This is a genomic window from Leifsonia sp. NPDC014704, from assembly GCF_043083605.1.
Classification (GTDB): Bacteria; Actinomycetota; Actinomycetes; order Actinomycetales; family Microbacteriaceae; genus Leifsonia.
Window position 1 is genome coordinate 1,289,486 of record NZ_JBIBYW010000001.1, and the last position, 54,764, is coordinate 1,344,249.

Annotated in this window: 58 protein-coding genes, 3 tRNA genes and 1 other RNA gene (1 of these 62 cut by a window edge); 24 read left to right on the plus strand and 38 right to left on the minus strand. The window is 69.3% G+C overall.

The features are described from left to right. Positions 1-498: 498 nt before the first annotated feature. The 6 genes from ACF1AJ_RS06265 to ACF1AJ_RS06290 form a co-directional block, all read right to left on the minus strand. Positions 499-1,056 carry a hypothetical protein gene (locus ACF1AJ_RS06265; protein ID WP_391506576.1) on the minus strand — a complete coding sequence of 186 codons (558 nt, stop codon included), beginning with the start codon at positions 1,054-1,056 and terminating at the stop codon, positions 499-501. Continuing rightward, a complete protein-coding gene (locus ACF1AJ_RS06270) occupies positions 1,053-1,556 on the minus strand; it encodes an ImmA/IrrE family metallo-endopeptidase (protein WP_391506577.1) in 504 nt (167 codons plus the stop codon). Before ACF1AJ_RS06270 ends, ACF1AJ_RS06265 begins: the two co-directional genes overlap by 4 nt. Positions 1,557-2,010: 454 nt before the next feature. Beyond that, entirely contained in the window at positions 2,011-2,247 is a 237-nt protein-coding gene (locus ACF1AJ_RS06275; protein WP_391506578.1) for a hypothetical protein, read from the minus strand. 453 nt (positions 2,248-2,700) lie between these two features. Further along, a tRNA-Lys gene (locus tag ACF1AJ_RS06280) sits at positions 2,701-2,776 on the minus strand. Between the two features lie 77 nt (positions 2,777-2,853). Then, entirely contained in the window at positions 2,854-3,918 is a 1,065-nt protein-coding gene (locus ACF1AJ_RS06285) for an AI-2E family transporter (RefSeq protein WP_391506579.1), read from the minus strand. A gap of 145 nt (positions 3,919-4,063) precedes the next feature. Next, complete coding sequence (locus tag ACF1AJ_RS06290; RefSeq protein ID WP_391506580.1) at positions 4,064-4,411, minus strand: hypothetical protein; 348 nt, start codon at positions 4,409-4,411, stop codon at positions 4,064-4,066. Positions 4,412-4,470: 59 nt separating this feature from the next. Here ACF1AJ_RS06290 and ACF1AJ_RS06295 point away from each other — a divergent pair, with 59 nt between their 5' ends. The 4 genes from ACF1AJ_RS06295 to ACF1AJ_RS06310 are packed head-to-tail and all read left to right on the plus strand — an operon-like array spanning position 4,471 to position 8,471. Then, positions 4,471-5,286: an inositol monophosphatase family protein gene (locus tag ACF1AJ_RS06295; RefSeq protein WP_391506581.1), complete on the plus strand. Its 816-nt coding sequence runs from the start codon at positions 4,471-4,473 to the stop codon at positions 5,284-5,286. Positions 5,287-5,296: 10 nt separating this feature from the next. Next, positions 5,297-6,232: an ABC transporter ATP-binding protein gene (locus ACF1AJ_RS06300; protein ID WP_391506582.1), complete on the plus strand. Its 936-nt coding sequence runs from the start codon at positions 5,297-5,299 to the stop codon at positions 6,230-6,232. A gap of 2 nt (positions 6,233-6,234) precedes the next feature. Further along, positions 6,235-7,491: an ABC transporter permease gene (locus ACF1AJ_RS06305; protein WP_391506583.1), complete on the plus strand. Its 1,257-nt coding sequence runs from the start codon at positions 6,235-6,237 to the stop codon at positions 7,489-7,491. Further along, entirely contained in the window at positions 7,491-8,471 is a 981-nt protein-coding gene (locus tag ACF1AJ_RS06310) for an NAD(P)H-quinone oxidoreductase (RefSeq protein WP_391506584.1), read from the plus strand. The genes ACF1AJ_RS06305 and ACF1AJ_RS06310 overlap by 1 nt, the downstream gene beginning before the upstream one ends. On the opposite strand, the gene ACF1AJ_RS06315 is transcribed toward ACF1AJ_RS06310, so the two are convergent. Then, complete coding sequence (locus tag ACF1AJ_RS06315) at positions 8,374-8,820, minus strand: DUF2809 domain-containing protein (protein WP_391506585.1); 447 nt, start codon at positions 8,818-8,820, stop codon at positions 8,374-8,376. The genes ACF1AJ_RS06310 and ACF1AJ_RS06315 overlap by 98 nt on opposite strands. 80 nt (positions 8,821-8,900) lie before the next feature. Here ACF1AJ_RS06315 and ACF1AJ_RS06320 point away from each other — a divergent pair, with 80 nt between their 5' ends. The 5 genes from ACF1AJ_RS06320 (at position 8,901) to ACF1AJ_RS06340 (ending at position 12,937) form a co-directional block, all read left to right on the plus strand. Further along, positions 8,901-9,917, plus strand: coding sequence for an adenosine deaminase (locus tag ACF1AJ_RS06320; protein ID WP_391506587.1), 1,017 nt, complete (start codon positions 8,901-8,903; stop codon positions 9,915-9,917). After that, on the plus strand, positions 9,914-10,744 hold the full coding sequence (locus ACF1AJ_RS06325; RefSeq protein WP_391506588.1) for an alpha/beta fold hydrolase: 831 nt from the start codon (positions 9,914-9,916) through the stop codon (positions 10,742-10,744). Before ACF1AJ_RS06320 ends, ACF1AJ_RS06325 begins: the two co-directional genes overlap by 4 nt. Positions 10,745-10,812: 68 nt before the next feature. Further along, positions 10,813-11,421 (plus strand): hypothetical protein, encoded by a 609-nt coding sequence (locus ACF1AJ_RS06330; protein ID WP_391506589.1) that lies wholly within the window; start codon positions 10,813-10,815, stop codon positions 11,419-11,421. A gap of 102 nt (positions 11,422-11,523) precedes the next feature. After that, positions 11,524-12,258, plus strand: a complete 735-nt coding sequence (locus tag ACF1AJ_RS06335; RefSeq protein ID WP_391506590.1) for a YcnI family protein — start codon at positions 11,524-11,526, stop codon at positions 12,256-12,258. A 4-nt stretch (positions 12,259-12,262) separates the two neighbouring features. Next, positions 12,263-12,937, plus strand: a complete 675-nt coding sequence (locus ACF1AJ_RS06340; protein WP_391506591.1) for a copper resistance protein CopC — start codon at positions 12,263-12,265, stop codon at positions 12,935-12,937. 58 nt (positions 12,938-12,995) lie between these two features. Here ACF1AJ_RS06340 and ACF1AJ_RS06345 read toward each other — a convergent pair whose 3' ends face one another. The 5 genes from ACF1AJ_RS06345 to ssrA form a co-directional block, all read right to left on the minus strand. Then, entirely contained in the window at positions 12,996-15,362 is a 2,367-nt protein-coding gene (locus tag ACF1AJ_RS06345) for an arylsulfatase (protein WP_391506592.1), read from the minus strand. A gap of 9 nt (positions 15,363-15,371) precedes the next feature. Beyond that, complete coding sequence (locus ACF1AJ_RS06350) at positions 15,372-15,527, minus strand: hypothetical protein (protein ID WP_018190529.1); 156 nt, start codon at positions 15,525-15,527, stop codon at positions 15,372-15,374. 1 nt (position 15,528) lies between these two features. Then, positions 15,529-16,002: a DUF1269 domain-containing protein gene (locus tag ACF1AJ_RS06355; RefSeq protein ID WP_391506593.1), complete on the minus strand. Its 474-nt coding sequence runs from the start codon at positions 16,000-16,002 to the stop codon at positions 15,529-15,531. A gap of 168 nt (positions 16,003-16,170) precedes the next feature. Then, positions 16,171-17,217: a transporter gene (locus tag ACF1AJ_RS06360; protein ID WP_391506594.1), complete on the minus strand. Its 1,047-nt coding sequence runs from the start codon at positions 17,215-17,217 to the stop codon at positions 16,171-16,173. A 75-nt stretch (positions 17,218-17,292) separates the two neighbouring features. Then, positions 17,293-17,687: a transfer-messenger RNA gene (gene ssrA, locus ACF1AJ_RS06365) on the minus strand. 128 nt (positions 17,688-17,815) lie between these two features. Here ssrA and ACF1AJ_RS06370 point away from each other — a divergent pair. Then, complete coding sequence (locus ACF1AJ_RS06370) at positions 17,816-18,484, plus strand: SIMPL domain-containing protein (protein ID WP_391506595.1); 669 nt, start codon at positions 17,816-17,818, stop codon at positions 18,482-18,484. 14 nt (positions 18,485-18,498) lie between these two features. On the opposite strand, the gene ACF1AJ_RS06375 is transcribed toward ACF1AJ_RS06370, so the two are convergent. The 6 genes from ACF1AJ_RS06375 to prfB all read right to left on the minus strand — a co-directional run bounded on the left by ACF1AJ_RS06375 (position 18,499) and on the right by prfB (position 24,156). Then, positions 18,499-19,167 carry a DUF5666 domain-containing protein gene (locus tag ACF1AJ_RS06375; RefSeq protein WP_391506596.1) on the minus strand — a complete coding sequence of 223 codons (669 nt, stop codon included), beginning with the start codon at positions 19,165-19,167 and terminating at the stop codon, positions 18,499-18,501. A gap of 106 nt (positions 19,168-19,273) precedes the next feature. Then, positions 19,274-20,014 (minus strand): tyrosine-protein phosphatase, encoded by a 741-nt coding sequence (locus tag ACF1AJ_RS06380; RefSeq protein ID WP_391506597.1) that lies wholly within the window; start codon positions 20,012-20,014, stop codon positions 19,274-19,276. A 29-nt stretch (positions 20,015-20,043) separates the two neighbouring features. After that, positions 20,044-20,520 carry an SsrA-binding protein SmpB gene (gene smpB, locus ACF1AJ_RS06385; RefSeq protein ID WP_018190524.1) on the minus strand — a complete coding sequence of 159 codons (477 nt, stop codon included), beginning with the start codon at positions 20,518-20,520 and terminating at the stop codon, positions 20,044-20,046. 92 nt (positions 20,521-20,612) lie between these two features. After that, entirely contained in the window at positions 20,613-21,518 is a 906-nt protein-coding gene (gene ftsX / locus ACF1AJ_RS06390) for a permease-like cell division protein FtsX (protein ID WP_391506598.1), read from the minus strand. Next, positions 21,515-22,681: a cell division ATP-binding protein FtsE gene (gene ftsE, locus ACF1AJ_RS06395; protein WP_391506599.1), complete on the minus strand. Its 1,167-nt coding sequence runs from the start codon at positions 22,679-22,681 to the stop codon at positions 21,515-21,517. The genes ftsX and ftsE overlap by 4 nt, the downstream gene beginning before the upstream one ends. A gap of 362 nt (positions 22,682-23,043) precedes the next feature. Beyond that, positions 23,044-24,156, minus strand: coding sequence for a peptide chain release factor 2 (prfB, locus tag ACF1AJ_RS06400; protein WP_391506600.1), 1,113 nt, complete (start codon positions 24,154-24,156; stop codon positions 23,044-23,046). Positions 24,157-24,245: 89 nt separating this feature from the next. On the opposite strand from prfB, the gene ACF1AJ_RS06405 reads away from it, so the two are divergent. From ACF1AJ_RS06405 to ACF1AJ_RS06420, 4 genes are all read left to right on the plus strand, one after another. Beyond that, a complete protein-coding gene (locus tag ACF1AJ_RS06405; RefSeq protein ID WP_391506601.1) occupies positions 24,246-25,511 on the plus strand; it encodes an MFS transporter in 1,266 nt (421 codons plus the stop codon). A 64-nt stretch (positions 25,512-25,575) separates the two neighbouring features. Next, positions 25,576-26,613 (plus strand): LLM class flavin-dependent oxidoreductase, encoded by a 1,038-nt coding sequence (locus tag ACF1AJ_RS06410; protein ID WP_391506602.1) that lies wholly within the window; start codon positions 25,576-25,578, stop codon positions 26,611-26,613. A 16-nt stretch (positions 26,614-26,629) separates the two neighbouring features. Beyond that, positions 26,630-26,709 (plus strand) — tRNA-Leu (locus ACF1AJ_RS06415). Positions 26,710-26,832: 123 nt separating this feature from the next. Continuing rightward, positions 26,833-27,555, plus strand: a complete 723-nt coding sequence (locus tag ACF1AJ_RS06420) for a DedA family protein (RefSeq protein ID WP_391506603.1) — start codon at positions 26,833-26,835, stop codon at positions 27,553-27,555. Positions 27,556-28,299: 744 nt separating this feature from the next. Here ACF1AJ_RS06420 and ACF1AJ_RS06425 read toward each other — a convergent pair. From ACF1AJ_RS06425 to murI, 4 genes are all read right to left on the minus strand, one after another. After that, entirely contained in the window at positions 28,300-29,202 is a 903-nt protein-coding gene (locus ACF1AJ_RS06425; protein WP_391506604.1) for a cation diffusion facilitator family transporter, read from the minus strand. A gap of 72 nt (positions 29,203-29,274) precedes the next feature. Further along, on the minus strand, positions 29,275-29,868 hold the full coding sequence (gene rdgB / locus ACF1AJ_RS06430; RefSeq protein WP_391506605.1) for an RdgB/HAM1 family non-canonical purine NTP pyrophosphatase: 594 nt from the start codon (positions 29,866-29,868) through the stop codon (positions 29,275-29,277). A 2-nt stretch (positions 29,869-29,870) separates the two neighbouring features. Next, a complete protein-coding gene (gene rph / locus ACF1AJ_RS06435) occupies positions 29,871-30,623 on the minus strand; it encodes a ribonuclease PH (RefSeq protein WP_391506606.1) in 753 nt (250 codons plus the stop codon). 49 nt (positions 30,624-30,672) lie between these two features. Next, on the minus strand, positions 30,673-31,491 hold the full coding sequence (murI, locus tag ACF1AJ_RS06440; protein ID WP_018190514.1) for a glutamate racemase: 819 nt from the start codon (positions 31,489-31,491) through the stop codon (positions 30,673-30,675). Between the two features lie 55 nt (positions 31,492-31,546). On the opposite strand from murI, the gene ACF1AJ_RS06445 reads away from it, so the two are divergent. After that, complete coding sequence (locus ACF1AJ_RS06445; protein WP_391506607.1) at positions 31,547-32,863, plus strand: nicotinate phosphoribosyltransferase; 1,317 nt, start codon at positions 31,547-31,549, stop codon at positions 32,861-32,863. 27 nt (positions 32,864-32,890) lie between these two features. On the opposite strand, the gene ACF1AJ_RS06450 is transcribed toward ACF1AJ_RS06445, so the two are convergent. From ACF1AJ_RS06450 to ACF1AJ_RS06460, 3 genes are read right to left on the minus strand one after another with little or no spacing between them, the layout of a single operon-like run. Further along, positions 32,891-33,169: a DUF3039 domain-containing protein gene (locus tag ACF1AJ_RS06450; RefSeq protein WP_309858353.1), complete on the minus strand. Its 279-nt coding sequence runs from the start codon at positions 33,167-33,169 to the stop codon at positions 32,891-32,893. 58 nt (positions 33,170-33,227) lie between these two features. Next, positions 33,228-34,805, minus strand: coding sequence for a hypothetical protein (locus ACF1AJ_RS06455; RefSeq protein WP_391506608.1), 1,578 nt, complete (start codon positions 34,803-34,805; stop codon positions 33,228-33,230). Continuing rightward, positions 34,781-35,779 (minus strand): ABC transporter ATP-binding protein, encoded by a 999-nt coding sequence (locus ACF1AJ_RS06460; RefSeq protein ID WP_391506609.1) that lies wholly within the window; start codon positions 35,777-35,779, stop codon positions 34,781-34,783. Before ACF1AJ_RS06460 ends, ACF1AJ_RS06455 begins: the two co-directional genes overlap by 25 nt. Positions 35,780-36,161: 382 nt before the next feature. Between ACF1AJ_RS06460 and ACF1AJ_RS06465 the strand changes: the two genes are divergently transcribed. From ACF1AJ_RS06465 to ACF1AJ_RS06490, 6 genes are all read left to right on the plus strand, one after another. After that, positions 36,162-36,854, plus strand: a complete 693-nt coding sequence (locus ACF1AJ_RS06465) for a phosphocholine cytidylyltransferase family protein (protein ID WP_309858344.1) — start codon at positions 36,162-36,164, stop codon at positions 36,852-36,854. Between the two features lie 73 nt (positions 36,855-36,927). Beyond that, positions 36,928-37,791, plus strand: coding sequence for an ABC transporter permease (locus ACF1AJ_RS06470; protein WP_391507447.1), 864 nt, complete (start codon positions 36,928-36,930; stop codon positions 37,789-37,791). Further along, positions 37,792-38,526, plus strand: coding sequence for an ABC transporter ATP-binding protein (locus tag ACF1AJ_RS06475; RefSeq protein ID WP_309858339.1), 735 nt, complete (start codon positions 37,792-37,794; stop codon positions 38,524-38,526). It begins immediately after the preceding gene. A 125-nt stretch (positions 38,527-38,651) separates the two neighbouring features. Continuing rightward, entirely contained in the window at positions 38,652-38,969 is a 318-nt protein-coding gene (locus tag ACF1AJ_RS06480) for a hypothetical protein (RefSeq protein ID WP_391506610.1), read from the plus strand. A gap of 150 nt (positions 38,970-39,119) precedes the next feature. Next, a complete protein-coding gene (locus ACF1AJ_RS06485) occupies positions 39,120-39,428 on the plus strand; it encodes a helix-turn-helix domain-containing protein (protein ID WP_020075110.1) in 309 nt (102 codons plus the stop codon). A gap of 27 nt (positions 39,429-39,455) precedes the next feature. Beyond that, positions 39,456-40,475 (plus strand): hypothetical protein, encoded by a 1,020-nt coding sequence (locus ACF1AJ_RS06490; RefSeq protein WP_391506611.1) that lies wholly within the window; start codon positions 39,456-39,458, stop codon positions 40,473-40,475. 26 nt (positions 40,476-40,501) lie between these two features. On the opposite strand, the gene ACF1AJ_RS06495 is transcribed toward ACF1AJ_RS06490, so the two are convergent. From ACF1AJ_RS06495 to ACF1AJ_RS06510, 4 genes are all read right to left on the minus strand, one after another. Next, positions 40,502-41,386, minus strand: a complete 885-nt coding sequence (locus ACF1AJ_RS06495; protein WP_391506612.1) for a glycosyltransferase family 2 protein — start codon at positions 41,384-41,386, stop codon at positions 40,502-40,504. Continuing rightward, positions 41,379-42,197, minus strand: coding sequence for a CDP-alcohol phosphatidyltransferase family protein (locus ACF1AJ_RS06500; RefSeq protein ID WP_018190502.1), 819 nt, complete (start codon positions 42,195-42,197; stop codon positions 41,379-41,381). Before ACF1AJ_RS06500 ends, ACF1AJ_RS06495 begins: the two co-directional genes overlap by 8 nt. A gap of 2 nt (positions 42,198-42,199) precedes the next feature. Further along, positions 42,200-43,243 (minus strand): glycosyltransferase family 2 protein, encoded by a 1,044-nt coding sequence (locus tag ACF1AJ_RS06505; protein ID WP_309858322.1) that lies wholly within the window; start codon positions 43,241-43,243, stop codon positions 42,200-42,202. Between the two features lie 124 nt (positions 43,244-43,367). Then, positions 43,368-45,113, minus strand: coding sequence for a trypsin-like peptidase domain-containing protein (locus ACF1AJ_RS06510; protein WP_391506613.1), 1,746 nt, complete (start codon positions 45,111-45,113; stop codon positions 43,368-43,370). A 145-nt stretch (positions 45,114-45,258) separates the two neighbouring features. Here ACF1AJ_RS06510 and ACF1AJ_RS06515 point away from each other — a divergent pair, with 145 nt between their 5' ends. Continuing rightward, positions 45,259-46,455: a pyridoxal phosphate-dependent aminotransferase gene (locus ACF1AJ_RS06515; RefSeq protein WP_391506614.1), complete on the plus strand. Its 1,197-nt coding sequence runs from the start codon at positions 45,259-45,261 to the stop codon at positions 46,453-46,455. A gap of 22 nt (positions 46,456-46,477) precedes the next feature. On the opposite strand, the gene ACF1AJ_RS06520 is transcribed toward ACF1AJ_RS06515, so the two are convergent. Genes ACF1AJ_RS06520 through ACF1AJ_RS06555 form a run of 8 tightly spaced genes read right to left on the minus strand, consistent with a single transcriptional unit; the run spans position 46,478 to position 52,931 of the window. Further along, the gene (locus ACF1AJ_RS06520) at positions 46,478-46,858 is read right to left on the minus strand and encodes a hypothetical protein (protein ID WP_391506615.1); all 381 of its coding nucleotides are present in this window, start codon (positions 46,856-46,858) and stop codon (positions 46,478-46,480) included. Next, complete coding sequence (locus tag ACF1AJ_RS06525; RefSeq protein WP_391506616.1) at positions 46,858-47,694, minus strand: carbon-nitrogen hydrolase family protein; 837 nt, start codon at positions 47,692-47,694, stop codon at positions 46,858-46,860. Before ACF1AJ_RS06525 ends, ACF1AJ_RS06520 begins: the two co-directional genes overlap by 1 nt. Beyond that, the gene (locus ACF1AJ_RS06530) at positions 47,691-49,469 is read right to left on the minus strand and encodes an ATP-binding protein (RefSeq protein WP_391506617.1); all 1,779 of its coding nucleotides are present in this window, start codon (positions 49,467-49,469) and stop codon (positions 47,691-47,693) included. Before ACF1AJ_RS06530 ends, ACF1AJ_RS06525 begins: the two co-directional genes overlap by 4 nt. Beyond that, the gene (locus ACF1AJ_RS06535; RefSeq protein WP_391506618.1) at positions 49,466-49,855 is read right to left on the minus strand and encodes a response regulator; all 390 of its coding nucleotides are present in this window, start codon (positions 49,853-49,855) and stop codon (positions 49,466-49,468) included. The genes ACF1AJ_RS06530 and ACF1AJ_RS06535 overlap by 4 nt, the downstream gene beginning before the upstream one ends. Continuing rightward, positions 49,848-50,042 carry a hypothetical protein gene (locus ACF1AJ_RS06540; RefSeq protein ID WP_391506619.1) on the minus strand — a complete coding sequence of 65 codons (195 nt, stop codon included), beginning with the start codon at positions 50,040-50,042 and terminating at the stop codon, positions 49,848-49,850. The genes ACF1AJ_RS06535 and ACF1AJ_RS06540 overlap by 8 nt, the downstream gene beginning before the upstream one ends. Then, positions 50,039-50,842: a PHP domain-containing protein gene (locus tag ACF1AJ_RS06545; RefSeq protein ID WP_391506620.1), complete on the minus strand. Its 804-nt coding sequence runs from the start codon at positions 50,840-50,842 to the stop codon at positions 50,039-50,041. The genes ACF1AJ_RS06540 and ACF1AJ_RS06545 overlap by 4 nt, the downstream gene beginning before the upstream one ends. Next, a complete protein-coding gene (locus ACF1AJ_RS06550; protein WP_391506621.1) occupies positions 50,839-51,852 on the minus strand; it encodes an ATP-grasp domain-containing protein in 1,014 nt (337 codons plus the stop codon). Before ACF1AJ_RS06550 ends, ACF1AJ_RS06545 begins: the two co-directional genes overlap by 4 nt. After that, positions 51,849-52,931 carry a response regulator gene (locus ACF1AJ_RS06555; protein WP_309858296.1) on the minus strand — a complete coding sequence of 361 codons (1,083 nt, stop codon included), beginning with the start codon at positions 52,929-52,931 and terminating at the stop codon, positions 51,849-51,851. Before ACF1AJ_RS06555 ends, ACF1AJ_RS06550 begins: the two co-directional genes overlap by 4 nt. A gap of 119 nt (positions 52,932-53,050) precedes the next feature. On the opposite strand from ACF1AJ_RS06555, the gene ACF1AJ_RS06560 reads away from it, so the two are divergent. Both ACF1AJ_RS06560 and ACF1AJ_RS06565 read left to right on the plus strand, forming a co-directional pair. Next, a tRNA-Met gene (locus ACF1AJ_RS06560) sits at positions 53,051-53,124 on the plus strand. Between the two features lie 70 nt (positions 53,125-53,194). Next, positions 53,195-54,361, plus strand: a complete 1,167-nt coding sequence (locus ACF1AJ_RS06565) for an ROK family protein (RefSeq protein WP_391506622.1) — start codon at positions 53,195-53,197, stop codon at positions 54,359-54,361. 26 nt (positions 54,362-54,387) lie between these two features. On the opposite strand, the gene ACF1AJ_RS06570 is transcribed toward ACF1AJ_RS06565, so the two are convergent. Further along, positions 54,388-54,764 carry the 3' portion of a hypothetical protein gene (locus ACF1AJ_RS06570; RefSeq protein ID WP_391506623.1) on the minus strand. Its footprint extends 100 nt past the window's final position, so the window shows 377 of its 477 coding nt (coding positions 101-477); its start codon lies off the right edge, out of view; it ends in the stop codon at positions 54,388-54,390.

Sequence of the window (54,764 nt, forward strand, 5' to 3'; positions counted from 1 at the left end):
TGCTGGTCGCCACGAGCATAGCGGGTGTGCTTCTCGGGGCGGCCGTGACGGGCGGCGCGTGGGTCGTGTCATCTGCCAGCGCGAATGCCGCACATCAGGCAGCGCGAGCCAAAGCCCAGGCCGCAGCTGCCAAAGAAGCTGCTGCCAAGAAGTCCATCCTCAAGGATGCGCTGGCGGAATCCGGCCTACCTAATAGCGGCGACTCCGAGCTGGGCGACGATGGCATGACTCTCACCATCAATGGCGAGGGCGACGTAGACTACGGCGGACTTGCCAAGGGGACGAGGCCTGCCTTCTGCGCAACCCAGGCGCACCCAGCGCTGTCATCTCGGACATAGACCAGACAACGTCGATGGACGGTCGCCAGAGCGAGACTTGAGAGAACATGACGTTCTCTTGGTCGTACCATCCTGACCGCGGGCTCGACGGAGTCTTTCGGTCGACAGATAACGCGACACTTAGCGGCCCGGCCACGTAGTCGGGAACAAAGGGAGCGCCTTACTTCTTCTTCCGTTGCTGCTTACGTTGCTGCTTCCGGTTCTTGGGTCCACCCGGTGACTTGTCACGGAACGGGAACAGGCTCCTGGCTATCACCCAGAGAATTCCAATCACTTCCACCACAGTCGCGCTTAGCCAGGCCACCATGATGGCCGGCTCCGGGCGCACGATGTTGAAGGCAAGGTAAGCAGCGAAAAAGAAGTTCGCTGCAAGTAATTGGACGATGACGATTTTGGTTGCATTGGCAGCTAGCGTCCGTCGCAGCTCAAGCAACTGTTCTTGATGCTTTAGCTTCATCTCCTGTTGCCGGAGTTTGACGCTGGCGAGAGCCGTCTCGCTTGACTCCTCGGGTTCCCGGGCCGGGTCGGCAATCGTCGTCGTTGCGTACCCGATGACCGAGCTGGTCCGTTGGCCCCCTGCGGATGGTTCTTCCACCACCTCGCTCGCGCTAGCTTGACGCCTCAACGCGCGCCGGTACAACGTGGCTGCGAGCAATCGTTGAAGCTCAGGGTCCGACTCCGCAGTTTCCGACGATTGCGAGTCGGGCTCTTCGGTCACGCGAGCAGTCCTAGGTTCTTCAACCGGAACGCCATCGCCTGGGCCGAAACGCCAAGGCGTTCTCGCATCTCCTCCGAGGGGCGGCCTTCTGCCCACCACTTTTTGACGACCGAGGTAGGCATCAACAATTCCGCGGCAAACTGGTTCGCCCATATCTCTGATGGGCTCGCGCCTAGCGTGGACAGTTCGTCGCGCTTGTCGACATACGCAATCAGATCGTCCTCGCGATGCTGCATGTAGTGGCCCAACTCATGGGCGAGAGTGAACCGCTGGCGAACAGCGCTATCTTTGGCGTTGACGACGATCTGCGGCCTGCCCTCTCCCTCGCGAAGAATGAAGCCGGCGGTATTGCCTTCTAGTGGGGCTACCAAAACATCTATTCCGAGCCGCTCGGCGATGTCTGCGGGCTCCACAGGAAACTGAATGAGCCCATCTTCGTTCCAGAACTCCTCGCGCACAGTTCGCGCTTCAAGAACAGGGCTCACGACTTGCGTACCCATGATCTTTCCTCCCCTGATTCAACACATGCTACTGGCCTTTGGAAATGAACTGTCGCAAGCGGCAGTCCCAGAAATTCGAGCATGCACTCTAATGTTCGTGTGACGCGCCCGAAGCCCATCCGCCAAGACAAGGACCCCTGGCTAGTGGTGCGCGACAATCCGGCGCTACCGAAAGCCGTGATCCCGCCGCTACACCGCCAAGCGGGAACCGATGTCGATCCGACAGCGCGCCGACTGACGGCCATGCGCGAATCGCTAGAGCGCGCCGACGACCTGGTGCCGCAACGAGAATAGCGTTTCGCACGGTTATTGGGATGGTCCACCGAACCCGCATCGGGGCGGCTGAAGGGGCGGCCCAGTCTCGCAACTGGGCGGCCGCGAGAGCACTCTAGGCGCACACCGCGCCGCGCAACAGGTGGCTATCCACCGAGTACACCTGTGCCGAGCTCTCCTTCTACCTTTGGTTGGGCTCCAAAGCTTGCAGGCGAACCTCAAGATCTCTAATCGCTTTGACTGTGCGGAAGAGCATGTTGTTCAGCATCTCAAGGTTCGCGATCTGCTTCGGCAATTGTGGGTGGAGCATCCCCGCCAGGAAAGCCTCGTATTGCGCTGTCAACTCCATTCCTAGTGCGTGGCTGACCGGGAACTCATCGCTGAACGACAGGGATGAGATATCTGCGTTGTCGGACATTGGAAGACCCTTCCTACTCGTGCGTGGTCGGGCCGAAGCCGGTTCGCCGGGCTCAGAGTCCCAGAAACGCCCTGATCGCGGCAGGTTACCGCGATCCACCGACAATCGGAGGCCAGCGGCGCGCAAACCTTCCTTACGAATCACCCACGTATGTAGCCGCCGCGCACCCCACCCCACCCCACCCCACCCCACCCCAATGACAAGTGTGTGGCCGGCAGAATCGTAATGTTCACATCGTCCGTTGCTCCGTTGATCGAGTTGCGGAATGAGACGTCGGCCTGTACACACCTCATCGGCAAAGCGGATCGCGAAACTTCGGCGAAGGCGGCCGCATCCACCCCCACAGGGGCCGCTGCACACAGAGTGCACACAGGACAGGCCCTAAGTCGCCTAGAACGGGGTAAATGCAGAAAGCCCCGGTCAGACTATTTGAGTCTGACCGGGGCTTTCCGTTGGTGCGCCCCCAGGGACTTGAACCCTGAACCCATTGATTAAGAGTCAATTGCTCTGCCGATTGAGCTAGAGGCGCATCCGATCCGGTTTCCCGAACCGAGGCTCAACATTAGCATCCGTTTCGCGGTTCTCGCCAATCGAGGATCGCTCGGGTCAGCGGAGCTCCTTCCGGGGCATCACGACCTCTTTGATGATGAGGATGATGCCCGCCGAGATGGGGATGGCGACGAGCGCTCCGGGCAGACCGAACAGCGTCGAACCGGCGAGCGCCGAGATCAGGACGACCGATCCGGGCACCTGCACCGCCTTCCCCATCACTCGCGGCGTGAGGATGTACGCCTCCACCTGCATGTAGACGAGCATCAGCACGAGCACCACCACGCCGCTGACCGGCGAGTGGATGAACGCGAGCACCGACATGACGGCGGTCGTCAGCACGGTCCCGATGAGCGGGATGAGGGTGATGAAGAACGCGGCGAGCGCGATCAGGAAGGCGCCGGGGACCCCGGTGGCGAGAAGCAGGATGAGACTGAAGACGGCGTTGCAGAACGCCAGCACCACCATCCCGCTCAGGTACTTGCCGAAGTTCTGCAGGATGCGCTCGGCGTAGCTTTCGAAGCGGTCGCGGTTGGACCGGCGCACCAGGCGGTACGCCGCCTGCTTCGTGGAGTCGTAGGAGGCGATGAAGTAGATGGTGAGGATGGCGATGAAGAAGCCGGTGGTGACCGCGTTCAGCACCGACAGACCGAACCCGACGAGCCCGTTGCCGATGGTGGCCCAGGTCTGGGGGTTCTGCACCTGTTGGGAGATCCAGGTCACGACCTGGCCTGCCACGCCGTTGCTGGCCTCGTCGACGGTGTCGAACCATCCCTCCGCCTGCAGTTTCGCGATCTCCTGCGGAACAGCCGTCGCCAGGAAGGAGATCTGCTGGACGATGAGCGGGACGACGACCCAGACGATCGCGACCAGCACCGCGACGATGATGAGGATGACGGATGTGATCGCCCAGCCCCGCGGCATCCCCCGCCGTTGCAACCAGCGGATGAGCGGGTCGAGCCCGACGGTCGCGAACAGGGCGAGGAACACCGAGAAGATGATGGACCGCAGCCCGTACAGCATGTACCCGGTCGCCACCGCGCCGATCGCGCCGAGGGCGATGAGGTAGCCGAACAGGAACGGACTGCGGCGCAGCAGCGGCTCGGAAGTGGCGGCGGTCACGCGGTCCCGCGCGCTCGCGGGTCGCCGGATGAAACGCATGCTGCCTCCGCTCCGCCCCGCAGGGCTACCGCGAGCGTATTGGCAGGCGGCTCCGGCGAACAAGGTCGCCCGCCATGCTCCCGCGCCGGCCGCGAGCGTCCGCGGGTCAGAGCATGTCGTCGAACGAGCGGTGCTCGCCGTCGGCTCCGGAGGCGTCGGCCGGCTCGGCGGTCGGCTTGTGCGGCGCCAACTGCGCGGTCAGCTTCCGCAATTGCGCGACGAGCTCATCGTCCTCGATCTCGACCCCTATCAGCTCCACCGGCTCGCTCACGATCTGGCTGGCCGGCCCGATCAGCAGCTCCACCTTGTCGGTGTCCCCCGCCACGGTGCGACCGGGCACGAAAATCGTGTCGGCGATGTCGTGCCGGGCGAGCGCCCGCGCGTAGTCCATCAGCGCCTCCGCCAGCGCATCCCCGGTGTAGAACGTCGAGCCTGCGTACACGATCTTTCGCATGCGTCCACACGTACGCTCCTGCACGTCTCCTGCCAAGGCCGCGACGCTAGGCTCGGATCGTGCCAGACACCGCATCCCCCGCCCTCGCCGCCGATCTCGACCTGGCCATCCGGCTGGCAGAGGAGGCGGACCGCATCTCGCTCACGCACTTCCTCGACCGCGACCTGCATGTCGAGACGAAGCCCGACCGGTCCCCGGTCACGGAGGCCGATCTCGCGGTGGAGCGTGCCATCCGCGAGACGATCGCAGCCGAACGCCCGGAGGACGGCATCCTGGGCGAGGAGTACGGCACGGAGGGCGACGCGGCCCGGCAGTGGATCGTCGACCCGATCGACGGCACCGCGAACTACCTGCGCGGCGTCCCGGTGTGGGGCACGCTGATCGCCCTCGCCGTCGACGGCGTCCCGCGCGTCGGCGTGGTCAGCTCCCCCGCGCTGGGCCGGCGCTGGTGGGCGGTGACCGGTGGCGGCGCGTGGACGACGGATGCCCCAGGCGCCGAGCCGCGCCGCATCCGCGTCTCCGGGGTCACCGACCTGGAGCACGCCTCGCTCAGCTTCCAGAGCATCGCGCAGTGGGACGAAGCCGGCTACCTCGACCGGCTCATCGCCCTGACCCGCCGCATCTGGCGCGACCGCGCGTACGGCGACATGTGGTCGTACATGCTGCTGGCCGAGGGACTGGTGGATGCGGTGGCCGAGTTCGGCGTGAAGACCTACGACCTCGCCGCGCTCATCCCCATCGTGGAGGAGGCGGGCGGCACGTTCACGTCGGTGGACGGCACGCCCGGCCCGGGCAACGGGTCGTCGCTCGCCTCGAACGGGCTGCTGCATCCTGCGCTGCTCGAGGCGCTCGCCGACGCCGGGCCGCTGCCCTAGGCTGACCCCGATGAGCGCACAGACCCCCACGACGACGGAGCCGCTGGTCCACATCGCGAACTTCCGGATGGACTTCGGGCGTACGACGGTGATCCGCGATCTGTCCTTCGACATCAACCGCGGCGAGACGTTCGGGTTCCTCGGCAGCAACGGCTCGGGCAAGACCACGACCATCCGCGCACTGCTCGGCATCTACCAGCCGACGGCGGGAGTCCTGCACATCGACGGCAAGCCGTTCAGCCCGGAGGCCGGCGAGCGTCTCGGCTACCTGCCGGAGGAGCGCGGGCTCTACAAGAAGGAGTCCGTGATCGACGTCATGGTCTACTTCGGTCGGCTCAAGGGCCTCGGCGCCGAGCAGGCCAGGCGGTGGTCCCGCTCCTATCTCGAACGCGTGGGCATCGGCGACAAGGAGAAGGTGCGGCTCGACAAGCTCTCCGGCGGCCAGCAGCAGAAGGTGCAGCTGGGCGTGACGATCATGAACGAGCCGGAACTGCTCATCCTGGACGAGCCGACAAAGGGCTTCGACCCTGTCAACCGGCGTCTCCTGATGGACATCATCGACGACCAGAAGCGCGCAGGCTCGACGGTCATGATGGTGACGCACCAGATGGAGGAGGTCGAGCGCCTCTGCGACCGCGTCATCCTGCTGAAAGACGGCGGGGCTCGGGCCTACGGCACGGTCGAGGAGGTGCAGGAGCAGTTCGGCGGCACCATCGTCCAGGTCGACCACGACGCCGACCGCCTGCCCGCATCCCCCGCGTACCGCATCCTGTCCGACGAGAGCGGCCATGCCGAACTGGAGGCCGTCGACGGTGTCGACCCGGCCACGATTCTGCGGGGGCTTGTGGATGCGGGCGTTCCCGTCTCCCGCTTCTCCCCCACCCGGAAGTCGCTCGACGACATCTTCGTCGAGGTCTACGGCGCCGAGAGCCGCCAGGAGGACTGACCATGGCCCGCCACAATCTGAGCACCGTCATCTCGTTCGAGTTCCGCCGTACGATCACGAAGCGGCGGTTCTGGGCGATCACCCTCATCATCCCGATCCTCGTCTTCGGCCTCGGCGGTCTCATCATCGCCTCGAACGTGTCGACCGCGAACACCGCCGACCAGCAGAAGAACTCGCGCTTCGAGTTCCTCTACACCGACGACTCCGGCCTCATCGACGCGACCATCGCCAAGCAGTACGGCGGCACGCAGATCACCTCCGAGGCGGAGGGGGTCGAGGAGGTCCAGATCGGAGGGACGCCCGCCTACTTCGCCTACCCCGCCGATCCCGCGAAGCAGACCGTCCGCGTCTACGGCGAGGACTCCGGCGTGTTCCAGAACAGCAAGTACTCGGCCGTCGCCGAGTCGCTCCTCTCGGCGAGCGTCGAGCAGAAACTGGACAGCCCGACCGATGTCGCCGTGCTCCGCGGGGATGTGAAGACCTCGACCACGACATTCGCCGACGGCAAGCGGGCGCCCGGCTTCGAAGCGATCCTCCCGGCCCTCGTCTTCCTGGCCGCCTTCTTCATCGTCATCGTGTTCCTCGGTAACCAGATGCTCAACTCCACGCTGGAGGAGAAGGAGAACCGGGTCACGGAGATGATCCTGACGACGATCAACCCGACGAACCTGCTGCTCGGCAAGGTCATCTCGCTCTTCGCGATCGGCATCATCCAGCTGGCGGTGTTCGCGCTGCCGATGCTGATCGGGTACCTGTTCTTCCGCGATCAGTTGCAATTGCCGAACTTCGACGTGAGCGGGCTCGTCTTCGATCCGCAGAAGATGATCGTGGGCGCGCTGATCCTGATCGGCGGTTTCGCCCTGTTCACCGGGACGCTCGTGGCCGTCGGCGCGGTCATGCCGACGGCGAAGGATGCGGCGCCGGTGTTCTCGGTGGTCATCTTCGCCGTGGTCATCCCGCTCTACGCGTCGGGCTTTGCCATCAGCTCCCCGAACTCGCCGATCGTGCAGTTGCTGGCGTACTTCCCGTACACGGCCCCCATCACGGCGCTGATCCTGAACGCGTTCGGGTCGCTGCCGCTGTGGCAGGCGATCATCATCATCGTCGAGCTGTTCGTGCTCTCCGTGATCGTGCTGCGCATCGCCGTCCGGCTGTTCCGGTACGGATCGATCGAGTACTCGAGCAAGGTGCGGATCCGGGATGTGCTGGGCCGCCGCACAGACCGCGTCGAGCCGACCCAGCCTGCGAGAGGCGCCTGATGCGCGCCGTCGTCGTGCCGGAGCCGGGCGAGGCCGACGCGCTGACCATCGCCGAGCGGCCCGATCCGGTCCCCGCGGCCGGCGAGGTCCGGATCCGCGTCACGGCCGCCGGGCTCAACGGCGCCGATCTGAGCCAGCGGCGCGGGTACTATCCCTCACCGCCCGGCGCTCCCGACTGGCCGGGGCTCGAAGTCTCGGGTGTCGTGGATGCGGTCGGCGACGGCGTCGACGCCTGGCAGGTCGGCGACCGCGTCTGCGCCCTGCTCCCGGGAGGCGGCTACGCCGAGCTGGTGACCGTCGACGCCGGCCTGGTCCTTCCCGTGCCGGACGCGGTCGACCTGGTCGAGGCGGCCGGACTGCCCGAGGTCGCCGCAACGGTCTGGTCGAACGTCTTCGCGCTCGGAAAGCTCGCTGCCGGAGAGGCCCTGCTCGTCCACGGCGGGTCGAGCGGCATCGGGACGATGGCCATCCAGCTGGGCCGCGCACTCGGCGCGGACGTTATCGCGACAGCGGGCAGCGAGGAGAAGGCGGCGTTCTGCCGGGAGGTGGGTGCGCACGCCGCGGTCGACTACCGCACCCAGGACTTCGTCGAGGCCGCTCGGGCTTTCACCGACGGCCGCGGGGTGGATGTGGTGCTCGACATCGTCGGCGGCGCGTACATCGCACGCGACCTGGACGCGCTCGCGACCGGCGGCCGCATCCTGTCCATCGCCGTCCGCGATCGAACGCCCGCATCCATCGACATGGGCCTGCTCATGCGGAAGCGCGCGAGCATCCACGGCACCACGCTGCGCGCCCGGCCGCTCGCCGAGCGCGTCGCGATCATCGCCGCCGTGCGGGAAAACGTGTGGCCGCTGCTGGCCGACGGCCGCGTGCGCCCGGTCATCGACTCGGTGTTCCCGCTGGAGGATGCGTCGGCCGCGCACCGGCGGATGGAGTCGTCGGCCCACCGCGGGAAGATCCTGCTGCGCGTCGGCTGACCGCATCCACCGCTCCCGCCAGCATCGCGCCGATCGCGTAGGCCACCAGGTCGGTCCACTGGAAGGTCGTTCCGAGCACCAGCGCGACGGCCGGAACGGTACCTGCCAGCGCCCGGGGCAGCCCCGTCAGCTGGAACAGCTCGACGGCGGCGCACACGGCGAAGGCGGCAACGGCCACAGTCACTGCGGACGCACGTGGAGCGAGGAACGCGATCACGACCACGATGAGTGCGGCGTAGAGCGCGTCGCCGACGAAGGCCGCGACCGCTCCGTCCATCCCGCGCGCCACGGCGAGTCCGACGACGACAAGCGCGAGACCGGCCCCGGCAAGCGCGATACGACGTCTCATGACGCGAGGCTAAGCGGACCCGCGCTCCCGCCGCGTCATCCGTGCGGCGCAACCCCGTCCGTCGGTGGGAGGATCGGAGCATGACCGACGACGCCCTCACCGACGACGCCCTGAACTCTCTCCCGAAGGCCGAGCTGCACCTCCACATCGAGGGGACGCTGGAGCCGGAGCTCGCGTTCGAGCTCGCCGCCCGCAACGGCATCGACCTCCCCTACGCGACGATCGAGGAGCTGTCGGCGCAGTACGACTTCGACGACCTGCAGTCGTTCCTCGACCTGTACTACGCGACGATGGCCGTGCTCCGCACCCGCGAGGACTTCGCGGAGCTCACGCGCCGCTACCTCCGCCGCGCGCACGCGCAGGGAGTCCGCCACGCCGAACTGTTCTTCGACCCGCAGGCGCACACGTCGCGCGGCGTCGCGTTCGACGACGTCGTGGACGGCATCGGCGACGCGCTGGATGAGGCCGAGCGCGATCTGAGGATGTCCGGTGCCCTCATCCTGTGCTTCCTGCGCGATCAGCCGGTCGCGTCCGCCGAGGAGGCCCTGACCGCCGGGCTCCGCCGCACGGACCGCATCGTCGGTGTCGGACTCGACTCCGCCGAGGTCGGCTACCCGCCGTCGCTGTTCGAGGGCGTCTACGCCCGGGCCCGCGCCGCCGGCCTGCACGCGGTCGCCCACGCCGGCGAGGAGGGCCCGCCCGCGTACGTGCGGGAGGCGCTCGACCTGCTGCACGCGGAGCGCATCGACCACGGCATCCGCTCGATCGAGGATCCGGAGCTCGTCGCGAGGCTGGCCGAGGAGCGCATCCCGCTTACCGTGTGCCCCCTCTCGAACGTTCGCCTGCAGGCGACCCCGGACCTCCGCGATCACCCCCTGCACCGGCTGGATGCGGCAGGCGTCCGCGTGACCGTGAACTCCGACGACCCCGCGTACTTCGGCGGCTACGTCGGGCAGAATTTCGCCGCGGTCCGGGATGCGCTGGGCCTCTCCGCGGATCAGGCCCGCCGCTTCGCCCGCACGTCGATCGAGGCGTCGTTCGCGTCCGACGATCGCAAGGCCGAGCTCCTCGCCGAACTGGAGGCGTGGCGCGCGTGACCCGGCACGATGTGCGCACGGCCGACGGCCGAGCGCTCCGCTTCTTTGACACGGGCGGCGCCCCGGACGCCCCGGTGCTGGTCTGGCACCACGGCACGCCGCAGACGGGTGCCGTGATCGCCCCGGTGGCTGCTGCGGCGGAGTCCCGCGGAATGCGCGTGCTCTCCGTCACCCGGCCCGGCTATCCCGGCTCTGATGTCCGCCCTGGGCGTTCGATCGCGGATGCGGCGCTCGACATCCTCGCGGTGGCCGACCTCCTCGGCGTGAAGCGGTTCGTCACCGTCGGCGCGTCCGGGGGCGGCCCGCACGCTCTCGCGCTGGGAGCCCTCGACCCTGCGCGGGTGGCCGCGATCGTCACGCTCGCCGGCCTCTCCCCCTTCGACGGCTCCCCCGACTGGTTCTCCGGGATGGCATCCCCCGGCGGCCTGCGCGCAGCGCTCTCCGGCCGCGAGGCCCGGCTGGCCTACGCCGAGACGGCTGAGTTCGATCCCGAGTCCTTCACCGCGCGCGACTACGACACGCTGAACGCCGACTGGGGTCCCCTCGGGGCCGACGCGGGCGCCGGAGCCGCGGAGGGCCCGGCGGGCGAGGCCGACGACGACCTGGCGTACGTCTCGCCGTGGGGCTTCGATCTGCGTGCGGTCCGGCCGCCGGTCCTCCTCGTCCAGGGCGGCTCCGATCGTGTCGTCCCTCCCCAGCACGCGGCATCCCTCCTCGAACGCGTCCCCGACGCCGAGCTGTGGATCCGCCCGCGTGAGGGCCACATCTCGGTGCTGACGGCCCTCGGCGTGACGCTCGACTGGGCGCTGGCCCAGGCGTCGACGTAGGCACCACCGCGGGCGGCGCCGGACCCCTACGGGTAGACTCGACCTGCCCCCACCTTCGACGGAGTGACATGTCTACGCGCAGCGCACGTGTGGCTCGCGGCCTCATCGCCGCCGGCTTCGCGACCTTCGTCGCCGCGCTGTTCCACGTCGCGGGCGGAGGGCTCCCGCCGAGCGCGGTGGCGTTGACGCTGAGCCTGGTGTTCTCGGGGCTCGGCTGCATCGTCCTCGCCGGCAAGCGGTCGACGCTGTGGCGGTCGGCCTCGTCCGTCGCGCTCAGCCAGTTCCTGTTCCACGCGCTGTTCTCGTTGAGCCCGTCCGCGCACTTCGCGGGAGCGACCGGTCACCTCCATCCCGGATCGCATCTCACGATGGTGACGGACGGCACGGCAGCGACGCCGATGTCCTCCATGTCACTCAGCGGATCGTGGATGTGGCTGGCCCACGCCGCCGCCGCCCTTCTCACCCTCGCAGCGCTCCGCTACGGCGAGCGCGTGTTCGTGGCCGTCTCCGAGTTCACCGCCTTCTCGCTGCGGCGGCTGCTGACCGCGGTCGCCGTCGTCGACGTGCCGGTGGTGCAGGCACGCGTCGAGACGGTCCCGGTTATCCTTCCCGACCGGACGGTCGTGCTCGGGCGACTCCGTCACCGGGGTCCTCCGGCTCTGATGTGCCCGGCCTGAGCTCTCCGCTCCCCCGCCGGGCAGAGGTCTGCCGCGTCTCGCGGTTCTCCCACCCATCTGCCTACCCGGCCGCGTCACGCGGTCGAGAATCGGACCCTTCTCATGAACACGCGTTTCCTCGCGGGCGCAGCCGCCACCGTGGCCGCCGCCGCCCTCGCCCTCTCGTTCCCCCTCGCCGCCAGCGCCCACGTCCGGGTGAACCCGGACCAGGCTCAGCCCGGAAGCTACGCCACCCTGACGTTCAAGGTGCCGACCGAGTCCGCCACCGCCGGCACGGTCAAACTCGAGGTGGATCTGCCCACCGCCACACCGTTCACCTCCGTCTCTTATCAGCCGCTCACCGGCTGGACGACCCAGGTCGTCACCGAGAAGCTCGCGAAGCCGGTGAAGACGGATGACGGGACCATCACGGAGGCGCCGGTGAAGGTGATCTGGACGGCGGACCCCGGCGTGCAGGTCGCACCGGGCGAGTTCCAGCAGTTCGTCATCTCGGCGGGGGCGGTCCCCGAGACCGGCAGCATCCTGCTGCCCACCCAGCAGACCTACTCCGACGGCACGGTCGTGGACTGGGACGAGAAGACCCCGGCCGACGGGAAGGAGCCGGAGCACCCGGCCCCGACCCTCTACGTCACCGACGCGCCGCCCGCGGAGGACGGCGCCGCAGGTCCGCTGATGACGAGCACACCGGCCGCACCCGCCCCGACGGCGTCGTCCGCGGCCAGCGACGCCGTCGCGATCGGTCTCGGGATCGGCGGGCTCGCGTTGGGTGCGATCGCCCTGGTCGTGGCGGTGTTCGCCCTCACGCGCCGCGGCACGGCGACGAGCCCTCGGGACTGACGCGGTGACCTGGACAGCCCGCGCCCGGATGCAGCCGACGGTCGTATCCGCCCTGGCCGCAGTCGCGCTCGCGTGCCTGCTGGCGGTCGTCCCCGCCGCGGCCGCCAGCGCTCACGACTACCTCGTGCAGAGCACGCCGTCGGCCGGCTCCACCCAGTCGACGCCGCTCAAGAGCGCATCCCTCACGTTCAACGACCGCGTGCTCGACCTCAGCGGCGACGGCTCCTCGTCGCTGGTGCAGGTCACCGACGCCGCGAACCGTCACTACGAGACCGGATGCCCGACCATCACCGACCGCATGGTCACGGCTCCGGTGGCCCTCGGTGCACCGGGGGCGTACACGGTGACCTGGCAGATCGTCTCGGCGGACGGGCACACCGTGTCCGGCACCATCCCGTTCACCTACCAGCCTCCGGCAGGGACAGCGGAAGCACCCGGCAGCGACGGCCCCCCGGCGTGCGCTGCGGGAGCGGCCAAGGCGGACGGCCAGAGCACCGGCGCCGCGACGTCCAGTCCGGCGCCAGCCGCCGCGGCGAACGGGGCATCCGGCTCCGGAAGCATCGCGCTGGTGATCGCCATCGGCGTCGGAATCGTGGTGCTCGCCCTGATCGGCGTGCTCGTGGTGGTGCTCACCGGTCGGCGACGTCCTGCTCAGCCGAAGGCGGACGACGCGTCCTGACCGCTCCGCACCGGCGGACGATCAGAGCGTCGTCCGCCGGCGCGGAGCCTCCACTCCATCACTGACGAGCCATCGCCACCCGCAGTCGCTCGTCGTCGTCGATGAAGTGGTCGTGGTCATCCAGGCCCGCGTCCAACTGCACCCAGCGGATGCGCCCGGTGAACCGGCTCGTGGCAGTCGTGTAGTCGGGTGACACCGGAGTCCCCGCCTCGTACCCGACATCGGTCGTCTCGTCAGCCGAGAACACCATCGGCTGGGTCGCCCCGACCCTCCCCGATCCGACCTCCCGGCCGTCGTAGAACAGCGTGACGTCGCCACCTTTCGCCAGTCCGCCGCCGTCGTACGCGAACTCCGCGCGCACCTGGCGTCTGCCGACCGGAACCGATTCCCCGGCTTCGGTGGTGAACAGCTGGATGCCGAGCACGTTGTAGGTGAATCGTGCGACGCCGTCGACCAGGTAGAGCGCCCATCCGCCGAACCGGCCGCCCTGGGCGACGACGACGCCCGAGGCTCCGCCCTCCGGGATCTCGACCTCCGCCGTCACCGAGAACGACTTGTTCTTGAGATTGATGACGCTGTTCTCGGAGAGTCGTCCCATACCCGGGTAGAGCAGCTGGCTGTTGCCCTGGACCAGGACGGGTCGCCCGGCGAGTGCCGGGTTGAGGCGCTCGCCTGTGCGGTCGTCGAGTGGGACGACGTTGTACTTGACCGCTTCGATCAGCCACAACCGCTGAAGCGCATGCAGCCGTTCGGGCTGCTCAGACGCCAGGTCGCGTGCCTGACTGTAGTCAGAGCTCCCGTCGTACAGTTCCCACACGTCGTCATCGAATGCCGGGATGCTCCCCCCGACAAGATTCCACGGTGTCCGGTGCTTCGTGACGGCGCTCCAGCCTTTGAAATAGATCCCGCGGTTGCCGGCCATCTCGAAGTACTGCAGGTCGTGGCGTTCGGGCTCGTCGGCGCCATCGAACGAGTAAAGCATGCTGGTGCCCTCCATCGGCGACTGCTGCACACCATTGACGAAGGTCGGCTCCGGGAGCCCGGCCGCCTCCAGCACGGTCGGCGCGATGTCGATGCAGTGCGTGAATTGCGACCGCCGGGAGCCTTTGTCGGCGATCCCCTCCGGCCAGTGCACGAGCATCCCGTTGCGCGTGCCGCCCCAGTGCGACGCGACCTGCTTCGTCCACTGGAACGGCGTGTCCATCGCCCATGCCCAGCCGATCGAGTAATGGTTGTAAGAGCTGGGACTCCCGAACTCATCCATCTTCGAGAGCAGGAACTCGGGCGTCTCGAGCGCGGCCATCCCGTTGAAGTTGGCCATCTCGTTGAAGGCGCCCTTCTCCGTGCCCTCGGCCGAGGCGCCGTTGTCCCCGATGATGTAGAAGATCAGCGTGTTGTCGAGCACGCCCAGGTCTTCGATCGTGTCGAGCACTCGTCCGACGTGGTAGTCGGTGTGCTCGAGGAACCCGGCGTAGACCTCCATCTCTCGCTCCAGCACCGGCTTCAGCTCCTCCGGCATGTCGTCCCATGCCGGGAACTCCGGGTTACGGGGCGTGAGCTCCGCGTCCGCCGGAATCACACCGAGTTCCTTCTGACGAGCGAAGGTCTGTTCGCGGAGCGCGTCCCAGCCCGCGGAGAACTTCCCCGCGTACTTGTCCGCCCATTCCTTGGGCACGTGGTGGGGCGCATGAGTCGCGCCGGGTGCGAAGTACACGAAGAACGGCTTGTCCGGCATGAGCGCCTTCTGCGTCCGTATCCAGGTGGAGGCGTGATCGGCGAGGTCCTCGGTGAGGTGGTAACCCTCCTCAGGAGTCGCTGGGGGCTCCACCGGAGTGGTGCCCTCGTAGAGCGAGGGGTCCCACTGGTTGTCCTCGCCTCCGATGAAGCCGTAGAAGTACTCGAACCCGCCACCCGCAGAGGGCCACGCATCGAACGGCCCCATGGGCGACGACTGCCACACCGGCACTTCGTGGCATTTGCCGAACTGCGCCGTCGAGTACCCGTTCAGCTTCAAGGTCATGGCCAGGGGCGCCTTGGTGTTGGGACGCAGCGAGTTGTTCCCGGGAGCCGAGGTCGCCGTCTCGGTGATGCTGCCCATGCCGACCGAGTGGTGGTTGCGCCCGGAGAGCAGCGCGGCGCGGGTCGGAGCGCACAGGGCTGTCGTATGGAACCGGTTGTATGCGAGCCCTTGGGCGGCGAGACGCTCCGCGTTCGGGGTGGCGCAGGGGCCACCGAAGGCGCTGGAGGCGCCGAATCCCACGTCGTCGATGAGGATCACCAGGACGTTGGGCGCACCCTCCGGTGGCCGCAGCGGGGTGATCGGCGGATACGACGTGTCCGGGTCCTTCGCGTCGTACGTGGTGAGTCCGGGCGACGGGCGGTCCGGGATGGGCAGGACGCTGCGGGCTGCGCGGTCGATGGCCATGACGCCCCCTCAGATACGCCGACGGCGCGGGGTCACGGCGGCGCCGACGACGGCGGCCTTGGCCACGGGCGCGGGGCCCGGCGTGACGGCGCGGGTGACCACGGCCGCCTTGGCGACGGGCGCGCGGACGACGCCGACCCGTCCGACTCGTGCTGCTCTCAACATCTCAGGCCTCCTGCTCTTCGTGCGCTTCTGCTGCTTCGAGTTCGGCCTCCGCCTCGAGGGCGTCGGCGATGTCCTGGCTGTGGATGCGGCCATCGGCGATGAGCCTGCCTCCGGCCCGGCGTGCGGCGGCCGCGAACGGCGCCGCCCACAGGTTCTCGTAGACGATCGCACCGGCGACGCTGCCCGGCTCCATCGCCTCGGACAGGGTCGCGATGTCGGCCTCCGCGAGGAAGTCGGCCAGCTGCTCCGCGAGCGTGGCGAGGGCCGACGGGCCCTCCAGTTCCGACAGCTCGACGGCCTCGACGGAGCCGTCCTCGTCCTTGACGAGGACGATGGCGTCGACCAGGCGGATGATGCCCGCGTCGACCAGAGCGAGGAGTTCGTCGATCACCTCCCCCGAGAAGTTCTGCTGCCCCGCCGGGAATTCGATGATCACGAAGTCGATCGGGGCGACGGATTCAACGTCATCGGTCATGGTTTACCTCCCACTGGTCCGGTCATTTCCGGCTCAGTGTCGCAGGCAGGGTCCCCACGCGGACAGGCAGTGGTTCTGAGGCGCCGAGTTGACGCGACACGCCGTCCGGCGGCGCGGACGAACGGCGTGTCGCGTCAACACGAACCCGTCGCGAGGCGGAGCGAGGGGTCAGCGCCGCTCGACGAGGTCGTCGGCGCGACGCAGGACGTTCTCGGCCCGACGTGCGCCCCGCCGCACGCTCGTCACGAGAAACAGCGAGCGAGCTGCGATCGCCACAATGACGGCGGTCACGATGACGACCAGCAGCCAGGCGACCGCCTGCCAACCGGCGAAGTCCGCGATGCTCAGCCATTCGATCCCGTAGCCCCCGGCCGCCGCGAGGGGGAAGGTGAACGACCAGAAGCCGAGCGAGAACGGAAGCACGCGATAGCGCGGGAGCAGGGCGACCTGCTGCAGCGCCATGAGAACGAGCAGGCCGAGCAGCGCGATAGAGACGGGGTCGGCGCGTTCGCCGTTGATCGTGAACCACGCCGTACCGGCGACGGCCGGTGGAGCCAGCAGGATGGCGCAGGTCGGCGTCAGCGCGGCCGGCAGCGGAGGGAAGAACGCCAACCGCGCGAGCAGTACGGTCGAGATGACGATCCAGAAGAAGACGCCGACGGCGAAGGCACCGATCGCGACGCCCGGGAGGCCGATCCGGAACGACGTCGTCGCCGCGATCAGGCCTGCGGCGACGGTCGGCAGCAGGTAGCCGCCGTGGAACGCCTCCGGTGTGAGGTTGCCCGCGTGCCAGAACGCGAGGATCCACCCGGCGAAGAGCGCAGCCGCGATGAGGGAGGCGACGACCAGGATGGCGCCCGCGATCGGGACGAAGCGGTGCAGGTCGGCGCCGATCAGCATCCCGACGACGGGGACGAGGGCGGCGATCGGGCCCTGTGCCGGGTGCCGAAGCTGCGCTCCGAGCGTCTCGGCGCTTCGTGCACCACGGCGGAGATGGGCGACGATCAGCCACAGCCACGCGACAGCCACGATGTCCCACAGCACCTGACCGATGACGTCCGACACGTCCAGCAGCCGCCCGGCGGTCGTCCAGACACCGGCGAGACCGGCAAGACCGAAGGCGATCGCCAGGGTGTTGAGCGGGATGCGCTGCGTCGTACGCTTGGGCTTCGCGCGCCCCGATGGGCCGTCGGCCGCGGTGCTCGCATCGGCCATGATCCGCCCCTCCCGCCGCGACCGCATCCGTGGATGCAGCATGGCACTTCTCGACAACGCGTGACAGCGACCTGATGGTGGAGATGGGGGGAATCGAACCCCCGTCCACTGCTGTGGTCATGTGCCTTCTACGGGCGTAGCCAGTGAAATCGCTTTCTCGGCCCCGGAGCTTGTCGCTGGCACCTGCTCCGACGGGCCCAGTATCAGTGGAAGTCCCTCTGCACCCTGATGCTCAATGCAGAAGCAAGTCCTCTAGCTGACGCCAGGATCCGGGTAGAGGACGATTCCCGGTCTGACGGTCTCTCAAATGGCGGAGGTGAACTTACGCCGCGAGGGCGAAGTCGGCCTTGGCCGAGACAGTGCTCTTGTTATTGGCACTTATTTTTTCGCATGGATCGTTAACGAGATAACCATGCATCCTCGACCCGCTTCTCACAGTCACGCAGACAATGTCGAAACCGATCATCCCCATGCGCGGCCGAGTGGCCGGGTCGCTGTCACGCGCTGTTGAGTTGTCCAGATACTGGCGCTGCCGCCAGGGCGGGCAGCTACTCATAGTACAACATCGTCGCGGAGCCGTTTATGCCACCATCGGGGAATGGCCGACACGATCATCACCGTCCAGGGAGAGTACGAGCTGCGTCACCCGGCCGAGCGCGGGGCAGCGCGGCTGCGGGTCTCCTACGAGGGCCCGTCGAGGGATGAGGTGCTCGCCCTCACGACGCAGCGCCAGCTCCAGCTCAGCAGCGAGCTGCGCGAGCTCCACAACCCGCAGAGCGGACCCGTCACTCAGTGGTCCTCCGACCAGCTGCGGGTCTGGGGCGACCGACCGTGGAGCAACGACGGCCGCCGGCTCGACGTCGTGCATCACGCAGAGGTGGGGATCGACGCCCGGTTCAGCGACCTCGCCGCGCTGTCCGACTGGGTCGGCGTTGTGTCGCTGCTCGACGGCGTCGCGGTGGATGGCGTGACGTGGTCGCTGACAGAAGCGCGTCGGCAGAGCCTGACGCAGGAGGCGCGGCGACGGGCGGTCGAGAACGCGGTCGCGAAGGCCACCGTCTACGCGACGAGCCTCGGACTCACGACCGTGAAGCCGCTCGCCCTCAGCGACCCGGGCATGCTCGGCGACGGTTCCGCCCCCGGTCAGCCGCCGCAGCCGTTGTTCGCCCGGGCGGTGTCCGCCGACACGGGCGGTGCCACTCTCTCGCTCAAGCCGGAGGAGCTGACGATCGCCGTGCAGGTGCACGCGCGGTTCTCCGCCTCCTGACGAACCGCCGGGCTTCAGGAACCAGGCGTTTGCGGGGTCCCCGGCGTCGACGGCGGACGGGTCGGAAACGCGTCCAGCTTGAGCACGCGCGTCGCCGTCACGCTGTCGTCCGCGCGCTTGGCGATGACGATCACCTCGTCGCCTTTCGCGAAGTCCGACTTCGACGCCGACTGCATCGGAGTACCGAAGACGGTCGACGATGTCACGCGCACCTCGATCGACGAGCCGCTCTCGCGGTCGATGGTCCAGGTGTCCCCCGAGATGGATGTGATGGTGCCGCGAAGCAGGACGCGGCCCTTCTGGTCCTCTCCTCCGCCCTGCTGGCCGCCTCCGTCGCCCTTTCCGCCGCCGTCGCCGGGCCGCGCCGGCATCCCGGGAGCGCCCGGCTGCCCGTGCCCGGGCAGCACATGCGAGACGGCGCGCCCGCCCAGGTGCGAGACCACGCTGGCGACCGCGAAAGAGCCTGCCGTGACGAGGCCGAGCAGCACGACGATCGACAGCACGAGCGTGGAGATCGCGAACGCCAGGCCGTGCCGCTTATAGAACGGCTCACCGACGACAGGCGCTGCCGCACTCGCGGCCGGGGCGGTCGCGGTGGTCGCGGCAGCAGGGCCGGGCGGCGGCGTGTGGCCCTGATACGGCGGCACCGGCTCGGTGGGATCGGTGGGCGGCGTGTTGCTCATGCTCACATGTAAGCAGCCGCGAGCGTTGTCGGCGCTGGGAGACGGTTATGGGTCCGATGAGAATCCGGCCGCAGCCTGAGAGCGTCAGAGCGCAGGCATCAGAAGGTCAGGCCGGCTCCACCAGCACGGACCGCAGCTTGGCGAGCTCCAGCTCGTCGAGCCCGGCGTCGAGCAGGTACTGCCGCACGCTTCCCGCGCGCTCCTCGATGCGGTCGATCGTCGTCTCCAGCGCCTCACGCGGGCTTCCGCCCAGAATGATGCGCAGGTCTGGTGTGACTTCTACGCCGTACCCGCGGACGAGCTCCAGCATCCCTTCGAGCCACGGTCCGCGGAGGTTGTCCTCGGTGACGGCGTAATCGGAGACGACGGTCTCGCGGTCGACGCCGACCGCCAGCAGGGCGAGCGCGACGACGATGCCGGTGCGGTCCTTACCGGCCGTGCAGTGGACGACGACGGGCTCCTCCCCTGTGTCCGCGATCTCGCGGAGCGCGCGCACGATCACATCGGTGTGCTGGAAGACGATCTTGTCGTACAGGTGCACGATGGTCGCTCCGACGGTGGATGCGGACGCGCCCGACCCCTCGAACACCGGGAGGTGCAGCACCTCGACATCGAGCCCGTCAAGAGCGTCGGGCAGCGCCGCGACCTCGAAGTCGTCGCGCAGATCGATCACGATGCGGATGCCCAGCTCGCGCAGTGCCTCGCGTCCGGCTGCGCTGAGACGGCCGAGGGCGTCGGCCCGGAACAGCTTGCCTTGGCGGGTCGTGCCGCCATCGACCGGGTAGCCGCCGACATCCCGGAAGTTGTACGTGCCTTCGATCGGGATGCGCTGAGCGGTCGAGTCCATACCCTCAGTCTGTCACTCTGCCCGGACGGTCACTCGCCCAGGTGCCCACGCGTGGACATCGCCCGCTGCGCCTCGCGCTGGTCCTGACGCTCGCGCAGGGCCTGGCGCTTGTCGTACTCGCGCTTGCCCTTGGCCACCGCGATCTCGACCTTCGCCCGGCCGTCGTTGAAGTAGATCGAGAGCGGCACGATCGTGTAACCGCCCTGCTTGACCTTGTTCTCGATCTTCAGGATCTGAGCCTTGTGCAGCAGCAGCTTCCGCTTGCGCCGCGGGGCGTGGTTGTTCCACGTGCCGTCGGCGTATTCCGGGATGTGCACGGCGTCGAGCCAGGCCTCGCCGCCGTCGACGAAGGCGTAGCCGTCGACGAGGGATGCCCGCCCCATCCTCAGCGACTTCACCTCGGTCCCGGTGAGCACGAGGCCCGCCTCGAAGGTGTCCTCGATCGTGTAGTCGTGGCGCGCCCGGCGATTGGTGGCCACGACCTTCTGGCCACGTTCCTTCGGCACAGCTCGCTCCTCACGTCGGCGATGGTCAACGCCCGGCTCGGTGGCGGGCAGCTGACCAGTCTATCGCCCTCCGCCGGTCTCCGGGGCGGGTGTCAGACCTTCAGGTAGCGCTTGATCGCGAAGTTCGCCGACGCGGCGGCGAGCACCACGCCGATCACCACCAGGATGGGGATCACCAGCCAGGCCTGCTCCATCCCGACGAAGTTGATCGATTGGATGCGCTCGCTGAGATAGCCGCGGACGAAGAACTGCACGCCCAGCGCGATCACGACCGAGGCGAGGATGGACCCGATCAGGGCCGCGATCACACCCTCGATGATGAACGGCGTCTGGATGAACCGGTTGGACGCGCCGACGAGCCGCATGATCCCGATCTCCCGCCGTCGCGAGAAGGCGGAGAGCCGGATCGTCGTGGCGATCAGCAGCACAGCGGCCACGAGCATGAGCGCCGCGATGCCGATCGCGGTGTAACTCGCGGCGTTCAGGATGCTGAAGATCTGATCCAGGTAGCTGCGCTGGTCGACCACGCTCTGCACGCCGGCCGAGCCGGAGAGCGTCTCGGTGAGCACCGCCGACTGGTTCGGGTCTTTCAGGTTCACCCAGAACGTCTGCGGGATCATGTCCGGCGTCACGAAGTCGGCGATCTGGTTGCCCTTGAACTGCTCTTTGAACTGCTCGTAGCCCTGCTTCTGGTCCTGGAAGTAGAACTTCTGGATGTACGGGGCCAGCTCCGGCGACTCCAGCTGCTTCTTGACCGCCTCGATGGTCTGGTCGGTGGCCGGTCCGCTCGCGCAGTTGTCGGTCGTCGTGCACATGTACACGGCGACCTGCGCGCGGTCGTACCAGTAGGTCTTCATCTGCCCGATCTGCATCTGCAGCAGGACGGCGGTGCCGACGAAGGTCAACGAGATGAACGTGACGAGGATGACCGAGACGACCATCGACAGGTTGCGGCGGAGGCCGTTGCCGACCTCCGACCAGATGAGTCCGAATCTCATTTCGTCGGCCCCACATTCTGGTCGCCGTCACGGTCGGAGTCCTCGCGGAGGCCGCTGAGGTCGAGGTTCGCCGTGAAGTTCAGGTGTTCGGGAAGCTCCTCCGACGCGGGCGCCGGAGGGACGGGCGCGGTCGCGAACTGCACGGGCGCCGGGTAGGCGGCGGGCTGCGGCTGCTCGGCGGGCTGCGCGTGCTGCGGCGGGTGCGCGGGCTGCGCGTGCTGCGGCTGGTGGGTGGGGTGTGGCTCGTGCGCGGATTGCTGCGGCGCGGCCTGCTGCGGCACCGCTTGCTGGGGAGCGGTCTGCTGCGGAGCAGTCTGCGGCACCGACACCGGGGCGGTCGGCGTCGAGGTCGGCGCGTTCGGCCGGGTCATCGGGGCGGCGGATGCCGGAGCCGACGCGGCGGCGGCTCCCGCGAAGACGGGCGTCGCGGCGGAGACCGGTTCGTCGCGCTCGAGCGGCTGCGCGATGGGGATCGCGGCCGTGAAGCCGTATCCACCGTGGCGCTCGTCGCGGACGATCTGGCCGCCGACGAGCTCGATCACGCGGCGCTTCATCTGGTCGACGATCGCGGCCTCGTGCGTCGCCATGACGACGGTCGTTCCTCCGGCGTTGATGCGCTCGAGCACGGCCATGATGCCGGCGCTCGTCGCGGGGTCGAGGTTTCCGGTGGGCTCATCGGCGAGGAGCACCTGCGGCTTGTTGACCACCGCTCGGGCGATCGCCACGCGCTGCTGCTCACCGCCCGAGAGCTCGTGCGGCAGGCGCTGCGCCTTGCCGTCGAGGCCGACCATCTTCAGAACGTCGGGCACGGCCTCCTGGATGAAGCCGCGCGACTTGCCGATCACCTGCAGGGTGAAGGCGACGTTCTGGAAGACGTTCTTGTTCGGCAGGAGCCGGAAGTCCTGGAAGACGACGCCGATGTTGCGGCGGAAGTACGGCACCTTGCGCGACGAGATCGTGCCGAGGTCCTGCCCCAGCACATGGATCTTGCCCTTGGTCGGCTTTTCCTCCTTGAGGATGAGGCGCAGGCAGCTGGACTTGCCGGAACCCGAGGCGCCGACGAGGAAGACGAACTCTCCGCGCAGCACTTCCAGGTTGATGCCGTTGAGTGCCGGGCGCGCTGTGCCCGGGTACTGCTTGGATACGTGTTCGAACCGGATCATGACCCCTTGAGACTAAGCAGTCCCGCTCCGATCCGCAGTAGCGACATGCCCGTGCGCCACAACCCTGACAGCGAGCCGGACGCGCGATCCACGCGCGCCTTGCGATCACCGTGCGCGAACGGAGGTGACGTGCGGCGGTACCTGCGCCAACGCCTCCCTTCCGCGCCTCAGCGCGGCGCGTCGGTCGGAAACGCCTCCGCTTTCGACCGCGGGACGCGACGAGTCGCGTACACGCGACCTGCCCATCCCTGCGATGAACGGAGGCATTTCGGACGGTCGACACCGGGGAGCGCGCAGAACGGAGGTGAACGCGCCGGTGCTACCTCCGAAAGGCCTCCCTTCCCCGCCGGCCGCTGGCGGGGCTACTCCCCGGACTTGTTACCCGCGCGCCAGCGGATGCCCGCGGCGATGAAGCCGTCGAGGTCGCCGTCGAACACGGCGCTGGGGTTGCCGGACTCGTAACCCGTGCGGAGGTCCTTCACCAGCTGCTGGCCATAGAGGAAGTAGGAGCGCATCTGGTCGCCCCAACTCGCCGTGATCGTGCCGGCGAGTTCCTTCTTCTTCGCGGCCTCCTCCTCCTTCTGCAACAGCAGCAGGCGGGTCTGCAGCACGCGCATGGCGGCCGCGCGGTTCTGGATCTGCGACTTCTCGTTCTGCATCGAGACGACCAGGCCGGTCGGGAGGTGGGTGATGCGCACAGCGGAGTCGGTGGTGTTGACCGACTGGCCGCCGGGGCCGGACGAGCGGAACACATCCACGCGGATGTCGCCCTCTGGGACCTCGACCTCGGTCGCCTCCTCCATCAGCGGGATGACCTCGACGGCCGCGAACGACGTCTGGCGCTTGTCGGCCGAGCCGAACGGGCTGATGCGCGCGAGACGGTGCGTGCCGGCCTCGACCGACAGCGTTCCGAACGCGTAGGGCGCATCCACCTCGAAGGTTGCCGACTTGATGCCCGCGCCCTCGGCGTAGGAGGTGTCCATGACCTTCACCGGGTACTTGTGCTGCTCCGCCCAGCGCAGGTACATGCGCATGAGCATCTCGGCGAAGTCGGTGGCGTCGTCGCCGCCGGCGCCCGAGCGGATGGTCACGATGGCGGCACGGTTGTCGTACTCGCCGCTCAGCAGCGTCTGCACTTCGAGGTCGCCGAGTGCGGTCTGCAGCGACTGCAGCTCGGTACGGGCCTCGGCCGCCGACTCCTCGTCCTCCGCCTCGTTCGCCAGCTCGACGAGCACTTCGAGGTCGTCGAGGCGCCGCTCGATGGCAGTGATGCGGGCGAGCTCCGACTGGCGGTGGCTGAGCGCGCTCGTCACCTTCTGGGCGTTCGCGGTGTCGTCCCAGAGGTCGGGGGCTCCCGCCTTCTCGCTGAGGTCGGCGATGTCGGCGCGCAGCCGGTCGACGTCGACCACCGCGGTGATGTCGGAGAAGGTGGACCGCAGGTCGGCGATCTGAGAGGAGAGGTCGAGTTCGATCATGTCGTCCTCCAGCCTACCGGGCCGCCCCCGACGCCGACCCTGCGTCCCGGGCGAGCGCCTGCGGATGGAAGTTGTACGGTGTTAACGAAATGACTTCCGGAGAGCGCCCCTTCAGCTTCCGCTCCGTCGCGCTCGCCGCCTTCCTCCCGACGCTCCTGTTCTCCGTCGGAGAGGGGGCGATCATCCCGATCATCCCCATCGCCGCCGGCAACCTCGGTGCGAGCCTCGCGATGGCCGGCTTCATCGCCTCCATGGTGATGCTGGGCGAGTTGGCCGGAGACATCCCGAGTGGATGGGTCGTGTCGCGTGTCGGCGAGCGCACCTCCATGATCGGCGCGGCCGTCGTCGCGATCGTCGGCGTCGTCATCTGTCTTCTTGCGCCGAACTACTGGGTGCTGATGGCCGGCATCTTCCTCGTCGGCATCGCGACCGCCGTCTTCGCCCTCGCGCGCCACGCGTTCATGACCTCGTACGTTCCCGCCCGCTACCGCGCACGCGCACTGTCGACGCTCGGCGGCATCTTCCGCGCTGGATGGTTCATCGGCCCGCTCATCGCGTCGGCCGTCATCGCCGCGACGGGGTCGACGCAGTCCGTCTTCTGGATCTTCATCATCAGCTGCCTCGGCTCGGTCGTCGTGCTGCTGGCGCTGCCCGATCCGGAGAAGATGTTCGGACCGTCAGCGCGGGTGACCGACGAGTCGGGTGCCCAGGTGACCACCGGCGAGGAGGACGCCGAGGAGCGCACTCACGGGCTGTTCCGCACCATCTGGTCGTTCCGCGAGGTGCTCCTCCGGATGGGCGCCGGCGTCTCCCTCGTGGCGGCGATCCGCTCTGCTCGTACCGTCCTGATGCCTCTCTGGGCCGTATCGATCGGCCTGAGCGAATCGAATACGGCGCTGATCATTGGTCTCGCCGGGGCTGTCGACTTCGCTCTCTTCTACGCCAGCGGCCAGATCATGGACCGGTTCGGGCGGATGTGGAGCGCCATCCCGTCGATGCTCGGCCTCGGTCTCGGCTTCCTGGTGCTCGCCTTCTCGCACGACCTGGGCTCGGCGGTCGCCTGGTACATCGGCGTTTCGCTGTTCCTGTCGGTGGCGAACGGCATCGGCTCCGGCATCGTGATGACGCTCGGCGCAGACCTGGCGCCGAAGGACCGGCCCGCACCGTTCCTCGGCGCATGGCGGTTCTCTGCCGACGCCGGGCAAGCCGCAGCTCCCCTGTTCGTGTCGCTGCTGACCGCGCTCGTCTCCATCTCATTCGCGAGCGGGGTCATGGGCGTGCTCGGACTGCTCGGTGCGGGGATGCTGGCCCGCTACATCCCGCGCTACGTCCCGCGCAGACCCCGCCCCGCCTGACACGGAATACCCTGGCCGACGACGCGCTTGCATATCCATGCAGACGCATGAATCGAGGGATGACATGGCCGGGAAGCTGGAACTCGGGATCGACACGTTCGGCGACGTGACGCTGGATGCCGACGGGAAGCCGCTGTCGCAGGCGCAGACACTGCGCAACGTCGTGGCGGAGGGGGTGCAGGCCGACCGCGTCGGCCTCGACTTCTTCGGCGTCGGCGAGCACCACCGCGAGGACTTCGCCGTGTCGGCGCCCGAGGTCGTGCTCGCGGCGATCGCGGGGCAGACCGAGCGCATCCACCTCGGGTCCGCAGTGACTGTGCTGAGCTCGGACGATCCGGTGCGGGTGTTCCAGCGGTTCGCGACGCTCGACGGCATCTCGGGAGGCCGCGCGGAGGTCATCCTCGGGCGCGGCTCCTTCATCGAGTCCTTCCCGCTGTTCGGCTACGACCTCGCGAAATACGAGGAGCTGTTCGAGGAGAAGCTGAACCTGTTCGCCGAGGTGCGCAAGCAGGAGCCGGTCACCTGGACGGGTGAGCTGCGGGCGCCGCTGAGCGCCCAGTCCGTCTACCCGCACGTCGAGCACGGCCTGCTGAAGACGTGGGTCGGCGTCGGCGGGAGCCCGGAGTCGGTGGTACGCGCCGCGCACTACGGCTTCCCCCTCGTGCTCGCCATCATCGGCGGCGGTCCGATGCGGTTCCAGCCGCTCGCCGAGCTCTACCGCAAGGCGCTGGAGCAGTTCGGGCAGGACACGACCCTGCCGATCGGCGTGCACTCCCCCGGCTTCATCGCCGAGACCGACCAGGAGGCCAAGGACACCCTGTGGCCGCACTACGAGGTGATGACCAACCGGATCGGCCGCGAGCGCGGCTGGCCGCCCGCCTCCCGTGCACGCTTCGAGCACGAGGCGGGGCCGGACGGCGCGCTCGTCGTCGGCTCGCCGGAGACGGTCGCGCAGAAGATCGCCTACGCCGCGAAGGGGCTCGGCGCCTCCCGCTTCGACATCAAGATGAGCAACGGGACGCTGCCCCACGACGACCTCATGCGCTCGATCGAGCTGTACGGCACGGAGGTCGCTCCGCGCGTCCATGAGCTAATGTCGTAGCCGCGCCCAGCGCACTGCGGGAGTGGTGAAACTGGCAGACACGCAGGATTTAGGTTCCTGTGCTTCGGCGTGAGGGTTCGAGTCCCTTCTCCCGCACCGTGTACGACCCCAGGATGATCTTCCCGGGCGGACCCGAATTCGCACGCTTCGTGCAGCTTCCAGCCCACGGCCGACGCTAAACTCGGGCTCAGCTTTCCCACCGATCCCTCCTGGAGAACCGTGATCCATCACGCCGGCCTCATCCCGTGGCTCGACCCGAACACCATCATCCACTCGGCGGGTCCATGGGCGCTCCTGGTGGTCTGCGGCATCGTCTTCGCCGAGACCGGTCTGCTGGTCGGCTTCCTGCTGCCCGGTGACACCCTGCTGATCATCTCGGGGCTGCTGACGCACACCTCGCTGGTTTTCGGGGTCGACATCTGGTGGGTCTCCCTCGCCATCGCGTTCGCCGCCTTCCTCGGCGGCGAGGCGGGGTATCTCATCGGCCACAAGGCCGGCCCACGGATCTTCGAACGCAAAGAGACCGGACTGTTCTCGATGGAGAACGTGCGGCGCACCAACCAGTTCTTCGAGCGCTTCGGCGCGCTCGCGGTCATCGTGGCCCGGTTCGTCCCGATCGTGCGCACCTTCGCGCCGGTCGCCGCGGGCGTCGGCCACATGAGCTACAAGAAGTACTCGCTGTACAACGCCCTGGGCGCGCTCCTGTGGGGCGCCGGCCTGACGTTCTTCGGGTACCTGATCGGCTACATCCCGCCGGTGGCGAACTTCGTCTCGAGCTACATCGACGTCATTCTGATCGGCGCGGTCGTCATCACGCTGGTGCCGACGCTGTTCCACTACTTCCAGTCGGTGCGCAAGTCCAAGCGCAAGGCCGCCGAGAACGCGGCCACCTCTCCGGCCGTCGAGCAGCCGGCACCCGCGCCCACGCACCCAGAGGCCTGAGCCGCCGGCCACAGCCTCGGCGACTGCTGCGTCGCCTCCGACGGAAGCGGCGCGAACTCCGACCGAGCCCTGCGTCGGTAAAACCGCCCCGAACCTCCGACGCACCGCGGTGCGGATGGGAGATACGCGGCCCGCAGGGCCGCATCGCCGACGGAAGCGGCGCGAACTCCGACCCAGCTCAGCGTCGGAAAACAGCCTCAAATCTCCGACGCACCCCGGTGCGGACGGAGATGCACGGCCCGCAGGGCCGCATCGCCGACCGAAGCAGCGCAACCTCCGACCCAGCCCAGCGTCGGTATAAGGGCCCCAATCTCCGACGCACCGCGGTGCGGATGCAGATACGCGGCCCGCAGGGCCGCATCGCCGACGCAAGCAGCCCAAACTCCGACCCAGCCCTGCGTCGGTAAAACCGCCCCAAATCTCCGACGCACCGCGGTGCGGATGGAGATACGCGGCCCGCAGGGCCGCATCGCCGACGGAAGCGGCGCGAACTCCGACCGAGCCCTGCGTCGGTAAAACCGCCCCGAACCTCCGACGCACCGCGGTGCGGATGGAGACACGCGGCCCGCAGGGCCGCAACGCCGACGGAAGCGGCGCGAACTCCGACCGAGCCCTGCGTCGGTAAAACCGCCCCGAACCTCCGACGCACCGCGGTGCGGATGGAGACACGCGGGCCGCGGGGCCGCATCGCCGACGCAAGCAGCGCGAACTCCGACCGAGCGGGCCGACAGGCCGCCGGGCGGGTCAGCGGTGGAACTCGTCCTCGTGGGCGGCGTGCTCCGCGGGCTCCAGCTGGAAGGTGGAGTGCTCCACGTCGAAGTGCTTCGACAGGCAGCCGGAGAGCTCGTCGAGCAGAGTGCCCGTCCGTCCCTCGCGGAACACCGCGGGCTCGCAGACGACGTGTGCGCTGAACACCGGCGCGCCCGACGTGATCGCCCAGACGTGCACATCGTGCACGGCCACCACTCCCGCCGTGCCGAGGATGTGATCCCGGATCTCGGCCACATCCGTGTCCGCCGGCGCGGCCTCGCTCAGCACCCGCACGACGTCGCGCAGCAGCACGAACGCCCGCGGCACGATGAGGGCGGCGATCAGCAGCGACGCGATCGCGTCGGCCGGGGTGAAGCCGGTGAGTAGGATGACGACCGCCGCGACGATGACGGTGGCGGACCCGACGAGATCGCCGAACACCTCCAGGTACGCCCCGCGCATGTTGATGGAGTGGCCGGCGGAGGGCCGGAGCACCAGCAGGGCGCCGAAGTTCGCGACGAGGCCGATCGAGGCGACGACGAGCATCGGGATGCTGTGCACCTCGGTCTCGCCGCCCACCAGCCGCCCGATCGCGCCGACGGTGACCGTCACCGCGACGACGACCAGGATGAGGCCGTTGATGAGCGCGCCGAACACCTCGGCCCGGCGGAAGCCGAACGTCTGCCGGTCTGTCGCCGGACGCGCGGCCACGATGGTCGCCATCAGCGCGATGATGAGTCCGGCCAGGTCGCTGAGCATGTGGCCGGCGTCCGCCAGCAGCGACAGGGAGCCGCTCACCCACGCGCCGACGACCTCGACGACGAGCACGACCGCCACGATGCCGATGGCGATCAGCAGGCGGTTGCGGTTGGCGGTGTGGCCGTGGTCGTGACTCATCTCAGCTTCTACGGTAAATAGAAGTTCGCTCCACCGCCAGGGCCCAGACCTAGATGGGAATGAGTGCCGTTCTCAGCTCTCGCCGAGCTCGCGCAGCGCCGGGACGATCGCCGACAGCGCCCGGGCGCGGTGGCTCTCCGCGTTCTTCGCCGCGGGCTCCAGCTCCGCCGCCGTCACGTCGTGGCCGTCCGGCAGGAAGATCGGGTCGTAGCCGTGCCCGTTCTTCCCCCGCGGTTCGCGGGCGATGCTGCCTGGCCAGGCGCCTTCGACCACGGTGGGCTCCCCGCCCGGCGTGACGAGCGCGAGCGTCGCGATGAAGTGCGCGCCGCGGTCGGCGTCCGGGATGTCGGCCAGCTGATCGAGCAGCAGCCGCAGGTTGGCGGCCGCGTCCCCGTGCGAGCCCGCCCAGCGAGCGGAGAAGATCCCGGGGGCGCCGCCCATCACATCCACGCAGATGCCCGAGTCGTCGGCGAGTGCGGGAAGCCCCGTGTGCGCGACGGCAGCGCGCGCCTTGATCAGCGCGTTCTCCTCGAAGCTGACGCCGTCCTCCACCGGCTCGGGTCCGTCGTACGCGACGATCTCGAGGCCCGGAACCTCCCGGCCGAGGATCTGCTGGAACTCGCGCGCCTTGTGCTGGTTGTGCGTTGCGAGGACGACGCGAACCACGCTCAGGCCTCCGCGGGCGCCGCCGGGGCGAGGGCCGCCGTCTGGATGCCCGCGAGCTCGGTCGTGCCGGCGAGGGCGAGGTCGAGGAGCGAGTTCAGCTCACCGCGGTCGAACGGCGCGCCCTCGGCGGTTCCCTGCACCTCGACGAAGAGGCCCCGGCCGGTCACGACGACGTTCATGTCGGTCTCGGCCCGGACGTCCTCGACGTAGGCGAGGTCGAGCATCGGCGTCCCATCGATGATGCCGACGGAGACGGCGGAGACGGAGTCGATCAGCGGCGTCGCCTTCTGACCGATGAAGCGGTGCTCGCGGCCCCACTCGAGCGCTTCCGCCAGCGCGACGTACGCGCCGGTGATGGCGGCCGTGCGCGTCCCACCGTCGGCCTGCAGCACGTCGCAGTCGAGGACGATCGTGTTCTCGCCGAGCGCCTTCATATCGACGACGGCCCGGAGGCTGCGGCCCACCAGGCGGCTGATCTCGTGCGTGCGGCCGCCGACGCGTCCCTTGACCGACTCCCGGTCCATGCGCTCGTTCGTGGAGCGTGGAAGCATGGCGTACTCGGCCGTGACCCAGCCGCGGCCCTTGCCCGACATCCAGCGCGGGACACCGTTGGTGAACGAGGCGGTGCAGAGCACGCGGGTGTTGCCGAAGGAGATGAGCGCCGAGCCCTCGGCCTGTCGGCTCCAGCCCCGCTCGATGGTCACGGGACGCAGCTGGTCCGGGGTGCGCCCGTCGGCGCGGGTGATGTCGGTCACTCAGGTCTCCTCGGTGGGATCGATGGCTCGGTGGGGGTGGGTGGGATGGTCAGAGCGGGAGGTCGATGACGCCGGTGTGCACCAGGTCGACCTGCGAGACCTCGGGGCCGATGAACCGGTGCGCCAGGCGCAGGAAGGTGTCGGCATCCGAGCCGGTGGCTTCGTAGTGGATGGTCGGCGGCAGCGGCGAGCGGCGCTCGAGCCCCTGGCCGACGAGGGTGCGGTAGACGTCCTTGGCCGTCTCGGTGTCACTGGAGACGAGCGAGACGCCCTCGCCCATCACGTACGAGATCGCACCCTTCAGGAACGGGTAGTGCGTGCACCCGAGCACCAGCGTGTCGACATCGGCGTCGCGCAGCGGCTGCAGGTACTCGGCGGTGACCCGCAGCACCTCCTCGCCGCTGGTGACCCCCGCCTCCACGAACTCCACGAACCGCGGGCACGCCTGCGTGAACAGCTGGAGGGTCGGTGCGGCCGCAAACGCGTCCTCGTAGGCGCGGGAGGCGATGGTCCCGACCGTGCCGATGACCCCGACCCGGCCGGTGCGCGTCGCGGAGACGGCACGCCGGACAGCCGGTTGGATGACCTCGATCACCGGCACGTCGTACCGCTCGCGCGCATCCCGCAGCATCGCGGAGGACGCGGTGTTGCACGCGATGACGAGCATCTTGACGCCCTGGTCGACGAGGAAGTCGAGCACTTCGAGCGAGTAGCGCCGCACATCGGCGATCGACTTCGGCCCGTACGGGGAGTGCGCGGTGTCGCCCACGTAGAGGATGGACTCGTTGGGCAGCTGATCGCGGATCGCCCGGGCGACGGTCAGCCCGCCCACACCCGAGTCGAAGATCCCAATCGGCGCATCCGTCACAGCACTCCAGCCTACCGGTCCGTCCCCGCTGGAGGGCGTGAGTAGGCTGGGCGGCGTGACCGAGAGAGCCGCGTCCTCCGCCCTGCTGACCGACCGCTACGAGCTCACGATGCTCGACGCCGCGCTCCTCGCCGGCACGCACGACCGGGAATGCGTCTTCGAGGCGTTCACCCGCCGGCTTCCCGCCGGCCGCCGTTACGGGGTGCTCGCCGGGACCGGGCGGCTGCTGGAGCTGATCGAGCAGTTCCGGTTCCAGGATGCGGAGCTCCAGTACCTGCGCGACAACCACGTGGTGCGCGACGAGACGATCGACTGGCTCGCCGACTACCGCTTCTCCGGCACGATCCGCGGCTACCGCGAGGGCGAGCTGTTCTTCCCCGGATCGCCGTTCTTCATCGTGGACGCGCCTTTCGCCGAGGGCGTCATCCTCGAGACCCTCCTGCTGAGCGTCTTCAACTACGACTCGGCCGTGGCCTCAGCGGCAGCCCGCATGGTGGCCGCGGCGGGTGGGCGCCCCCTGGCCGAGATGGGCTCACGCCGTGCGAACGAGCGCTCGGCGGTCGCCGCCGCCCGCGCCGCCTTCATCGCCGGGTTCTCGGCGACGTCCAACCTCGAGGCCGGGCGTACCTGGGGCGTGCCGACGATGGGGACGGCGGCCCACGCCTTCACTCTCCTGCACGACTCCGAGGAAGACGCCTTCCGGGCCCAGGTGGATGCGCTCGGCCCCGGCACGACGCTCCTGGTCGACACCTTCGACGTCGAGAAAGCCATTGAGACCGCTGTGAAGGTGGCCGGTCCAGAGCTCGGCGCCGTGCGGCTCGATTCGGGCGACCTGCCGAAGCTGGTGAAGCAGGTGCGCGAGCAGCTCGACTCCCTCGGCGCGTCGAAGACCCGCATCACCGTCACCAACGACCTCGACGAGTTCACCATCGCGGCCCTCGCCGCCTCCCCCGTCGACTCGTACGGGGTCGGCACCTCCGTCGTGACGGGCTCCGGGCATCCCGCCTCCGGCATGGTCTACAAGCTCGTCGCGCACCGCGGCGGCGATGGAGGCGAGTGGATCTCCGTGGCGAAGAAATCGGACGGCAAGGCCAGCATCGGCGGCCGCAAGCACCCGATCCGCCGCCTCGACGCACGCGGGACGGCGGTCGCCGAGGTGGTGCACATCGTCGAGAAGGGCGACACGCCGGACGACAGCGGGCGCGACCTGCTGGTGCCGCTGATCACGGACGGCGAGGTGCACCGCGAGCACTTGGGCGTCGAGGGGACGCGCCGGGCGCGCGAGCACCGGGCGCTCGCCATGGCGGAGCTCCCGGACGAGGCGTTCCGCCTGGGCCGCGGCGACCCCGTGCTGCCCACCCTCTTCGGCTGAGCCGGGTCGGGCGATGTGGGCCGCGGGCTACTCGCCCTGCAGGCCCTCGTAGATCTCGCGGCAGGTCGGGCACACCGGGAACTTCTCGGGGTCGCGGTTCGGCGTCCACATCTTGCCGCACAGCGCCTTCACCGGCTTGCCCGTGAGAGCCGACTCGAGGATCTGCTCCTTCTTGACGTAGTGCGAGAAGCGCTCGTGGTCGCCCGGCTCCTGGCTCTGCAGGAGCTCCTCGAGCTCGCGGTCGAGCGTCGTCGCCCCGCCGCCGCTCGGCTGACCGCCCGGCTCGGAGATGCTCGCTTCGTTCATGCCACCAGTTTAGACGCCGTACGGGTGGATGCGGTGGGGACGCCCGACAGGCCCCCGCTCAGTCGTTGCGGTTCGCGAAGGCCATGATCTCGGGCCCGCGGCGGTCGAACACCCGGCCGCCCAGCCAGATCCCGAAGAACAGGGTGGCGAAGCCGATCAGCACCGCCGCGACCGGCGCGATCGCCAGCCAGAACGCGTTGACCGTGATCCCGAGGACGAGGAAGACCAGCACCGGAGAGGCGAGGATCAGGATGGCGAAGAAGCTCAGAGACTGGACCAGCGCCGCGGAGGCGCCCGAGGTCTGCGGCTGCGTGAACGCGCTGTCGCCCGGCTTGGTCGCCGGGTACGGGAACAGTGCGGACGAGATGCTGGAGAGGCCCAGGCCGATGACCAGGATCGCCCCGCTCAGCGCGGCGACCGACGGCAGGACGGCCCAGTCGCCGAAGACGATCGTCGTGGCGATGGAGCCGACCACGAGCACGGGGATGCCCACCACGACCGGCGGGAACATCCGCCCGGCGCGGTCCGCCATACCGCGCGTCCCTGACACCAGGTGCAGCCAGATCGCGGTGCTGTCGTAGGCCAGGTCGTTGTGGATGCTCCAACCGAGGAACAGGCACACCAGCGGCAGCGGCACGAGCGCGATGAAGTGCCACGGAAGCCCGGCGAGCGCGAGCGCGACCACCACAGCGACCGGGATCACCGGGATGAGGACGATCGACACCCAGTAGCGCGCATCCCTGCCCCAGTAGGTCATCGAGCGCGCGGCGATCGCGGCGGTCGGGCCGCCGGGCAGCCGGTCGAACCAGCCGAGGCCGTGATAGTCCTTCGACCGCTGCTCCCGTTCGGGCGACGCGACGACGTAGGCGACGAGCGCCATCCAGCCCAGCCAGAGCAGGCCGAGCGTGACGAGCGCGATGATCAGCTGCAGCACGGCAGCGCCCCAGTCGCCCTGCGCGGCGGCGCCGGGCGCCGACCACATGGCGCCGAGCGGCGTCCACGCCAGCCAGCCGGCCGCACCGCCGAGGGCTCCGAGACCGTCGCGGCCCCAGTCGACGGTGACGAGCAGGAGCAGCACCGGGCCGATGAGGACGAGCAGCAGGATCCCGATGACGCCGCCCGCCTCGCGGGAGCGGCGCGTCGACAGCATCGAGTGGGCGATCGCGGTCGTGACGCGCGAGGCCAGCACGCAGGTGAGCACCACGACGACCGCACAGATCAGCGCGACGAGCACAGTTCCGGGGTTCTGCGACCAGGTGACCACGGTGGTCGCCGCGCAGATGATGAGCACGAGCGATGGGATGCCGAGGAGCCCCGCGAGCAGCAGGCCGGTGGCGAGCGTCCGGTTCGGGATGCCGAAGAGCGCGAACTCCCGCGGGTCGAGCGTGTCGTCGACGCCGAAGAGCAGCGGCAGCAGGGCGAACCCGGCGAGCACCACCGAGCCGATGACGACGAGCACGCTGTGCGTCGCCGCGACATCGGAGACGAGGCGCGCGGCGACCAGCGAGCCGACGACGAGGACGGTGATGAACCCTCCGTAGAGCAGCCCGATCACCAGGCCGAAGATCTGCCACGGGGTCCGCCGGAAGGCGTTGCCCATGATCCGCAGCTTCAGTCCGAGAAACTGTGCAACCACTCCATGCCTTCCGCTGCCTTGCGACCGCCGGCCAGGTCGACGAAGCGCTCTTCCAGCGTCTGCTCGCCGCGCACCTCGTCGATGGTCCCGGAGGCCAGCACCTGCCCGCGGACGATGATGGCCACGCTGTCGCACACGCGCTGGATCATGTCCATGCCGTGGCTCGAGACGACGACCGTTCCGCCCGCGGCGGTGTAGCGCTGCAGGATGTCGATGATGTTCGCCGCCGACACCGGGTCGACCGACTCGAACGGCTCGTCGAGCACGAGGAGCCGCGGCGAGTGGATCATCGCGGCGGCCAGAGCGATCTTCTTGGTCATGCCGGCCGAATAGTCGGCGACGAGGCGGTCGAGCGCGTCCTCGATGCCGAACGCGGCCGCGAGGTCGCCGGTCCGAGCCCGGACGGTCTTGGCGCTCAGGCCGCGCAGGGTGCCCGCGTAGCGGAGGAACTGGGCGCCGGTGAGGCGGTCGAACAGCCGGAGCTTGTCCGGCAGCACGCCGATGATGTGCTTCGCCCGGACCGGCTCGGCCCAGACATCGACGCCGTGGACGACGACACGACCGGCGTCCGGCCGGAGCAGCCCGGTGACGATCGAGAGCGTCGTCGTCTTGCCCGCGCCGTTCGGGCCGACGATCCCATAGAAGGAGCCTTCCCTGATGTCGAGGGACACCCCGTCGACGGCGACCGTGTCGCCGTAGCGCTTCTGCACGCCGCTGATGGCCAGCACCGTCGGCCGGGTGTCCGTCGGCGTGGGCGCCTCCAGTACGACTGTCGGGGCGGGGCCCGCCGCGGCCGTCTCGGTCTTCGTGCGTGCACTCTGTCGCGGCTTCGCCGCGGTCGTTCTCGTCCGCGGGGCGCGCGTGCTCGTTCCGGCGGCGGCCGCAGCCGTCTTCGCCGGGGCGCGCTTCGCCCGTGGTGCCGGGCCGGTGTCGGCCCCGCCCTGCGCGGTCGTCGGCTCTGCAGCCTCCGCCATGGTGTCCCCCCTCTGTGAATGCCGTTCCGCCGTCTCCGCCGCTTCCGGTGCCCGATCCTCCTCGGGCTCGGTGCTCTGGGGACGCGCGTGCTCGGAACTCACCCCGCTAACGTACCAATACCCACGCGCATACGTACCCCCCGCACGAGCGTGACGCGATCGGTCCGCTCCGAATGTCCTGTGAGGAACATAACGACCCAACAACGACATCCGTCAACCCCTGCCCCCCGTGTATGGCCCCCGGTAGTCTGTGGGAGGCATGAAGGGGTGTCTAAACGCGTAAGCGCGGATGAATTCCTGGGTGAGCCTCTCCCGGGCGAGGCCGGTGGCGACGAACGAAGTCGCTGCACACGGCCGGGCCGCGTAGGACAAGGAGATGATTGTGACGACCCAGGTAGTGATTCTCGCGGCCGGCATGGGAAGCCGACTCGGACGGAGCCTTCCGAAGCCGCTGACCGAACTCAACGACGGCCGCACCATCATGCAGCAGCAGTTCGACAACATCCACGCGGCCTTCGGCAAGGACGCCCAGGTGACGATCGTCGTCGGCTACAAGCTGGAGCACATCATCGAGGCGTTCCCCGACGCCCAGTTCGTCTACAACGAGCAGTACGACCAGACCAACACCTCCAAGAGCCTCATGCGCGCCCTGCAGGCGTCCGGCCCCGGCGGCGTGCTCTGGATGAACGGCGACGTGGTCTTCGACCCGGCCGTTCTCGTGCGCGGCGCCGCCATGGTGGCCCGCGATCAGACCTTCGTCACCGTGAACACCTCGTCCGTCGCGGACGAGGAGGTCAAGTACACGACCGGCCCGGAGGGCTACATCCACGAGCTGTCCAAGACCGTCAAGGGCGGTCTCGGTGAGGCCGTCGGCATCAACTACGTGTCCTCCGGCGACAAGGCCGCCCTGCTGCGTCAGCTGCAGCGCGTCGGCGACCAGGACTACTTCGAGCGCGGCATCGAGCTGGCGATCGAGCAGGACCGCATGCTGGTCGAGCCGGTGGACATCTCCGACCTGTACGCCGTCGAGGTCGACTTCCAGGAGGACCTGGAGCGCGCGAATCTTTTCGTATAGTCGGATGTCGGCGTGAGCTTTCACGCGGCTTCGATCAATACGATGGGTTCTCGTGACCAGTATCCCGACTGAAGTGCGCCCTGCGCAGCGTTCGCGCTTCTCGCGCTACCGGCACTCGCTCTGGCTGCTGACCAAGCGCGACCTCCGCGTCCGCTACTCGACGAGCGTCCTCGGCTACCTGTGGTCGATCCTCGATCCGCTCGTGATGAGCGCGATCTACTGGTTCGTCTTCACGGTCATCTTCAAGCGCGATGTCGGCGAGAACCCGTACATCGTCTTCCTGCTCGCCGCCCTGCTGCCGTGGATGTGGTTCAACGGCGCCGTCTCGGACAGCACGCGGGCGTTCATCCGCGAGGCGAAGCTGATCCGCTCGACGATGATCCCGCGGACCATCTGGGTGAACCGGATCGTGGCCTCGAAGGGCATCGAGTTCCTGCTGTCCCTCCCGGTCCTCGCGTTCTTCGCCGTCCTCACGGGCGCGCGCCTCAACGTCGACGTGCTGCTGTTCCCTGTCGCGATCCTCATCCAGACGGTGCTGACCATCGGCGTCGGGCTGATCGTGGCGCCGCTCGTGGTGTTCTTCCGCGACCTTGAGCGCGCCGTGAAGCTGGCACTCCGCTTCCTCTTCTACGCCTCCCCCATCATCTACAGCGCCCGCGACCTGCCCGGCGGGTGCGGGGCCGGCATCGCCGCGCGGCACTGTGCCGCCTATCTCACCGCCCATCCCGGCGCGCAGACGGACGTGCTGTTCTCGCTGCACTTCTGGTCGGCGTTCAACCCGCTCACCGGCATCTTCAGCATCTACCGCTCCGCGTTCTTCGCCGAGGAGCTCGACTGGTTCCTGGTCGGCGTCAGCGCGGCGATGTCCCTGGTGCTGCTGGGGATCGGCTGGCTCGTCTTCAAGCACTTCGAGCGCGACGTCCTGAAGGAGATCTGAGTGCCCCCCGTCATCGCCGTCGACGGTCTCGGCGTCCGCTTCCGCCGCAACCGCGGCGCCCGCCGCTCGTTCAAGGACCTCTTCTCGACCCGGGAGCGCCGGGTGCGCCCTGACGACTTCTGGGCGCTCCGCAACGTCAGCTTCGATGTGCAGCCGGGTGAGGCGATCGGCGTCGTCGGCCGCAACGGCCAGGGCAAGTCGACGCTGCTGAAGCTCGTCGCCGGCGTCATGCTGCCGGACGAGGGAACCGTGACCGTGCGTGACGGCGTCGCGCCGCTGATCGAGATCACGGGTGGATTCGTCGACGACCTGACGGTGCGCGACAACGTCTACCTGACGGCCGGCCTGCATGGCATGACGCGCTCCCAGATCGACGAGCGCTTCGGCGAGATCATCGACTTCGCCGAGATCGGCGACTTCGTCGACACCCCGTACAAGCACCTGTCGAGCGGCATGAAGGTGCGCATCGCCTTCTCCGTCATCTCGCAGCTCGAGGAGCCGGTACTGCTCGTCGACGAGGTGCTGGCGGTCGGCGACCGCGGCTTCCGGGAGAAGTGCTACCGGCGCATCGAAGAGCTTCTCGCGGGCGGGAGGACGCTGTTCTTCGTCTCGCACAACGAGAAGGATCTGCGGCGCTTCTGCGAACGCGGGCTCTACCTCGACAAGGGCGCGCTCGTGCTCGACGGCCCGATCGGGGATGTGCTGGAGCTGTACAACTCCGATTACGGCACCTGAGCGCGATCTTCTCCCCAGGGCGTGAAACCGTCCCCAGAAAAGATTTCGGCGGGTTCTCCCCGGAAGTGGTGTTCGTGCCCGATTTCGGGGCGTCGAGCGTCGGAGGGGCTGGTTACCGTCGTCGCATGAATCGTCTCCGGTTTCTTCGCAGTCCCTCCCCCGCCCCTCGTCCGCGCCGCCTGGCGTACCGCGTCCCCTGGCGGGTCGACCGCTCCGCGGCGCCCCATTACCGCCTGGTCAATACAGGCAAGGAGACGCTGAGCGGGGTCACCCTGAGCGTCTCCGGAAGCGCGCGGCTGCGGGTCAGCGCGCCCACCTCGGTGTCGCCGGGCGAGGCGGTCCGCGCGAGCCTCTCCGGCCCAGAGCCCGCCCGCGACACTGTGCTCGTCGTTCGGTGGTTCCCGCCCGACGGCCGCGAGTACCTCTGGCAGATCAGCTTCTGACGAGAGCCCTCCGGGTCGCGCGCGCCGCTCGGAGGGCTCCCGCTGAATACGGTCATCACCGGCATTTTCGGCGACCAACGCGTGAGGTTCGACGTTCAGGGTGCTCGTGCTCTGGAGCAGAAGGGGCGTTCGGCTCTTCACTGATGAACTATGAAGAACCCCGCAGGGACCGCCGCCCTCCTGCTCGGCGAACGCATCCGTCGTGCCCGTGTCCGCCTGGGCCTCAGCCAAGAGGCGATCGCGAGTCTCGCCGCCATGCATGTGACCAACTTCGGCAAGATCGAGCGTGGAGGGGCCAACCCCAGCCTGCTGACGATGATGCGCATCGCGGCAGTGCTCGGGACGGACGTCTCGACGCTCACGCAAGACATCTCGACCGAGCACCTGCCGAGCGACGTCCGCGTCCTGTCGGCGCGCGAATACCTCAGCGCCCGGGAACGGCGCCGCCGGTCGTCTTGATCGGGAACCGGCCTACACTCTGAGGAGATGGCTAAGAAGCAGCAACCGATCATCTCCGTCACCGGAGGACCCGCGCGCGGCGGAGACACGTCCCGCGCGGTGAACACGACCCTGGACCGCTTTCTCGGCATCCAACGGCCGGTCGTGGTGGCGCACCTGCGCAGCATCCGCCGCCGTCACCCGGACGCCTCGGCGGACGAACTGGCCCGCATCCTCGAACGCCGGTATCTCGCCGCCGTGACCAGCGGCGGAGCCGCGGTCGGAGCCACCGCCGTCATCCCGGCGATCGGCACCGGCATCACGCTGGCCCTCTCGGGGCTTGAGACGGCCGGGTTCCTGGAGGCGACCGCGCTGTACGCGCAGTCGATGAGCGAGTTGCACGGCATCGCCGTCGACGACCCCGAGCGCGCCAGGGCTCTCGTGCTCACGATGATGCTCGGCAAAGAGGGATCCGACCTCGTGCGTCAGCTGGCCGGCCAGTTCGGCGGGGGCGGCGTGACCCGCACCGCGTACTGGGGAGAGCTCGTCACCTCGACGCTGCCGAGCATGGTCGTCGGCCCGCTGGTCGACCGGCTGAAGAACGCGTTCATCCGCCAGTTCGCCGTGCGCGGCGGGGCGAGCATTCTGGCCCGCGCCATCCCGTTCGGCGTCGGCGCCGTCATCGGCGGCACAGGCAACAACATCCTCGGCCGCCGCGTCGTGCAGAACGCGCGTCTCGCCTTCGGACCGGCACCGCTCGTCATCCCCGAGGTCCTCACCCCACACGAAGGCCCGGGTGCCGTGCGTCGCCTCGGTACGGCGACCGGCACACGGGTGGTCCGGGTGGGCACTGTGCTCCGGGGCGCACTCCCCCGTCGCGGACGCCGGAAGGATGCGCCGACCGAGGCCATCGAGTCCGAGCTGCCGCGGGGTCCCTACGTGATCGAGCCCGTCTCGTCCGGTGCTCCGGCCGACGCGCCCGCAGATGGCGTGGGCGCAGACGGTGGGGCCGCGGCTGAAGGTTCCGCAGACGACGGCGAGGCCGGAAGCCGGCGCCAGGTCGGCTGACCGCATCCACACGGCCCCACGGACGTTCAGACGATCGGTGGCCGTCCTGCGGCTGTCATCCGCGCCACAGTCCTCCACCGCAGCGGGCGTCGCTCGCCCGGGTCGGTGCGCCAGCCCTCGGCCCAGCCGCCGAACCACGCGCGCAGGACAGCGGGCTTGCGGAACCAGCGCAGCAGCTGGATGCCTGTCCACGATCCGACGTAGAGCGGGATGAGCGCGGCCGGCAGGTTGCGGCGGGCCAGCCACACGCGATTCCGCGCGTTGAGCCGGTAGTAGTAGGAGTGCCGGGTCGGCGAGACGGACGGATGCTCGGCCACGAGGTCGCCCGCGTACCAGACGCGCTTTCCCTGGTCCCAGACCTTCCAGGCGAGGTCGATGCCCTCGTGCGCGTAGAAGAAGGGATCGGCCCAGCCGCCGGCCCGCTCGAAGACGGCACGCGGGAGCACCACGGCGGCCTCGAGCACGGCGAAGACGTTGCTGGAGCGTTCCGGGTCACCCTTGCGGATGCGCGGGATCCAGCGCCGGGGCGCCGGGGCGCCGTCGGGCACGCGAAGCCGGGGCTGCAGCATCCCGATGCCGGGGTCGTCGCGGAGCTTGGCGACGGCGTCCGCCAGGAACGTGCGCGAGGGGATGTCCGCATCGTCGTCGAGGAAGAACAGCCATTCGCCGTGCACCAGCGGCACCCCGGCGTTGCGTCCGGCGGGGATGCCCACGTTCTCGGACAGGGCGAGCACGTGCACGCCGGCGGGAAGCGCCGGGTCGGCGGTGGCCGGATCCCACCCGTTGCCGACTACGACGATGTCCGTGGTCACGCCCTCCTGGGCGAGCACCGACTCCACGCCGCGGCGCAGCTCGACCGGCCGCGAGCCCTGCGTGAGCACCACGACCGCGACCGCGGGAAGCTCAGCCACGGACCCGCCGAGACGCCATGATGGTCACGAAGTGCCCGATCAGCGCCAGGATCGACAGCGGGACGAGCGCACAGAGCAGGATGCGGTCGGCGAGCGTCGCGCCGATGAACAGACCGACGATCGAGAACACGAAGATCAGGATGGTGAGCTCCACCGAGTGGTACAGCCGGTGGAACGGCAGGAACTTCGCCGCGCGCCGCAGCGTCGCGATGAGCCCGTGGGTCGGCGCGTACTCCGACTGCGTGTCGGCGAGCTTCGGCAGTCCGGCGTTGGCGCGGGCCACGCGCACCATGTCGTTGAGCGCCTTGTTCAGCACGATCACCAGGGCGAGCAGGGTGCCCAGATTCGTCCAGAGGAAGTCCTCCGGCGTCTCCAGCGGATAGCCGGCCGCACGGATACCCAGAACGATGGCGATCAGCGTCTCGGTCGAGTAGTGGCCGACATTGTCCAGGAAGATGCCCGCGGGCGACGACGTCCGGCGCCAGCGCGCCACCTCGCCGTCGCAGCAGTCGACCAGCATCTGCAACTGGCCGAGCACCAGCGCGAGAGCCGCTCCGGCGATGCCCGGGATGAGCAGGGCCGCCGCCGTCGCCCATCCCGTCAGGATCATCAGGCCGGTCACACCGTTCGCCGAGATCGAGGTCTTGAGCAGCACCCACGTCAGATACGGCGACAGGTTGCGGAGGTACAGCGAGGCTGTCCAGTGCTCCGCGTTGCGGCGTCCGCGCACCTCGGGGGGCTGCGCGACGGCCTTCAGCTCGGCGATCGAGGACGGACGGGCGCCGTGCGCCGCAGGTCCGGGTGCGGTCATGCCTACCTTCCCGTGTGGGCCGTGATGTTGCGGGTGAGCGACAGGTATCCGAGGACGAAGCCGATCCCCCAGCTGAAGTGGATGCAGGGCAAGACTACGAGAAACCACAGGAACGGGCGAAAACCGTCGCGCCGCCCCCAGACCAGCGCGGAGACCACGACGATGACGATGTAGAGGGCCGGGATGGCGAAGCCCCAGAGCAGCCACGGCGCAGCGCCGAGGAGGGCCTGGACGATACCGACGATGCCGAGCAGCGTCCCCACCGCGACGCCCAGCACCATCACCGGCGGCGCGAAGTAGCGGAGGCCGTTGGACGCCGGGAACCGCCGGGCGAGCTCGCCCCGCCAGATTCCGGTGGAGAAGAACTGCCGGGCGAGCCGGTACAGGTTCGGGCGCGGGCGGTAGGTGACCTTGAGCCGCGGTGTGAACCAGACCGTGCCACCGGTGGTGCGGAGGCGCCGGTTGAGCTCCCAGTCCTGGCCGCGCTTGATCTCTTCGTCGAAGAGGCCGACCTCGATCAGGCGATCGCGGCGGAACACGCCCAGGTAGACCGTCTCGGCCGGACCGGCCTCGCCGCCGACGTGCAGCTTCGTGCCACCCAGCCCTACACGGCTGCCGTACGCGCGCGCGACGGCGCGCTCGAAGTCGGTGGTGCCCTGCGCATCCATCAGTCCGCCGACGTTGTCTGCGCCGGTCTCCAGGATGGTCTCCACGGCGACGCGCGCGTAGTCGGGGGGCAGGACGCTGTGCGCGTCCACCCGGATCACGATCGGGTACTGCGACTCGCGGATGGCGAGGTTGAGTCCCGCGGGCGTCGAGCCGACCACGTTGTCGACGACCCGGATGCGGCTGTCGACGGCGGCGAGCTCCTCGACCAGTTGGGTCGTGCCGTCCATGCTCGGGCCGAGGGCGATGGTGACCTCGAACGGCCCGGCGTAGTCCTGCGCCAGAAGGCTGTCGACGGCGGCCCGCACGTGCGTCACCTCGTTGAGCACGGGCATCACGTACGAGACACCGGGGAGGGTGTTCACGATGTCGTCCGGCATCTGGTCCTTCGCTGTAGCGGGTCGGCGTCGAGCCTATCAGCCGGGTCTGCGGCCGAGCCGGGAACGGGGAAGGGCCGCCCCGCGCCTGCGGGACGGCCCTTCTCGGTGTGCTCGATCGGCGCGATCACTCGGCCGGGAGGGTTCCCAGCGTCACGGTCGCGGTCTTGGTCTGACCGTCGCGGATGTACGTCACGTCGACCTTCGAGCCGGCCGCCTGCGCGCGCACCTGAGCGGTCAGGTCGGTGGCGTCGGTGATCGGGGTGTCGTCGAGGTTCACCACGATGTCGCCGGCCTTGAGGCCCGCGCCGGCCGCGGCGCCGCCGCTGGTGACGCTCTTGATCAGTGCGCCGACCGTGGTGGCCTTGCTGTCCGTGCTGGCGTCGGCGACCGACGCGCCCAGCAGGCCGTGCGTGGCGGATCCGCTCTTGATGATCTCGTCAGAGATGCGCTTCGCGAGGTTGGACGGGATGGCGAAGCCGACGCCGATGCTGCCGGACTGCGAGCCGTCGGAGCTGGAGCCGCCCGCGCTGGCGATGGCGACGTTGACGCCGATCAACTCGCCCTTGCTGTTGAGCAGCGCACCACCGGAGTTGCCCGGGTTGATGGACGCGTCGGTCTGGATGACCGGGAGCGAGATCGTTCCGGAACTCTGCTGCTGTTGCTGCTGCTGGCCGCCCTGGTCGGGGAAGTCGAAGTTGAACGGGTTCTGGCTGCCGCCGTCGCTGTTCGAGTCGTCCTTCGGAGCGGCCGAGGAGGCGATGCTGATGCTGCGGTTGAGCGCGCTGACGATGCCGTCGGTGACGGTGCCGGAGAGTCCGAGCGGCGCACCGATGGCGACCGTCGTGTTGCCCACGTTGAGCTTGCTCGAGTCGCCCCAGCTGATCGGGGTGAGGCCGGAGGCCTTGTCCAGCTTGATGACGGCGAGGTCGGTGGTCGGGTCGGTTCCGACGATCTTGGCGGTGTAGATCTTGCCGTCGTTGTCGGTGACCGTCACGTTGACGTTGGCCGCCTGGCCGTCGAGCGTCACCACGTGCGTGTTGGTGAGCACATAGCCGTCGGAGGTCAGGATGATGCCGGAGCCGGTACCGCCGGAGCTCGACGCGCTCACCGAGATGGTGACGACGCTCGGGGAGGCCTTGGCGGCGACCGCGGTGATCGTGCTCGCATCGTTGGAGTCGTTCACCGTGATGTTCTGGGGGCCGGAGACGGTCTTGATCGTCGCGTTGCCGCCGTCGGTGGCGGCGTAGATGCCGACTCCAGCTCCGGCGCCGGCGATGCCGCCGACGAGCGCGCCGATGGCGAGCGTCGCGATGATGAGGCCGGTGCTGCGGTTCTTGGCGGGCTTCGCCGGAGCCGTGGCGGTCGCGGCGCCCGGTGCGCCGGCGTAGCCCTGCTGGTGGGCGTTGGGAGCGTAGGGCTGCTGCGGCTGCTGGCCGTATCCCGCGGGCTGGCCGAAGGCGCCGTTGCCGTAGTGAGGCTGCTGCGGCTGCTGCGGCTGCTGCTGGCCGTAGGTCTGCTGCGGGTGCTGCTGCGCCTGGTACGGCGCGCCGGTGGGCTGCGGAACGGTCGGCTGCGCGGCGGTGGGCTGCGGCTGGGTCGACTGCGCGGCGGTCGGCTGCGGGACGGTCGGCTGCGCTCCGGCGTCGCCTCCGCTGTGCGCGGCCGGTGCGGTCCATCCGGCGCCGGCTGCGGGGGTCTGGGCTGCGGGAGTCTGGTCCGCGGGGGTCTGCGCCGCGGGAGTCTGCGCCGCGGGGGTCTGCTCCGTCGGGGTGGCAGGGGTGAGCTCAGTGCCGGCAGCATCCACGACCGCGTCGGTGTCGGCGTCGTGCTGGGGCTTCGCGGGCTCCGGGGTGTTCGGGGTGTCGGTCATGGTGTTGCTCCTTCCAAGCACAGACAGCTTGGGATGCGAACCTGGGCGTTCTATTTGCCGTTGCTGTGGGCGACCTTCTGCGTATCGATGACTCTCCCCAACGTACCCAATGGGTTGGATGCGAGTAAGGCCGTAGCGTTGTCCTATGACGATCACGGGAGGGTGGCGGCGCGCCGCCACGGGTGCAGGACTGCTCGGAACGGACGGCTCCGTGCGGCCGACGATCTTCGCCGAGATGAGCGCGCTGGCGTCGCGGACGGGGGCGATCAACCTCGGCCAGGGCTTCCCGGACGAGGACGGACCCGCCGCGGTGCTCGAAGCGGCGGTGGCGGCCATCCGCGACGGCGAGAACCAATACCCGCCCGGGATCGGCATCCCCGACCTCCGCCTGGCCGTCGCCGAGCACCAGAAGCGGTTCTACGGCATAGAGCTCGACCCTGACCGGGAGGTGCTCATCACCGCCGGCGCGACCGAGGCGATCGCTGCGACGCTGCTCGCGCTGCTCGAACCCGGCGACGAGGTGGTCACCTTCGAGCCGTACTACGACGAGTACGGCGCCGTGATCGCGCTGGCGGGCGGCGTGCACCGCACCGTGCCGCTGGAGCCGCCGGCCTTCCGCCCGGACCTCGACCGGCTGCGCGAGACGGTGACCGACCGCACGCGCGCCATCCTGGTGAACACGCCGCATAACCCCACGGGCAGTGTGCTCGACCGTGAGGCGCTCACCGCGATCGTGGAACTGGCCGAACGCCACGACGCCGTGATCATCACCGACTCCGTCTACGAGCACCTGACGTTCGGGCCAGAGCACATCCCGATCGAGACGCTGCCGGGGGCCCGGGAGCGCACGGTCGCGATCTCGTCCGGCGGCAAGACCTTCAACACGACGGGATGGAAGGTCGGCTGGCTGACGGCCCCTCCTGAACTCGTCACCGCGGTGCTCGCCGTGAAGCAGTTCCTCACCTACGTCAACGGCGCGCCGTTCCAGCCGGCGATCGCGGCGGGGCTACGGCTGCCGGACAGCTACTTCAGCGGCATCGCCGAGGCCCTCGCCCACAAGCGGGATGTGCTCTCCGCCGGCCTCGCCGCCGCCGGTTTCGGCGTCTTCCCCTCCGACGGGACCTACTTCGTGGTCGCGGACGCCGGCCCGCTCGGCTTCCCCGAGGGCGTCGAGCTGTGCCGTCGGCTGCCGGAACTGGCCGGAGTGGTCGCGGTGCCGCTGGGCGCGTTCAGCCGCGGCGAGTACGCAGAGCGCACCGCATCCCTCGTCCGGTTCGCGTTCTGCAAGCGCATCGACGTGCTCGAGGAGGCGGCACGCCGTCTGGCCGCGCTGCCGCGTTAGGCGACCACGGGCGAGCGAACGGTCACTGCCGGACCTCGCCGGCGAACAGATGCGCTGCACGCAACCGGCCGCCGATGTCGGCGACGCACTGCTCGAACACTGCCTTGGCCTTGGACGCGCCGATCGCTCCGCCGCTCACCGCCGCGCCCACCTGGTCGCGCGAGAGCCGAGCGACCAGGCGCCCCTGCTGATCGACCTGGAACCGCAGCAGGAACGTGATCCGCAGCTGCGACCCGGCGAGCCCGCCGAAGAGCACCGTCATGGCGGTGCTCCCCCGCTGCACGGTGAACGCGCCGTTCGGCGCGGGCGTCACCGCGAACCCCTTGCCGCGCAGAGCGTCGAGGACGATACCGCGGCCCTGCTCGTGGTCGCCGGTCAGGAAGAAGTCGTGCGTCGTCGCCATCAGAGCGGACTCACCCGGTAGCGGCGCAGGGCGAGAGCAGGATTGCGCTCCCGCACCTCACGCACTCGAGCGGTGGACACGTCCGCGACGGCGACACCGGTCGTGTCGGCGAGTCCCGCGAGCGTGACCCCCATCGGATCGAGGATCGCGCTCGCGCCGACTCCGATCGACGGCGGATGGTCGGCCGCGGCGACATAGACGGTGTTCTCGATGGCGCGCGCCGCGAGAAGCGTCGACCAGTGGAACTCCTTCAGCGGTCCGCGCACCCACTCGGCGGGAACGGCCACCAGCAGCGCGCCCGCGTCAGCGAGGCGGCGCGTCACCTCCGGGAAGCGCAGGTCGTAGCAGGTCTGCAGGCCGACGGTCACACCGTCCACCTCGAAGGTCTGCGGTTCATCCAGGTCGCCGGGGACGACCCACTCCGACTCCTTCGCCCCGAACGCGTCGTAGAGGTGCTGCTTGCGGTAGGTCGCGAGCACGTCGCCCTCCGGCCCCACTGCGACGAGCGTGTTCGAGAACTTGTGCGCCTGCTCGGTGCGCTCGACGAGGCCGGCCACCACGAACAGCCCGTGCTCGCGGGCGGCGGCGGAGAGCGCTCCGACGAAGTCGCCGTCGAGCGGCTCGGCGTTCCTGGCGAAGGACGGCCCGAGCGGATCGGTGAAGTACGACGAGTATTCGGGCAGGATCACGAGGCGGGCGCCGCGGGAGGCGGCGACCGCGATCAGGCCGGCGACCACATCCCGGTTGTGAACGCGGTCGTCGCCCGGCGCGAACTGGGCGACAGCGACCGTGACCGTGCGGTCGTCGATGGTGAGCTCGGCCGGCCGGTCGCTCACGGCGCCACCTCCACGCGCGGGATGGCCTCGGTCACGGGTCTCGGCGTCTCCACCGGCAGGACGATGCTGATCGACGTGCCGACGCCCTCTTCGCTGGCGATGTCGAGGCGGCCGCCGTGGGCGGTCACGATCGCTTTGGTGATGGTGAGCCCCAGCCCGACGCCCGGGACCGCATTGCGGGTCGCCGTCGACGCCCGGAAGAACCGCTGCGACAGCTGGCTCAGCTCCACGGCGGGGATGCCGATGCCGGTGTCCCTGACGGCGATCACCGCTTCGCCGCCCTCCTGGCGCAGCGCCACCGTGACGGTGCCGCCGGACGGCGTGAACTTGAGCGCGTTCGACACCAGGTTGTCGACCGCCTGGCCCAGGCGGAGCGTGTCGCCCCGCACCTCCACCGTATGATCCGGCACCTCGGCCACGAGCGTCACGCCCGCGTTCGCGGCGACGGGTCGGGCGGACTCGACGGAGGCCGAGACGACGGTGTTCAACTCGACGTCCTTGATGTCGAGGGGGAAGCGCCCCGACTCCACCTGCGCGGTGAACAGCAGGTCGCCGACCAGGCGGAGCAGGCGGTGCGCGTTGCGCTCGGCGACCGCCAGGTACTGCAGCTGCTCTTCCGACAGCGGATCCTCGTCGTCGTCCCGGAGCAGCTCCAGGTAGCCGAGGATCGAGCTGAGCGGCGTGCGCAGCTCGTGCGAGATGAGTCCGACGAACTCGTCCTTGAGCCGGGCGAACTCGCGCGCCTCGGTCATGTCGGTGGCGACGAAGATGAAGCCGACGCGGTGGCCGTTCTCGTCGATGCGTGGCGTCGCCGCGACCTGCACGACGACGCGCTTGCCGTCGGGCCGCACGTACGTCCAGTCGCGAACGTCGGCCGAACCTGCACGGACCGTGTCCACCAGAGCCGAGAACTCGTCCGTGGTCGCGACAGTGGTGAAGCGCGCATCCATGTCCTGAAGCCGCTCGGCGAGCTCCGACTGGAGGTGGAAGTCGATGATGTGGTGCTTGCCGTCGAGCACCTGCTTCTCGGTCAGGCCGAGCATCTTCTCCGCGCCGGGATTCCAGACGTCGATGAGGCCGTCGAGGTCGGTGCCGATGACGGACTGCTCGGTGACGGCGTTCCAGATGCTCTGGATGAGGCGATTCGCGGTCTTCAGCCGCGCCTCGTTGAGCACCAGCTCATCCTGCGCCTGCACGGCCTGAGCCAGCAGCTGCTGCTGCTGCTCCCCCGACGCGCGGGCCGCTGCGAGCTGCACGCGCATCCTGTGCGCGATCTCGTTGATCACGATCGCGACGATGAGGTAGATCACCGGCGAGAAGAAGGCGCGGACGATGTCTCCGGCCGTGTGGACGACGCCGTCGACGACGAGCGGTGCGAGCAGCACCACGAAGGTGGTGAGCGCCGCGATGAGGATGTTGATGCGCCCCGCCTCGGAGGCGATCCAGACGAAGGGCAGCAGGGTGAGCACCGCGAACGGCGAAGCGGCGGACCCCGTCCCGAGCCGCAGCAGCCCGACGGCGAGCAGCGACAGGACCGGGATGACGACCGCCCACTCCGGATTCAGATGCCGCCACGGGATGACGAAAGAGAACACGGTCGCGACGACGACCAGCGCGATGCCCGCCAGGAACAGCGGCGCGTTGGTGATGGGGACGCCGTTCGGCAGCGCGGCGATCGACGCGGCGATCGCGAACCCGACGATCGTCGGCACCTGCTTCATGAACGCCGAGGGCGAGTCCAGCGGGATGCGGCTGAGCCAGCGGTCGAGGGTCATGAGGACTCCCCCAAATCGAGCATCTCGCGGATGCGGGTCGACAGCACGCGCGGGCTGAACGGCTTGACGATGAAGCTGTCCGATCGGTCGGCGACGACCCCGTGGTCCGTGAGCAGCTGGACCGACGCCGACACCATCAGGATGAGCGTCGATCGCGTGAGGTCATCCGCCCGGATCGCCTCGGCCACCTCCACGCCGTTCAGGCCGGGCATCGAGATGTCGAGGACGGCGAGGTCGATGCCGCCCGCCTGCACGGCGGCGAGGGCCGCTGAACCGTTGTCGACGGCCGCGACGATGTCCACGCCGGCGCGGTTCGCGGCGATCGTCATCAGGCCCCGGATGTCGTCATCGTCGTCGGCGATCACGACGCGTTTGCGCTCAGACATGGAGGAACACCGTCCGGACGACGACGATCGCGGCGCAGATCAGCAGCGCGACGCCGGCGTACAGCGGGAGCCGGAACTCCCAGCGGCGGTCGCGGTCCAGCTCGTCCTGGATGCGCTCGCGGAGCTCGCCGGAGGGTTCGGCCGGGTTCGCTGCCGGCTCTCCGGACGAGTGTCGGGCTGGGCTCACCGTGCGTCCTCCGTCTCCACTGTCTCGGTTTCCACGGGCACCCGTTCTCCGGCGACCCGCGAGGCGGCCGCGCCCAGCAGGTCGCGGACGCGGTCGTAGCGCCCGACGTCGGCGGCGACGTGGCTGTCCGTTGAGGCGACGATACGCGCCCCGGCGTCGAGCAGGGCCGCGATGGCCTCCGGGCCCGGGCAGTTCCACTTCTCGTTGACCTCGACGACGGTGCCCGTCGCCGAGGCGGCCTGCGCCCAGGCGGCGAGCCGCTCCGCGCCGAGCTGGGTCTCGTCGAGCCCGACCTTCGGCAGGATGGAGAACCAGTGCGCCAGCTGCGCGTGCGCTGTGCGCTCCATCGCCCGGATGCTGCCCTCGACGAACAGGTCGAGCGCGTCGTCGGCCGACAGGCCGGCGTCGAGCCGTTCGCGGGTGCCCGTGGGCGACCACGGCCCATCCGTTCCGGGGAACTGGTGATCGCCGATGACGACGGCATCCACCCCACCGGGACCGACGACCAGGCCGGGCGGTGTGTCGACGGCGCCCGTCGCATCCAGCAGCTTCGCCTCCACACCGGTGAGCACGGTCAGCCCGTCGGGCACGCGCTCCGCCGCGACGGCGGCGAGGAACTCGGGGACCCAGGTGGTCGACGCGCGCACGTGGTCGGTGAGGCGGATCGTCCGAAGGCCGACCGCGGACGCCGCCGCGATGTTCTCCGCCAGAGTGCTCCGCGCGTCGTCGGAGAACGTCGAGTGGACGTGGAAGTCGCCGTGCAGCAGCGCGGGCAGCCGGCCGGCCTCCGTCCCGCTCACTCCTCCGGACCCTCCGCGTGCGCCGCGTTCTCGGAGACGAGCACGTCGGCCGGGGCCAGGAAGACGTCCTCCAGGAACCGGACGTTGGCGAGCTCCTCGAAGTCGACGGCCGACGGAACGGGCCGGCCGAGGACAAGGTCGAGCAGGAGGGACGGCATGTCGACGCCGGCCGCGATGGTCAACGGCATGGCGCCGGGGAAGCGCGGGTTCACCTCGAGCAGTGCCGGCGTGCCGTCGATGCTGTACCGCAGCTGCACGTTCGCGACGCCGGTGAGGCCGATCGCGCGGGCCACCGCCGCGGCAGTGTCGGAGAGCTCCGCCCGCCGCACCGTCCGGCCGGCGATCGAGACGCCCGAGTCGACGCGCTCCCGGGAGCGCGGGACGGCCGCGATGACGTTGCCGTCGAGCCCCGCGAGGACGTCGACCGAGAATTCCTCGCCGGGCAGGTTCTCCTGGATGATGATGCTCTCGTCGGTGCCGAGCGCCTCCAGGGTGCCCCGATCCGCGATGAGGCGGACGCCGCGCGATCCGGCGCCGCTGCGCGGCTTGATGATGACCGGGAAGGTCCAATCAGCACCGACGCCCTGCGGGTTCAGCAGCCGCGTGACGGGCACGCGCGCCTGGTCGCCGACGCGTTGGACGAGGGCGAACTTGTCGAGGCAGGTGACCAGGGTGTCGTGCGACGGCGCGGCCAACCTCGTTCCGACCGCTTCGAGCTCGTCGCGGCGCGCGGCGAGACCCGGCAGCTCGACGTCGACCGTCGAGAACAGGACGTCGATCCCGTCCTCCCGGCTCATGGCGATGAGCGCATCGACGAAGCCGTCCGACCGTCCGGGCGGCACGATCCGCCTGCGGCCCTCCCCCACGAGGTAGAGGCCGCTGGCCCACCCGTCCATGTCGGCGGCGAACACCTCGACATCGTCCCGGGCCAGCAGCGAACGGATCACCGCGACGCCCGCGGGGCCGCCGGCGCCCGTCACCAGGACGCGGGTACGGGTGGAGTCGGTCATTCAGCGGTCCTGTTCAGTCGGTTTCCCGCGACGCGGGCGTCGTTGTGGATGGCGGAGGCGGGCACCGAGATGTCGGCGGTGTCGCGCATGACCTCCAGCGGCTCGCAGTTCTTGCCGCCGCCGAAGCGCGACCAGTAACGGGCGGTCGCGAGCACGAAGTCGGGCTCGAGGTAGCCGCGCAGTTCGGTCTGCGAGCGGAAGCAGTCGATCAGTTGCAGCTTGGTCTCCGTGAACCCGTCGATGGGCACGAAGCGGGTGGGCCGGAAGTCGATGGTGGCGGACGGGCTCTGGTAGCAGCAGACCGTGCGCACGGAGCGGGTCGCGACGTTCGTCGCTGCGTGGACCGCCCGGTGGTCCTGGTGACGGTCGTGCGATGAGTGCGTGTAGACGATGTCCGGCTGCACCTCGGCGACGACGCGCTCGATGATGCCGACCGTCGGGTCCGCTGCGGAGATGTGGGTGTCCTCGAGATCTTCGAGGAACAGCCGGGCGCCGAGGAGCTCCGCCGACGCGAGGGACTCGTGCTGGCGGTCGTCGGCGTCCCCGCCGCGAGCGCCGCGCGAGAGGGTGAGGATGACGACGTCGTTGCCCGCTTCGCGGTGCGCCGCGAGGATGCCGCCGACGCCGATCTCGACATCGTCGGGGTGCGCACCGATCGCGAGGACGACCTGGCGACGGGCGGCGGCCCGCTTGATGCGGCCCTCGGCGGCGAGGCGGTTCACGATCGCGACGAGCTCCGCCGAGGCGACCGGCTTGCTCAGGAACTCGTCCGCCTGCGCCCGGAGAGCGGAGACGGCGTAGTCGACCGAGACGTGCGCGGTCATGACGACGACCGGCATCCCGGGATACTGCGCGCGCAGCTCCTTGAGCAGGTCGAGACCGGTGATGCCGGGCATCTCGATGTCGGTGATGACGAGGTCCGGCTCGAACTCGGCGATCGTGGCCAGGGCGATGGACGGATCGGTCACCGCAATGGCGACGGCGTCCGCGCGCTTCTCGAGCACGGTCTTCATGAAGAAGGCGACATCCGGGTCATCTTCGACCACGACCACCCGGTACTTCGTCACGACACTCGTCATCGCATCCCCTATCTGAGAACGACTCTAGTAGGACGACCGGTTCACACGAGCGGACGCGCCCGGGCCGGTGTTCGCGATTTCACACCCCCCGGATCCCGTGCTAGAGTTTCTTCTTGTGCCGCGGGGTGGAGCAGCTCGGTAGCTCGCTGGGCTCATAACCCAGAGGTCGTAGGTTCAAATCCTGCCCCCGCAACCGAAAAGGCCCCCTGATCAGGGAATCTCTGATCAGGGGGCCTTCTTTCTGTCCCCGATTCGCTAGTGTCGTGACGCAACGACACGGCGGAGGAACAGTGGCTGAGGAGCACGGCAAGGCGACGCAGGCCGCCGTCCGCGAGCGGAACCTCACGACCGCGCTGCAGCTCGTGCTGTCCGGGAACGGCACGGCGACGCGGGCGGCCATCGCCCGCCGCACCGGTCTCACCAGCGCGACCGTCTCGTCCCTGCTCGCCGGGCTCATCGCCGACGGACTCGTCATCGAGGGGCAGCTGGCGGAGAGCACCGGAGGAAAGCGCGCCACCACCCTGCGCGTTGCCGCGGAGAACCACGTGCTGCTCGCACTGCTCGTCCAGCCCGGGCTCGTCCGAGGAGCGGTCGTCGACCTGCTGGGCGACGAGCTCGCGACCGTCACGCAGCGCGCGGCGACACCGGGGTCGCTCGAGGACGTGCGCTCCGTCGCCCGGCGGCTGGTCGCCTCCACGTCGGCGCGCATCGTGGCTGTCGGCGTCCAGGTCCCAGGCATCGCCGACGGCCCCCTGATCCGTGAGTCGGTGCAGCTGGGATGGACGGACGTGGACCTCGGCCGGGAGCTGGCCGGTATCGTCGACGCGCCGATCCACCTCATCAACGACGCCGATGCGGAGGCGATCGCCGACTCGATCACGTCGGACGACTTCGGGGCGAACCAGCTCTTCGTCTCGCTGAGCACGGGTGTCGGCGCGGCCGTCATCATCGACGGGGAGGTGGTCAGCGGCGCCGCACACCGCGCGGGCGAGATCGGGCATGTCCCGGTGCTGTTCGGGCGGGATGCGCCGCTGTGCGCCTGCGGCAACCGCGGCTGCCTCGAAGAGATCGTCTCGGTGACGAGCCTGCTGGGCCTCCCCCATGGCACCGACCTGGAGGCGCTCGACCTCGCGGCCCTGGCTGCCGCTCCGGACTCGCGCGAGCGCATCGCGGACGGCGCACGTGTGCTCGCCCGCGCCCTCCTGCTCGTCGCCGCCGCCCTCGACGTGCCGAACATCGTCATCGGCGGCGCGGCCCCTCGGCTCGGCCCGGAGTTCATCGGGCACCTGCGTGCCGAAGCGGCGCGGCATCCCGTGAAGGCGGCCATGCCACTGAGCTTCCGGTACGCCCGCGTGAGTCAGGAGCACCCCTACCGCGGGGCGGCGCAGTACGCGCTGAAGTCGGCGCTCGGTGTCACCTGGGCGCACTGAGACGCGAGCGGCCGGTCATCGGCCGGTCAGCGGCCGGTCAGCAGTCCGAGCAGCGCGGCGCCGTGGCGGCGGTCGTGGCCGTAGGTCGCGATGTCGACGTACGACGGATCGGGGCGCTCCCCCATGTCGACGACCAGCACCGAACGGCAGGTCGCACGGACCGCATCCACCACCTGGCGGGTCCAGCGGGCCGCGGCGATGTCGGCGCCGACCACCACGACGGGCGTCGCCGTCGCGAGCACGAGTTCGGGGTCGTCGGATGGCCCCACGTCCACGACGGGGTTGCCGGACCACGATGAAGCGGCGTCGCTTCCTGGCTCGGCCCACGCCTCCTGCAGCGTGTACCAGCGCGGAACGCCGAGCACGTCGTTGTCGAGCGTCGCCAGGCGGACCACCGTGCAGC

Excerpts from the sequence above, each read along its gene's own strand:
- ACF1AJ_RS06270 (WP_391506577.1), bottom strand. The coding sequence starts at position 1,556 with ATGGGTACGCAAGTCGTGAGCCCTGTTCTTGAAGCGCGAACTGTGCGC.
- ACF1AJ_RS06275 (WP_391506578.1), bottom strand. The coding sequence starts at position 2,247 with ATGTCCGACAACGCAGATATCTCATCCCTGTCGTTCAGCGATGAGTTC.
- ACF1AJ_RS06290 (WP_391506580.1), bottom strand. The coding sequence starts at position 4,411 with ATGCGAAAGATCGTGTACGCAGGCTCGACGTTCTACACCGGGGATGCG.
- ACF1AJ_RS06300 (WP_391506582.1), top strand. The coding sequence starts at position 5,297 with ATGAGCGCACAGACCCCCACGACGACGGAGCCGCTGGTCCACATCGCG.
- ACF1AJ_RS06305 (WP_391506583.1), top strand. The coding sequence starts at position 6,235 with ATGGCCCGCCACAATCTGAGCACCGTCATCTCGTTCGAGTTCCGCCGT.
- ACF1AJ_RS06310 (WP_391506584.1), top strand. The coding sequence starts at position 7,491 with ATGCGCGCCGTCGTCGTGCCGGAGCCGGGCGAGGCCGACGCGCTGACC.
- ACF1AJ_RS06315 (WP_391506585.1), bottom strand. The coding sequence starts at position 8,820 with ATGAGACGTCGTATCGCGCTTGCCGGGGCCGGTCTCGCGCTTGTCGTC.
- ACF1AJ_RS06320 (WP_391506587.1), top strand. The coding sequence starts at position 8,901 with ATGACCGACGACGCCCTCACCGACGACGCCCTGAACTCTCTCCCGAAG.
- ACF1AJ_RS06330 (WP_391506589.1), top strand. The coding sequence starts at position 10,813 with ATGTCTACGCGCAGCGCACGTGTGGCTCGCGGCCTCATCGCCGCCGGC.
- ACF1AJ_RS06335 (WP_391506590.1), top strand. The coding sequence starts at position 11,524 with ATGAACACGCGTTTCCTCGCGGGCGCAGCCGCCACCGTGGCCGCCGCC.
- ACF1AJ_RS06345 (WP_391506592.1), bottom strand. The coding sequence starts at position 15,362 with ATGGCCATCGACCGCGCAGCCCGCAGCGTCCTGCCCATCCCGGACCGC.
- ACF1AJ_RS06350 (WP_018190529.1), bottom strand. The coding sequence starts at position 15,527 with ATGTTGAGAGCAGCACGAGTCGGACGGGTCGGCGTCGTCCGCGCGCCC.
- ACF1AJ_RS06355 (WP_391506593.1), bottom strand. The coding sequence starts at position 16,002 with ATGACCGATGACGTTGAATCCGTCGCCCCGATCGACTTCGTGATCATC.
- ACF1AJ_RS06360 (WP_391506594.1), bottom strand. The coding sequence starts at position 17,217 with ATGGCCGATGCGAGCACCGCGGCCGACGGCCCATCGGGGCGCGCGAAG.
- ACF1AJ_RS06370 (WP_391506595.1), top strand. The coding sequence starts at position 17,816 with ATGGCCGACACGATCATCACCGTCCAGGGAGAGTACGAGCTGCGTCAC.
- ACF1AJ_RS06375 (WP_391506596.1), bottom strand. The coding sequence starts at position 19,167 with ATGAGCAACACGCCGCCCACCGATCCCACCGAGCCGGTGCCGCCGTAT.
- ACF1AJ_RS06380 (WP_391506597.1), bottom strand. The coding sequence starts at position 20,014 with ATGGACTCGACCGCTCAGCGCATCCCGATCGAAGGCACGTACAACTTC.
- ftsX (WP_391506598.1), bottom strand. The coding sequence starts at position 21,518 with ATGAGATTCGGACTCATCTGGTCGGAGGTCGGCAACGGCCTCCGCCGC.
- ftsE (WP_391506599.1), bottom strand. The coding sequence starts at position 22,681 with ATGATCCGGTTCGAACACGTATCCAAGCAGTACCCGGGCACAGCGCGC.
- prfB (WP_391506600.1), bottom strand. The coding sequence starts at position 24,156 with ATGATCGAACTCGACCTCTCCTCTCAGATCGCCGACCTGCGGTCCACC.
- ACF1AJ_RS06405 (WP_391506601.1), top strand. The coding sequence starts at position 24,246 with ATGACTTCCGGAGAGCGCCCCTTCAGCTTCCGCTCCGTCGCGCTCGCC.
- ACF1AJ_RS06410 (WP_391506602.1), top strand. The coding sequence starts at position 25,576 with ATGGCCGGGAAGCTGGAACTCGGGATCGACACGTTCGGCGACGTGACG.
- ACF1AJ_RS06425 (WP_391506604.1), bottom strand. The coding sequence starts at position 29,202 with ATGAGTCACGACCACGGCCACACCGCCAACCGCAACCGCCTGCTGATC.
- ACF1AJ_RS06450 (WP_309858353.1), bottom strand. The coding sequence starts at position 33,169 with ATGAACGAAGCGAGCATCTCCGAGCCGGGCGGTCAGCCGAGCGGCGGC.
- ACF1AJ_RS06460 (WP_391506609.1), bottom strand. The coding sequence starts at position 35,779 with ATGGCGGAGGCTGCAGAGCCGACGACCGCGCAGGGCGGGGCCGACACC.
- ACF1AJ_RS06480 (WP_391506610.1), top strand. The coding sequence starts at position 38,652 with ATGAATCGTCTCCGGTTTCTTCGCAGTCCCTCCCCCGCCCCTCGTCCG.
- ACF1AJ_RS06485 (WP_020075110.1), top strand. The coding sequence starts at position 39,120 with ATGAAGAACCCCGCAGGGACCGCCGCCCTCCTGCTCGGCGAACGCATC.
- ACF1AJ_RS06490 (WP_391506611.1), top strand. The coding sequence starts at position 39,456 with ATGGCTAAGAAGCAGCAACCGATCATCTCCGTCACCGGAGGACCCGCG.
- ACF1AJ_RS06500 (WP_018190502.1), bottom strand. The coding sequence starts at position 42,197 with ATGACCGCACCCGGACCTGCGGCGCACGGCGCCCGTCCGTCCTCGATC.
- ACF1AJ_RS06505 (WP_309858322.1), bottom strand. The coding sequence starts at position 43,243 with ATGCCGGACGACATCGTGAACACCCTCCCCGGTGTCTCGTACGTGATG.
- ACF1AJ_RS06510 (WP_391506613.1), bottom strand. The coding sequence starts at position 45,113 with ATGACCGACACCCCGAACACCCCGGAGCCCGCGAAGCCCCAGCACGAC.
- ACF1AJ_RS06515 (WP_391506614.1), top strand. The coding sequence starts at position 45,259 with ATGACGATCACGGGAGGGTGGCGGCGCGCCGCCACGGGTGCAGGACTG.
- ACF1AJ_RS06520 (WP_391506615.1), bottom strand. The coding sequence starts at position 46,858 with ATGGCGACGACGCACGACTTCTTCCTGACCGGCGACCACGAGCAGGGC.
- ACF1AJ_RS06530 (WP_391506617.1), bottom strand. The coding sequence starts at position 49,469 with ATGACCCTCGACCGCTGGCTCAGCCGCATCCCGCTGGACTCGCCCTCG.
- ACF1AJ_RS06535 (WP_391506618.1), bottom strand. The coding sequence starts at position 49,855 with ATGTCTGAGCGCAAACGCGTCGTGATCGCCGACGACGATGACGACATC.
- ACF1AJ_RS06550 (WP_391506621.1), bottom strand. The coding sequence starts at position 51,852 with ATGACCGACTCCACCCGTACCCGCGTCCTGGTGACGGGCGCCGGCGGC.
- ACF1AJ_RS06555 (WP_309858296.1), bottom strand. The coding sequence starts at position 52,931 with ATGACGAGTGTCGTGACGAAGTACCGGGTGGTCGTGGTCGAAGATGAC.